Annotated in this window: 48 protein-coding genes and 2 pseudogenes; 32 read left to right on the top strand and 18 right to left on the bottom strand. The window is 49.6% G+C overall.

Going from position 1 to position 49,971, the window contains the following annotated elements:
• The first annotated feature begins 216 nt into the window (after positions 1-216).
• The 17 genes from KME12_22115 (at position 217) to KME12_22035 (ending at position 15,281) form a co-directional block, all read left to right on the top strand.
• Positions 217-627: a DUF4359 domain-containing protein gene (locus KME12_22115; GenBank protein MBW4490483.1), complete on the top strand. Its 411-nt coding sequence runs from the start codon at positions 217-219 to the stop codon at positions 625-627.
• A 130-nt stretch (positions 628-757) separates the two neighbouring features.
• The gene (locus KME12_22110) at positions 758-2,296 is read left to right on the top strand and encodes a GUN4 domain-containing protein (GenBank protein ID MBW4490482.1); all 1,539 of its coding nucleotides are present in this window, start codon (positions 758-760) and stop codon (positions 2,294-2,296) included.
• Positions 2,297-2,548: 252 nt separating this feature from the next.
• Positions 2,549-3,109, top strand: a complete 561-nt coding sequence (locus tag KME12_22105; protein ID MBW4490481.1) for a DNA starvation/stationary phase protection protein — start codon at positions 2,549-2,551, stop codon at positions 3,107-3,109.
• A 251-nt stretch (positions 3,110-3,360) separates the two neighbouring features.
• Positions 3,361-4,281, top strand: a complete 921-nt coding sequence (locus KME12_22100) for a sirohydrochlorin chelatase (GenBank protein MBW4490480.1) — start codon at positions 3,361-3,363, stop codon at positions 4,279-4,281.
• 164 nt (positions 4,282-4,445) lie between these two features.
• Positions 4,446-5,261 carry a uroporphyrinogen-III C-methyltransferase gene (gene cobA / locus KME12_22095; GenBank protein MBW4490479.1) on the top strand — a complete coding sequence of 272 codons (816 nt, stop codon included), beginning with the start codon at positions 4,446-4,448 and terminating at the stop codon, positions 5,259-5,261.
• Positions 5,262-5,420: 159 nt separating this feature from the next.
• Entirely contained in the window at positions 5,421-6,386 is a 966-nt protein-coding gene (locus tag KME12_22090; GenBank protein ID MBW4490478.1) for an RluA family pseudouridine synthase, read from the top strand.
• 569 nt (positions 6,387-6,955) lie between these two features.
• Positions 6,956-7,474 (top strand): phycocyanin subunit beta, encoded by a 519-nt coding sequence (locus KME12_22085; protein MBW4490477.1) that lies wholly within the window; start codon positions 6,956-6,958, stop codon positions 7,472-7,474.
• Positions 7,475-7,557: 83 nt separating this feature from the next.
• On the top strand, positions 7,558-8,046 hold the full coding sequence (gene cpcA, locus KME12_22080) for a phycocyanin subunit alpha (GenBank protein ID MBW4490476.1): 489 nt from the start codon (positions 7,558-7,560) through the stop codon (positions 8,044-8,046).
• A 128-nt stretch (positions 8,047-8,174) separates the two neighbouring features.
• Positions 8,175-9,047, top strand: coding sequence for a phycobilisome linker polypeptide (locus KME12_22075; protein MBW4490475.1), 873 nt, complete (start codon positions 8,175-8,177; stop codon positions 9,045-9,047).
• A gap of 131 nt (positions 9,048-9,178) precedes the next feature.
• Positions 9,179-9,412 carry a phycobilisome linker polypeptide gene (locus tag KME12_22070; protein MBW4490474.1) on the top strand — a complete coding sequence of 78 codons (234 nt, stop codon included), beginning with the start codon at positions 9,179-9,181 and terminating at the stop codon, positions 9,410-9,412.
• A gap of 108 nt (positions 9,413-9,520) precedes the next feature.
• Positions 9,521-9,880, top strand: a complete 360-nt coding sequence (locus KME12_22065; GenBank protein MBW4490473.1) for a phycobilisome linker polypeptide — start codon at positions 9,521-9,523, stop codon at positions 9,878-9,880.
• 50 nt (positions 9,881-9,930) lie between these two features.
• A complete protein-coding gene (locus KME12_22060; protein ID MBW4490472.1) occupies positions 9,931-10,785 on the top strand; it encodes a HEAT repeat domain-containing protein in 855 nt (284 codons plus the stop codon).
• Positions 10,786-10,872: 87 nt separating this feature from the next.
• Positions 10,873-11,544, top strand: coding sequence for a HEAT repeat domain-containing protein (locus tag KME12_22055; GenBank protein MBW4490471.1), 672 nt, complete (start codon positions 10,873-10,875; stop codon positions 11,542-11,544).
• A 49-nt stretch (positions 11,545-11,593) separates the two neighbouring features.
• A complete protein-coding gene (locus tag KME12_22050; protein MBW4490470.1) occupies positions 11,594-12,439 on the top strand; it encodes a phycobilisome rod-core linker polypeptide in 846 nt (281 codons plus the stop codon).
• A gap of 64 nt (positions 12,440-12,503) precedes the next feature.
• Positions 12,504-13,247 carry a phycobilisome rod-core linker polypeptide gene (locus KME12_22045; protein MBW4490469.1) on the top strand — a complete coding sequence of 248 codons (744 nt, stop codon included), beginning with the start codon at positions 12,504-12,506 and terminating at the stop codon, positions 13,245-13,247.
• A gap of 109 nt (positions 13,248-13,356) precedes the next feature.
• A complete protein-coding gene (locus KME12_22040; GenBank protein ID MBW4490468.1) occupies positions 13,357-14,115 on the top strand; it encodes a phycobilisome rod-core linker polypeptide in 759 nt (252 codons plus the stop codon).
• Between the two features lie 161 nt (positions 14,116-14,276).
• A complete protein-coding gene (locus KME12_22035; GenBank protein MBW4490467.1) occupies positions 14,277-15,281 on the top strand; it encodes a patatin-like phospholipase family protein in 1,005 nt (334 codons plus the stop codon).
• Positions 15,282-15,342: 61 nt separating this feature from the next.
• Here KME12_22035 and KME12_22030 read toward each other — a convergent pair whose 3' ends face one another.
• From KME12_22030 to hemF, 3 genes are all read right to left on the bottom strand, one after another.
• Positions 15,343-16,068, bottom strand: coding sequence for a photosystem II biogenesis protein Psp29 (locus KME12_22030; protein ID MBW4490466.1), 726 nt, complete (start codon positions 16,066-16,068; stop codon positions 15,343-15,345).
• Between the two features lie 342 nt (positions 16,069-16,410).
• Positions 16,411-16,770 (bottom strand): STAS domain-containing protein, encoded by a 360-nt coding sequence (locus tag KME12_22025; GenBank protein ID MBW4490465.1) that lies wholly within the window; start codon positions 16,768-16,770, stop codon positions 16,411-16,413.
• Positions 16,771-17,043: 273 nt separating this feature from the next.
• Positions 17,044-18,090, bottom strand: coding sequence for an oxygen-dependent coproporphyrinogen oxidase (gene hemF, locus KME12_22020; GenBank protein ID MBW4490464.1), 1,047 nt, complete (start codon positions 18,088-18,090; stop codon positions 17,044-17,046).
• A 478-nt stretch (positions 18,091-18,568) separates the two neighbouring features.
• Here hemF and KME12_22015 point away from each other — a divergent pair, with 478 nt between their 5' ends.
• The 6 genes from KME12_22015 (at position 18,569) to KME12_21990 (ending at position 24,828) form a co-directional block, all read left to right on the top strand.
• Positions 18,569-19,102 carry an SRPBCC family protein gene (locus KME12_22015; GenBank protein ID MBW4490463.1) on the top strand — a complete coding sequence of 178 codons (534 nt, stop codon included), beginning with the start codon at positions 18,569-18,571 and terminating at the stop codon, positions 19,100-19,102.
• Between the two features lie 156 nt (positions 19,103-19,258).
• The gene (locus tag KME12_22010; protein ID MBW4490462.1) at positions 19,259-20,326 is read left to right on the top strand and encodes an Mrp/NBP35 family ATP-binding protein; all 1,068 of its coding nucleotides are present in this window, start codon (positions 19,259-19,261) and stop codon (positions 20,324-20,326) included.
• A gap of 77 nt (positions 20,327-20,403) precedes the next feature.
• Entirely contained in the window at positions 20,404-21,672 is a 1,269-nt protein-coding gene (gene rodA, locus KME12_22005; protein MBW4490461.1) for a rod shape-determining protein RodA, read from the top strand.
• 55 nt (positions 21,673-21,727) lie between these two features.
• Complete coding sequence (locus KME12_22000; protein ID MBW4490460.1) at positions 21,728-21,925, top strand: DUF3252 domain-containing protein; 198 nt, start codon at positions 21,728-21,730, stop codon at positions 21,923-21,925.
• Between the two features lie 5 nt (positions 21,926-21,930).
• Positions 21,931-22,599 (top strand): hypothetical protein, encoded by a 669-nt coding sequence (locus KME12_21995; GenBank protein MBW4490459.1) that lies wholly within the window; start codon positions 21,931-21,933, stop codon positions 22,597-22,599.
• Between the two features lie 126 nt (positions 22,600-22,725).
• Positions 22,726-24,828: a cation:proton antiporter gene (locus tag KME12_21990; GenBank protein MBW4490458.1), complete on the top strand. Its 2,103-nt coding sequence runs from the start codon at positions 22,726-22,728 to the stop codon at positions 24,826-24,828.
• Here the strand turns inward: KME12_21990 and KME12_21985 are convergent.
• Positions 24,825-25,211 carry a hypothetical protein gene (locus KME12_21985; GenBank protein ID MBW4490457.1) on the bottom strand — a complete coding sequence of 129 codons (387 nt, stop codon included), beginning with the start codon at positions 25,209-25,211 and terminating at the stop codon, positions 24,825-24,827. The genes KME12_21990 and KME12_21985 overlap by 4 nt on opposite strands.
• Positions 25,212-25,431: 220 nt before the next feature.
• Positions 25,432-25,989: pseudogene (locus tag KME12_21980) on the bottom strand (NUDIX hydrolase).
• Positions 25,990-26,229: 240 nt separating this feature from the next.
• On the opposite strand from KME12_21980, the gene KME12_21975 reads away from it, so the two are divergent.
• The 3 genes from KME12_21975 (at position 26,230) to KME12_21965 (ending at position 29,080) form a co-directional block, all read left to right on the top strand.
• Positions 26,230-28,269, top strand: a complete 2,040-nt coding sequence (locus tag KME12_21975) for an FAD-dependent oxidoreductase (GenBank protein MBW4490456.1) — start codon at positions 26,230-26,232, stop codon at positions 28,267-28,269.
• Between the two features lie 93 nt (positions 28,270-28,362).
• Positions 28,363-28,689 (top strand): ATP-dependent Clp protease adapter ClpS, encoded by a 327-nt coding sequence (gene clpS / locus KME12_21970; GenBank protein ID MBW4490455.1) that lies wholly within the window; start codon positions 28,363-28,365, stop codon positions 28,687-28,689.
• Positions 28,690-28,786: 97 nt separating this feature from the next.
• The gene (locus KME12_21965; GenBank protein MBW4490454.1) at positions 28,787-29,080 is read left to right on the top strand and encodes a DUF2103 domain-containing protein; all 294 of its coding nucleotides are present in this window, start codon (positions 28,787-28,789) and stop codon (positions 29,078-29,080) included.
• A 64-nt stretch (positions 29,081-29,144) separates the two neighbouring features.
• Here KME12_21965 and KME12_21960 read toward each other — a convergent pair whose 3' ends face one another.
• Positions 29,145-29,465 (bottom strand): hypothetical protein, encoded by a 321-nt coding sequence (locus KME12_21960; protein MBW4490453.1) that lies wholly within the window; start codon positions 29,463-29,465, stop codon positions 29,145-29,147.
• A 221-nt stretch (positions 29,466-29,686) separates the two neighbouring features.
• Between KME12_21960 and KME12_21955 the strand changes: the two genes are divergently transcribed.
• The gene (locus KME12_21955) at positions 29,687-30,832 is read left to right on the top strand and encodes a tRNA (guanine-N1)-methyltransferase (protein ID MBW4490452.1); all 1,146 of its coding nucleotides are present in this window, start codon (positions 29,687-29,689) and stop codon (positions 30,830-30,832) included.
• Positions 30,833-30,846: 14 nt separating this feature from the next.
• Here the strand turns inward: KME12_21955 and KME12_21950 are convergent, their stop codons facing one another.
• The 5 genes from KME12_21950 to KME12_21930 are packed head-to-tail and all read right to left on the bottom strand — an operon-like array spanning position 30,847 to position 34,581.
• A complete protein-coding gene (locus KME12_21950) occupies positions 30,847-31,656 on the bottom strand; it encodes a phosphate ABC transporter ATP-binding protein (GenBank protein MBW4490451.1) in 810 nt (269 codons plus the stop codon).
• A 2-nt stretch (positions 31,657-31,658) separates the two neighbouring features.
• Entirely contained in the window at positions 31,659-32,549 is an 891-nt protein-coding gene (gene pstA / locus KME12_21945) for a phosphate ABC transporter permease PstA (protein MBW4490450.1), read from the bottom strand.
• Positions 32,542-33,411 carry a phosphate ABC transporter permease subunit PstC gene (gene pstC / locus KME12_21940; GenBank protein MBW4490449.1) on the bottom strand — a complete coding sequence of 290 codons (870 nt, stop codon included), beginning with the start codon at positions 33,409-33,411 and terminating at the stop codon, positions 32,542-32,544. Before pstC ends, pstA begins: the two co-directional genes overlap by 8 nt.
• A complete protein-coding gene (locus KME12_21935; protein ID MBW4490448.1) occupies positions 33,374-34,228 on the bottom strand; it encodes a phosphate ABC transporter substrate-binding protein in 855 nt (284 codons plus the stop codon). The genes pstC and KME12_21935 overlap by 38 nt, the downstream gene beginning before the upstream one ends.
• Positions 34,229-34,275: 47 nt before the next feature.
• Entirely contained in the window at positions 34,276-34,581 is a 306-nt protein-coding gene (locus KME12_21930) for a metalloregulator ArsR/SmtB family transcription factor (GenBank protein ID MBW4490447.1), read from the bottom strand.
• Between the two features lie 250 nt (positions 34,582-34,831).
• On the opposite strand from KME12_21930, the gene KME12_21925 reads away from it, so the two are divergent.
• Complete coding sequence (locus KME12_21925) at positions 34,832-35,416, top strand: Uma2 family endonuclease (GenBank protein ID MBW4490446.1); 585 nt, start codon at positions 34,832-34,834, stop codon at positions 35,414-35,416.
• A 287-nt stretch (positions 35,417-35,703) separates the two neighbouring features.
• Here the strand turns inward: KME12_21925 and KME12_21920 are convergent, their stop codons facing one another.
• The 3 genes from KME12_21920 to KME12_21910 all read right to left on the bottom strand — a co-directional run bounded on the left by KME12_21920 (position 35,704) and on the right by KME12_21910 (position 37,913).
• Positions 35,704-36,270 (bottom strand): Uma2 family endonuclease, encoded by a 567-nt coding sequence (locus KME12_21920; GenBank protein ID MBW4490445.1) that lies wholly within the window; start codon positions 36,268-36,270, stop codon positions 35,704-35,706.
• Positions 36,271-36,300: 30 nt separating this feature from the next.
• Complete coding sequence (locus KME12_21915) at positions 36,301-36,798, bottom strand: molybdenum cofactor biosynthesis protein MoaE (protein MBW4490444.1); 498 nt, start codon at positions 36,796-36,798, stop codon at positions 36,301-36,303.
• Between the two features lie 125 nt (positions 36,799-36,923).
• Positions 36,924-37,913, bottom strand: coding sequence for an aspartate carbamoyltransferase catalytic subunit (locus KME12_21910; protein ID MBW4490443.1), 990 nt, complete (start codon positions 37,911-37,913; stop codon positions 36,924-36,926).
• Between the two features lie 364 nt (positions 37,914-38,277).
• On the opposite strand from KME12_21910, the pseudogene KME12_21905 reads away from it, so the two are divergent.
• Together KME12_21905 and KME12_21900 are read left to right on the top strand one after the other, a co-directional pair.
• Positions 38,278-38,760: pseudogene (locus KME12_21905) on the top strand (GAF domain-containing protein).
• A gap of 906 nt (positions 38,761-39,666) precedes the next feature.
• Complete coding sequence (locus KME12_21900; protein ID MBW4490442.1) at positions 39,667-41,427, top strand: PAS domain S-box protein; 1,761 nt, start codon at positions 39,667-39,669, stop codon at positions 41,425-41,427.
• Between the two features lie 20 nt (positions 41,428-41,447).
• Here KME12_21900 and mgtE read toward each other — a convergent pair whose 3' ends face one another.
• The gene (gene mgtE / locus KME12_21895; GenBank protein ID MBW4490441.1) at positions 41,448-42,806 is read right to left on the bottom strand and encodes a magnesium transporter; all 1,359 of its coding nucleotides are present in this window, start codon (positions 42,804-42,806) and stop codon (positions 41,448-41,450) included.
• A 188-nt stretch (positions 42,807-42,994) separates the two neighbouring features.
• Here mgtE and KME12_21890 point away from each other — a divergent pair, with 188 nt between their 5' ends.
• Complete coding sequence (locus KME12_21890; protein ID MBW4490440.1) at positions 42,995-43,678, top strand: hypothetical protein; 684 nt, start codon at positions 42,995-42,997, stop codon at positions 43,676-43,678.
• Between the two features lie 12 nt (positions 43,679-43,690).
• Here the strand turns inward: KME12_21890 and KME12_21885 are convergent, their stop codons facing one another.
• Positions 43,691-44,281 carry a DNA-3-methyladenine glycosylase gene (locus KME12_21885; GenBank protein MBW4490439.1) on the bottom strand — a complete coding sequence of 197 codons (591 nt, stop codon included), beginning with the start codon at positions 44,279-44,281 and terminating at the stop codon, positions 43,691-43,693.
• Positions 44,282-44,594: 313 nt separating this feature from the next.
• On the opposite strand from KME12_21885, the gene KME12_21880 reads away from it, so the two are divergent.
• Positions 44,595-46,367, top strand: coding sequence for an MBL fold metallo-hydrolase (locus KME12_21880; protein ID MBW4490438.1), 1,773 nt, complete (start codon positions 44,595-44,597; stop codon positions 46,365-46,367).
• Positions 46,368-46,397: 30 nt separating this feature from the next.
• Here KME12_21880 and KME12_21875 read toward each other — a convergent pair whose 3' ends face one another.
• Positions 46,398-46,835 carry a response regulator gene (locus KME12_21875; protein ID MBW4490437.1) on the bottom strand — a complete coding sequence of 146 codons (438 nt, stop codon included), beginning with the start codon at positions 46,833-46,835 and terminating at the stop codon, positions 46,398-46,400.
• Between the two features lie 189 nt (positions 46,836-47,024).
• Positions 47,025-49,715 (bottom strand): response regulator, encoded by a 2,691-nt coding sequence (locus KME12_21870; GenBank protein MBW4490436.1) that lies wholly within the window; start codon positions 49,713-49,715, stop codon positions 47,025-47,027.
• Positions 49,716-49,971: the final 256 nt, after the last annotated feature.

Raw genomic sequence — 49,971 nt, 5'->3', positions numbered from 1 at the left:
ATAGAAGCCCGTGGTCTATCGGGTGTTGAAATTGCGAGTGGAGCCGAGGTGTCGGGGGTATTGGAAACAATATCTAGACAACTGGCTATGAAGCTCGAAAGTCTCAAGAGCGATCCTGAGAAGCCCGCCCTGTACTCGTAGAGTCAGCGTCGGGAGAAGTCACTTCAGCGATTAACTCAGCACAGATCACGGCAGAGCAACTCGCAACAGGTTTATATGAAAGGTGTCAAGACAGCCGCATTATTAACAGGGTTAACGGCTCTGCTAGGCATGGGAATTGCTTCGGCACTCACCAATCCCAACGAAACGGCCTACAACAAATACGCGGCTGAGCAGCTAGGGACATACTTAAAAGACAGTATCTGTTCCCAAGCCCCTACCGCCTTTGGCTTGCAGAAACGCTGTCTCTCCCTCGCAGAAAACAATCGCGGCGAGATGGAGCAACTGGTAGCCGAAAACACTCAAAGCCAAAACTACATCTTCTTCAGTACTTATCAAACTGACTTGTCTGTGAATGCGCTTTTGCCGCCCTATCTCTCTCTGGGTGGCTCTTTGTTGCCCGCTTACCACTTTGAAACCGTGGCAGCTTTCAACACTTTCTATATCTATAAGGCTCAAAGACGATAGCGCGATCGCATTGAACAACAGGCGAAATTTACTGCATGTCAGAACTCTAATATTCAAGAATTGTAAGAAATCGTTCGGGTAGCTCAAAAATCCTTTAGGTATAGAACATCACCTAAATCCGCGATCGCGCATGAGCTACTGTCTGAATCCGGATTGCCAACGCCCCAGCAACCCCACCGTTGCTCAGTTTTGCCAACATTGTGGTAGTCGTCTGTTACTCAGAGAGCGCTATCGGCCCCTGCAACCACTCGGACGCGGCGGTTTCGGCAGAACTTTCTTGGCAGTAGACGAAGATTTACCTTTCCAACCTTTCTGTGTGGTTAAGCAACTGCATGTGCCCATACACACGGGTAGCCTCACCAAAGCCGTCGAGCTGTTTCACCAAGAAGCCGTCCGTCTGCAAGAGTTGGGAACCTATCCACAAATTCCTAGACTCCTAGCTCACTTCGAGCAAGAGCAGCGGCTGTACTTAGTTCAAGCTTGGATTAGGGGCCAAACCCTAGCGCAAGAGTTGCAAGAACAGGGTAGGTTTAGCGAGAGCAAGATTTGGGAGTTACTGCAAGATTTGCTGCCTGTGTTGAAGTTCATTCACCAGCACCAGGTCATTCATCGCGACATTAAACCCGCCAATATCATGCGCTACCGCCCTAACCTACCGCTGACAATGGGATTGCAGCCACCAGAAGCGGAAACAGAGCCAGTAGCGCGATCGCTAGTGGAGTCCTTAAGCGATCGCAAGTTAGTGTTGATTGACTTCGGCGTGGCGAAATCTTTAGCTGGGAACAACCTCACCTGTGCTGGCACCATCATTGGCAGTCCAGAGTACATGCCCCCAGAGCAGACCAAAGGCAAGGTTGTGCCTGCCAGCGATCTCTACAGCTTAGGTGTGACCTGCATTCATCTGCTGACCCAAGTGCCTGCCTTAGACATGTTTGATATTGCAGAAAATAGTTGGGCTTGGCGGGATTTTTTGCCCAAGGGGAGAAGAGTCAGCGATCGCTTGGGGCAAATTCTCGACAAACTGCTCCAAGAAGCGATCAACCAAAGGTATCAGTCGGCTGATGAAGTCTTGCAAGCAATCAATACCAATCAACTCATTGCCACTTCTGCTCGTTCTCCCATCCAACAGGCCCAACTGATTTCCTCTCAGGTGCGATCGCCCGCTGTGGCTCCCGTTCATGTACTCCGTCAAGGTTTGTCTGCTACTGGGGTGGACTACACCAAATTGCGAGATTTGCTAGCAGCGGCTCACTGGCAGGCAGCCGATCAAGAAACTTGGGCAGTACTCTGCCAAGCGCTGGGTAAACCGCTAGGGCGGTATTTGCTACCGGGTGACATTAGCAAATTGCCCTGCGAAGATATACAAATTATTGATGGCCTGTGGACAAAACACAGCCAAAAGCGCTTTGGTTGGACGGTGCAAACCCAAATTTATCAAAGCGTTGAGTCAGATTACGGCAGCTTCTGCCAACGCATCGGTTGGCCTCTACACAACTCTGCTCCTATCTATAGCAACCTGAAATTCAATCGTTCTGCGCCAGTGGGCCATTTGCCATCGCGGGTTTGGGTAGGAGGCTCTTATTGGTGGCGGCATGCCGAAGCGATCGCAACCAAATTAGCTGAATGCAGCATCCACTCTGTTAAGAAAAGTGGAATAAATCAATTCTAATCTCTACCCCTGAAGAGATAGAAATCGAGAAATCAAAAAAATTATTTCTGTGAATTAATCTCACTCGATCTTAGCTCAAACCCTTTAGGAATCAGGGCGATCGCAGTACGAACTAAATTTTTGCAAGCCAAATTCTCAAATATATTGACAATCATTCCTAATAGGAATTAAGCCCCTGGTTGACTCTAAAAATCAGCGTGGTAGATTGAGTTTATTCACAGTCTTGAAGACAGTGACACGGGAGGGGAAACGATGTCTGAAACTCAAAACTTATTACGTTCTGTTGACCAAGTTTACGATAATCCAATTTTGTTGGAACGCAGTGTAACCGTTCCTGTGTGTGAAGGGCTAAACATTGCACTCGCAAGTTTCCAAGCGCTCTATTTGCAGTATCAAAAGCACCATTTTGTGGTTGAAGGTGCAGAATTCTATTCTCTACACGAATTCTTCGCGGAAGGCTACGCAGCTGTGCAAGGCCATGCTCACGACGTGGGCGAACGCTTAGATGGTTTAGGTGGCGTGCCAGTAGCCAGCTTTACGAAGCTCGCAGAACTCTGCTGCTTTACTCCAGAATCTGATGGTGTTTTCTCTTGCCGCCAAATGGTAGAAAACGACCTCCAAGCTGAGCAAGCTCTGATTAAGTTGCTACGCCGCCAAGCAGGACAAGCTGAAAGCCTGGGCGATCGCGCCACTCGCTATCTTTATGAGCAAATTCTACTGAAGACGGAAGATCGAGCGTTTCACTTAGCTCACTTCTTGACTCACGACAGTTTGACGCTGGCTTTTGTTCAAGCAGCCAATTCTAGCAATTAACCTTCTAGCAATTAGCCAGGTTTACGTACTTAAGAGTTGTGCTGAAAGAACGCAGACCCAAGTGAACTTTTCATAAACTCTTCTGAGGTGCCACTAGGCACCTTTCTTTTTGGGCACGACACCTAGATTGACCATGAGTTAATCGGGAGTTACAAGTAAAAATTTGCTGTCAAATAGCGCCTATTTATACTAATTCTCTGGGATTGTAAAAATACAATTTACAATGAAGATCTGAATTTTTTGGCGCACTCTTGAACTTACCCTCTGCCTACTTGTTAGTGTTTCATGGTAGCCGTGATCCTCGACCCGCGATCGCGGTGGAACAATTGGCCCAGTTGGTGAGCCAAGAAATCCAGCAGCGCTATCGCTTGGGAGACAAAGGCGGGGAGAAAGGCCAAGATGTGGCACCTCACTTAAGTTATGTGGATAGTCCTCAGCCACCAAGGCCTTTGCTGAAACCCACTGCCGCACCCGCACCAGCCACGATTTGCCACCCGTACTTGCCATTAGTCGGAACTGCTTGCCTAGAACTAGGGCCGCAACCCCTACACCAGCAAATTCAACAATTTGGCGATCGCCTTTTAGCCCTAAAAACCCATCTCAAAACCCAGCCAATGCTGCCAGGTGAATCGCCAGTGATGCAGCTAGTGCCCCTCTTTTTGTTACCAGGGGTGCATGTGATGGAAGACATTCCGGCTGAAGTGGAGCTAGCCCAAACTGCTTTAGGGACAAATCTCAACTTGCAAGTCTCTCCCTACTTAGGCACTCACCCCAACTTAAATCAGCTTCTGGCAGCTCCAATGGCAAGTACTGCCGTAGATGCCTGGGTTCTGCTGTCGCATGGCAGCCGACGACCTGAGGCGAATGCCCCCATTGAGGCGATCGCGGCTGAACTTAATGCGGTGCCTGCTTACTGGTCGGTGCCCCCCAGCTTAGAGTCAACGGTGGCTGACTTGGTGCAAGTGGGTCATCACCGAGTGGGTATCCTGCCTTATTTCTTGTTCGCGGGGGGCATTACAGATGCGATCGCCCAGTTAGTCCAGCGACTGTCTTGGCAATTTCCAGACGTAGAACTTATCTTGGCCGAACCCCTTGGAACTAGCCCCGCCCTGGCTTCTCTGGTTTTAGATCTCCCCCTCAATTCTGCTCCAAGTTACTCGACCCCAAGGTAGCGATCGCCTGTCCGCTCACGGGTAAGTAGTAAGAGACAGCTAGGTAATTTTTGTATCAGATCTTTCAGTTTTGTTAAGCCAACTCTTTTAGGCTGAGGCATTGCCTAATTTTGTTGGTACTGGTTTTCGGTTCCTGCTCCCTCTCCTTGCATCTAAAAACTTCTATGACTGCTGACGCTAACCTCACAACCATTGGTGCTCCAACTTACCTCGGTAAGGTGTATTTAGTTGGCGCAGGACCGGGAGACCCAGGTTTGCTGACAGTGAAAGGCAAAACCCTACTGGAGTGCGCTGATATCGTCATTTACGATGCGCTGGTCAGCCCCCAAATTTTGGCCTTGATTAATCCTCGTGCTGAAAAAATCGATGCAGGTAAGCGCCGGGGCCGTCACTCTTTGGTGCAAGAAGAAACTACTCAACTCCTGATCGAAAAAGCTCAAACTCAAGCAGTGATCGTGCGTCTCAAAGGCGGCGACCCGTTTGTATTTGGTCGCGGCGGCGAAGAAATGGAAGATTTGATGCGAGCAGGGGTGTCTGTGGAGGTTGTGCCGGGAGTGACTTCTGGAATTGCTGCTCCCGCCTATGCCGGAATTCCCCTCACCCATCGCTTGCATAGTTCTTCTGTCACCTTTGTCACAGGTCACGAGACCGCAGGCAAATACCGTCCAGAAGTCAATTGGTCAGCGATCGCTCACGGCTCGGAGACGATTGTGGTCTATATGGGGATTCACAACTTGCCCTACATCTTAAGCGAGCTACAGGCAGCTGGGCTGGGAGCAGAAACCCCCATTGCCTTAATTCGTTGGGGTACTCGTCCAGACCAAGAAGAACTCATTGGCACCTTCAGCACTATCGTGGCCCAGATGGAAGCCGCTGAATTTAGCGCCCCAGCGATCGCGGTGATTGGCTCAGTGGTTAATTTACATGCCCTGCTTTCTAGTTCTCGGCCTTCGGAATTGGGCGTGAGGGATGAGGGATGAGGGATGAAGGGGGCATTGGTTCTGCTGTTTGTGGTTCTGAGGAGTTTAGATATCCCTTAGAACTGCTTGCTGTAGCAGTTTCAATTCGCTCTTAGAGCAGCTTCAGGACCGACAATGGAAGAGGCGCATGCCATAGTTCGGTTTTGAGGGCTAGTTACTTTGGCTTCAGAAGTTAATTTACAGGTTGAACAGGCTGGGGAACGGCTCGATCGCTGGCTATCAGAACAATTACCTGACTTATCTCGCTCTCGGTTGCAAAAACTGATTGAGCAAGGCCAAGTGCAGGTGAATGGTCAAGTTTGCACCTCCAAGAAAGTCACAGTGCAAACAGGCGATCGCATACAGGTCGAAATTCCTGATGCCCAGCCGCTAGAGTTACAACCGGAGAAAATTCCCCTCGATATCCTCTACGAAGACGAGCATTTGCTGATTGTGAATAAACCTGCTGGGTTGGTTGTGCATCCCGCCCCAGGGCACGAATCAGGCACCCTGGTTCACGCGCTGTTAGCTCACTGCCAAACCTTATCGGGGCTAAATGCTCTCCCTGGCATTGGGGGGGTGCAGCGACCGGGAATTGTCCATCGTCTGGATAAAGACACCAGCGGGGCGATCGCGATCGCCAAAACTGACCAGGCCCACCACCACTTGCAAGCCCAACTGAAGGCAAAAACCGCCCGTCGAGAATACCTAGCTGTGGTGTACGGTTCTCCCAAGGCGGAGAGCGGCACCATTGACCTACCCATTGGTCGTCATCCTGTCGATCGCAAAAAGATGGCGATCGTCCTAGAAGAAAGGGGGGGCCGTCGATCTGTAACCCATTGGCGAGTGCTGGAGCGATTGGGCAACTACACGCTGATGCATTTTCAGCTAGAAACTGGCCGGACTCATCAGATTCGGGTTCACAGCAGCCACATGGGTCATCCGGTTGTGGGAGATCCGGTTTATAGTTCCCATCGTTCCCTGGGTGTGAACTTACCGGGTCAAGCGTTACATGCCTGGAAATTGCGACTCCAGCATCCCATCTCAAACGAGCAGATCGAAGTCATAGCAACACCTCCGGCTGTTTTTAAGACCCTCTTAGAGGTGTTGAAGAGACGGATTGCTTTACCAAACTTAAACATTTAGTCGAAATTTTAAGTTACACATATCTACACAAGCGCTAAATTCGCAGGGAAAAAACTTAAAATCCGAAGTCTTTACTAGGTCTTATTTTGAGCTTTTATTAAAAAATTATAAAATCAATTCTTGATAGATAAAGAAGCATAAATACTTAGTGTTAATGTAACAAAATATTATGATACTTTCGATTTTGGGTTACCTGAAGCCTTTGATTGATAAGGTTTTGAATTAATCGTTCGCATAGGTTTGTTCGTCTTAATAACTTGTAATAAACAAAGCCTCTGTCGCGGTGTATAAAAATAACCTGAAGGGTATAAACGACAGGCAAAAGTTAACCAAAGCGCCGATTTTTTGAGTTTTGAGTTCTCTCATACAAATATGAAATTTTCTCAGATTTCTTAAACTACCTTTACTGTTTGCCCTCGGCAAGCCAGTTGGGGGATGAGAGACCTTAAAAGTTTTGGTTTATGTCCGTCGCACCTTTCCAAGTTGCCTAAGCAGCTTGAAATGGCTGAACTAACATCCCAGCTCTGAAATCAGATTCAAACTCAAGTCAAAATTAGGAGAAAAAGTCCATGTTAGATGCATTCGCCAAGGTTGTTTCTCAGGCTGATGCTAAGGGCGAATTCCTGAGCGGTTCTCAGCTCGATGCCCTAAGCAACATGGTTAAAGAAGGCAACAAGCGCCTTGATGTTGTTAACCGCATCACTGGCAACGCTTCCACCATCGTTGCTAATGCAGCTCGTGCTTTGTTCGAAGAGCAGCCTCAACTGATCCAACCCGGCGGTAACGCATACACCAACCGTCGGATGGCTGCTTGCCTCCGCGACATGGAAATCATCTTGCGTTATGTAACCTACGCAACCATCGCTGGTGATTCCAGTGTTCTCGACGATCGCTGCTTGAACGGCCTTCGCGAGACCTACCAAGCTCTAGGTGTACCCGGTGGTTCTGTTGCTGCTGGCGTTCAAAAAATGAAGGATGCTGCGATCGCAGTTGCTAACGACCCCAACGGTATCACCAAGGGTGATTGCAATGCGTTGATGTCTGAACTCGCTAGCTACTTCGACCGTGCTGCTGCTGCAGTTGGCTAATTTAGCCCCCGTTTTAACTCAGTAACGGATCACGTTTCTACAAAAACTTTGCAGAACAGGATATTTAGGGAGATACCACAACTATGAAGACCCCCATTACCGAAGCGATCGCAGCAGCAGATACTCAAGGCCGTTTCCTCAGCAACGCTGAAATGCACCAAGTTTATGGTCGCTATGAGCGTGCCGCTGCTGCTATGGAAGCTGCTCGTACTTTGACCAGCAATGCTCAAAGACTGGTTGATGGTGCAGCTAACGCTGTTTACCAAAAGTTCCCATACACCACCCAGCAAGCAGGCAACAACATGGCCTCTGATGCTCGTGGTAAGTCCAAGTGTGCTCGTGACATCGGCTACTACGTGCGCATCATCACCTACAGTTTGGTTGCTGGTGGCACAGGTCCTTTGGATGAGTACCTCCTCGCTGGTCTAGATGAAATGCACCGGACCTTCGACCTCTCCAACAGCTGGTACGTTGAAGCTCTGAAGCACATCAAAGCTAACCACGGTATCACCGGACAAGCTGCTGTAGAAGCTAACGCTTACATCGACTACGCAATCAACGCTCTAAGCTAGTTGAACGCATGGCCCGGAAAGATATGCAAGTGCTGGCGAGTGTTAGCAGTTGTTTATCTTCCCGGGCATTGTTTTTCTCAATTTGAATATAAAAATCTTCGAAAATCTTTTGTGTTGGGAGGGCATGCATGAGCGGTTTAGCAGCGTCTAATTTGGCGAAAGCAGGGAAGCTCGGCGTTTCTGCGTTTGATGCAACTAGAGTAGAATTGCGTCCGGACTGGTCAGAAGATGATCTTCGAGCCGTAATTCGGGTGGCTTATCGCCAAGTTTTAGGCAATGACTACGTGATGAAGTCTGAGCGCCTCACTAATAGCGAATCTCAACTCCGCCAAGGCAACATCACGGTGCGGGAGTTTGTCCGGGCGATCGCGAAGTCCGATCTTTATAAAAACAAATTTCTTTTTCCTAATTCCAATACTCGCTTTATTGAACTGAATTACAAGCACTTGCTCGGTCGTGCTCCCTATTCAGAAGACGAAATTAATTTCCACCTCAACCTTTACAACGAAAAAGGTTACGACGCTGAAATCGACTCTTACATCGACAGCGCTGAATACGAAGATAACTTTGGCAACAACGTGGTGCCTTACTACCGGGGTTTCTCAGTCGATCCAGGGGTAAGAACCACAGGCTTTACTCGCATGTTCCAGCTCTATCGTGGTTATGCCAACAGCGATCGCGCTCAAGTTGCAGGTAAAACTCCTCACCTATTCCGCGAATTGGCTCAGAACCGCGCTTCTACCATCGTTAGACCAACGGGTGAAGGTAGCCGTGGCTTCCATAGCAGCGTTGGCGATGACACTCCTAACAAGGCCTTGGGTGGCTCTTGGGGTGAAAGCGGACGGATTTATCGTCTAGAAGTTACAGGAATTCGCAATCCTGGCTATCCCAAAGTCCGTCGCAGCAATGTTGCGTATCTCATTCCCTACGAGCAGATGCTACCCAAGATGCAACAGATTCATCGCATGGGCGGCACTATCGTTAGCGTTAGCCCTGCTTAGGACTGGCTGATTGCTAGCGTCTTACTGAATTGAGTCTTCAAGAAAAGACTGTAATGGCAGGCATCAATCAAATGAGCTTGCCATTACTGCCTGAAATCATCTAGTTCAACTTCATGGGAGCTATTGTAACGATGTTTGGTCAAACTGCTCTAGGAAAATCTTCATTGAGCGATTCGGCTAGCCGGATGTTCCGCTTCGAAGTTCAAGGTCTCCGCCAAAACGAAGAAGCTGACAAACTAAACTATTCCATTCGTCGCAGCGGCAGCACCTTTGTGACTGTGCCCTACAACCGCATGAGCGAAGAAATGCAGCGGATTAGCCGTTTGGGCGGCAAAATTGTCAACATTACCTCTATCGCCGCTTAGCCAACTTTTAGCCTCAAGGGAGTAAAACTCTTTATATTCCCGGTTATTCATCCTGAGATGAAACCAGCACCGAGTTAAATGTCTAAATTTTGATGAGGTTGTTGCAATATGTTTGGTCAAGCGTCCTTAGGAAGCAATACAACGTTGGATGACTCAGCGAGTCGGATGTTCCGCGTTGAGGTGAGAGGTCTACGTCAGACGTACCGCTCCAACAAGCTGAGTTATCCCATTCGCCTTAGCGGTAGCACTTTTGTGACTGTGCCCTACAACCGCATGAGCGAAGAAATGCAGCGAATTAATCGTTTGGGCGGCAAAATCGTTAGCATTCAGCCCTTGACTTCTGATCAGCCCCAAGCAAAATCAGAAGCGACGGCAGCTCACAAAAACATTGAGACGACCGCAGAAGCCAATGTGGAAGCCAATGTAAAAGCTGACAAGGCATCTGCTGGGCCAGCTCCGAAAAGTTAATTCTGGCGTGATTGTCTCTGCCAACTTCCTGTGTTAGACCTGTTAGATTCATGTCGGAAACCAGTCTGCAGCAGTCATCTGAATCTGAGTCACCTTCAACTGAGCCGTCTGGTGGCGAGGCTTTAACCGTTGAGCAAGCGATCGCCAACTTAACTCATGAGGACTTAAGCCTCCGTTATTATGCGGCTTGGTGGCTAGGAAAGTTTGCTAAGGGTGAACCTGAAGTGGTGAATGCCCTGATTGCAGCCCTAGATGATGAAGCCGATCGCACTGAGCTAGGGGGCTATCCGCTGCGGCGAAATGCTGTCCGAGCATTAGGAAAATTGGCAGATGGTCGGGCTGTGCCAGGGTTGCTGCGTTGTCTGGATTGCTCTGACTACTATGTGCGCGAAGCTGCCGCTCAGTCCTTGGGCATGTTGGGCGATCGCACCTGCGTTCCAGTACTCATGTCTTGGCTCGAAGGCGGGGTGGCAGCGGTGCAGCTATTTCCAGGGCGACCTCACTTGACGCAACCTGCTGAGGCAGCAATGGAAACCTTAGAAGCCTTAAAGGTGACAGAGGCGGTTCCCCTGATCGAACCTTTCCTAGCACATTCGTTGGATCGGGTACGGCATGGGGCGGCACGGGCGCTATATGTGCTAACGCAAGATCCAGTTTATGGAGAACGTTTGGTTCAAGAGTTAGCCAACAGCGACCTAAAAATGCGGCGCATGATTTTGCTAGACATCGGTGCTAGCGGTTATTTGTCAGGAGCCGAGGCGATCGCCCAAGCCTCTGTGGAAAATAGCTTTAAAGTAATGGCCCTCAAAAGCTTGCTAGAAAACCACCTTAAGCAGCAACCACAGGCTGTCTTGGTTTCACCGTCTACCGAGCGAGTCATGAATCTGATGGACTCATTGCTGTAGACGGTCACGGATTCCGGGGTCATCAAACACTTAATTTATTGATCTCCCTCAAAATCCATTGCCCATGTTCTTGAACCTAATACAGCCATGACCCATTCTGCTTGTGCTTCTGATCTGATTCGTGCTGTCGAACAAGCGGCTGCTCCCGCTAGTTTAGTGGCTGCAGTTCAAGCCTTAGCAGAAGCACGATTAGCGGCAGGTATTCCGACACTAATTTCAGCCTTAGGCTACAACAACCCAGAAGCGGCAGTGATCGCGGTGCAGGGATTAGTTGAGTTAGGCGAGGCAGCGGTTCAACCTCTGATTGATCAGCTAGATGATTATAACTACGGTGCTAGGGCTTGCTCATTTCGAGCCTTAGCTGCGATCGCTGATCCGCGAGCTTTAGACGTTCTGATCAATGCCGCAGAGACCGATTTTGCTCCAAGTGTACGGCGCGCTGCCACTAAAGGAATTGGCCAGTTGCATTGGTCACAACTTCCAACCGAGCAACGCCAAGCAGCTCAGCAACGGGCGCTACAGACATTGCTGGGGCTAGTCCAGCATCCAGATTGGGATATTCGTTATGCAGCGGTAGTGGGCCTCCAAGCTTTAGCTTCCTCCGGAGAGGCTACTGAAGGAGAGGTGGCTGCACGAATCTTAGCCCAGTTCAATCACATTGCTCAAACCGATGCTGACTTAGCTGTGCGGGCCAGAGCTGAAATGGCTCAACAGCAGCTAAACGCATTGAGCAATCAGTTGACAGCGATCGGCAATTAAAGCGATCGGCTGTCATTTTTGTTACTCGATAAAGTGGTAAACGTTACCTATGTCTATTCCACTCCTTGAAATTACACCCAAAACCCAGAATCAACGGGTTCCAGGTTTCGAGGTGCCCAATGAAGATGCTCCTCAGCTCTATCGCTTTACAGAAACCGCTTCTGACTCGGATGTCCAGGGGTTGATTTGGGCGGCTTATCGCCAAATCTTCAGTGAGCACCTAATTCTAGAAGAGTACCGTCAACTTCCCTTAGAGTCGCAACTCCGCAACCGCCAGCTTTCTGTGCGGGAGTTTGTGCGAGCTTTGGGTAAATCTGATGTCTATCGTCGCGAAGTTGCAGATACCAACTCTAACTATCGCCTGGTTGATATCACCTTCAAGCGCTTCCTAGGGCGGGCAAGTTACGGCAAAGATGAGCAAATCGCTTGGTCAATTGTCATTGCCACACGAGGCTTGCACGGCTTCATTGATGCTGTCGTAGATAGCGACGAGTACCGCCAAAACTTTGGTGACTCCATCGTGCCCTACCAACGGCGACGGATGGAGGGTAGACCCTTCAACTTAGTGACTCCTCGCTATAGCGACTATTGGCGGGTTCAGCTGGCTACCGCAGGGAGTGGCAGTGCGTTTGCTCAGGGTCGGCAGTACCAAGCGGGCGATCGCGATCTGCAAGTGATTCGCAAAGGAATTCCAGCAAACTTCCTGAATATGGTTCAAGGCATGTTGGTGCCTCAAGTGAGCTACCAACGCACCACAGACCAAGCACGGGCTGTCGCAGCCAGCTATAAAGCAGGTCAGACTGATTCGACTCATGGCGCACCAACGCCCCCAAGCGTGAAGCGGACTAACGTAGCATTGCCCTATCGTTACATTCCGACTCAACCCAAGGTCTAATCAGCCCACTTTCAGGCTGACGAATCGGGGCGATTCGATTGCAGGACTATTTAGGAGTTTACCGATGTCAATTCCTCTACTAGAGTACAAACCCTCTTCACAAAATCAGCGAGTGGCTGGTTATGAAGTGCCAAATGAAGATAATTCCGATATCTACAAGTTAGAAAGCGGTAGTTCTACGGGTGATATCCAAGAAATTATCTGGGCTGCTTACCGACAGGTGTTCAGCGAGCACGAAAGCTTACGTAGCCACCGCCAAACGGCTTTAGAGTCTCAACTCAAAAATCGGGCCATTACAGTTCGGGATTTTATCCGGGGCTTGGCAAAGTCTGATGTTTATTGGCGGTTGGTCGTAGAAACCAATTCCAACTATCGCGTGGTGGAGTTAACCCTAAAGCGCTTATTGGGCCGTGCTCCTTATAACAAAGACGAAGAAATCGCTTGGTCGATTAAGATCGCGACCCAAGGTTTGAGCGGCTTTGTCGATGCTTTGCTAGATAGCGAAGAGTACAGCCAAAATTTTGGCGACAACACGGTGCCCTATCAACGTCGTCGCTATAAAGACCGCCCGTTCAATTTGGTCACACCCCGTTACAGCAGCTATTGGCGCGATAAGGAAGAAGGCGATCGCTACAAGTGGGGCGATGTCAACAACTTCTTGGCGATGGCGCGATCGCTCAAGTTGCCTCAAGCCAAGTTTGTGACGGTCAAAACCGATAACATTCAGATTCCGGATACCACTCGCGACGCGCAGCCCGCAGGCACCCTGGCTTCGATCAATACATCCGCTGGTTTTCCGATCCGCTAAAAGCGTACAATCCAAGAGAGGCGTGGAATTGAGAAGTTCCTTCGGTGATATCGTTTACCCGCTCTAGGCATTGTAAGTTTTTAACTATTTTTATAAGGGAGATTCTGGCATGGCATTGCCGTTACTTGAATACAAACCGACTGCTCCAAATCACCGGGTTCGTAGCTTTGGCATTTCCGACCAAAACGAAGACACCCCTTACATCTATCGGACGGAGAACGTAAGCTCTCCTGAAGAATTGCGTCAACTGGTTTGGGCGGCTTATCGCCAAGTGTTTAACGAACAGTTGGTTCTGAAGTTTAACCGTCAAGTGACTCTAGAAACTCGCTTGGCTAACGGCTCCATTACGGTGCGTGACTTCATCCGCGAATTGGCAAAATCAGAGCGCTTTTACACCTTAGTCGTAGGCGTGAACGATAACTACCGTTTGGTAGAAGTCTGCTTAAAGCGTTTGTTGGGTCGTGAACCCTACAACCAAGATGAAAAAATCGCTTGGTCGATTAAGATTGGCACTCTAGGCTTCCACGGTTTTGTGGATGCGCTGGTGGACAGTGAAGAGTACACCCAAAACTTTGGGGATAACACTGTCCCTTACCAACGTAAGCGGATGCAGAATCGGCCCTTTACCTTCCTGCCTCGCTACGGCGAAGATTATCAGGAAGTGGCTGGTACCGCTACCACTGACTGGCGCATCACCTTGGAGAAATTCTACAGTCGCAAGTTCCAAGATCGGCAGTTGCCTGAAGGCGATCCTCGTCGCTTCCGGGAAGTAGCGGCTTCGATCGCACCCAAAGTGAACTATGCACAGCGCCTCTCTGCTTTTGACATCGACTACCTGAACAAGGTGCCTGTGCGCGGCAGACGCTAAACTTTACAGCCACCCTAATTGGTTGGCTAACGGGTAATTTTTAACTGGGTCTAGTTACTGTTGACTAAAAACTTGGCGAATCGCGATCGCGGTTCCATGAGTTCTTGGATACAACAGTGGGTAGACCCAGTAGTTTTAAAGGAGCAATATGGGAGAAGCCTATGTCTCGCCTGATTAAGGTTTTAGCAATTGACGGTGGTGGCATCCGAGGAGTCATTCCAGCGATGCTATTGGCTGAAATTGAAAAACGCACAGGCCGAGCGATCGCCGAGTTATTTGATGTGATCGCCGGAACCTCAACAGGCGGAATTTTAGCCTTGGGTTTAACCAAGCCCAACCCTAACGGCAAACCTGCCTATTCAGCAGTTGATCTCGTGCATTTATACGAAGCCGAAGGACAACGAATTTTCCCTAAATCTTCGCTGAGTAAACTACGCAGCTTAGTTAACCAAAAGTATCCAGCGATCGGCATCGAAACCGTTCTCAGGCAATACTTTGGCGACACCCTATTGAGCCAATCAATAAAAACGGTTTTAATTCCTAGCTACGATACCGAGTTACGGTGTCCTTACTTCTTCAAAAGCCGGAAAGCCAAGGCAGATCGCGATCGCGACTTTCCAATGGCGACTGTCGCTCGTGCCACATCTGCTGCTCCAACCTACTTTGAGCCGTTACAAGCCAGATCGAAGCAAGGTTTAGTACCCTCTACCTTTATTGATGGTGGCGTGTTTGCCAACAATCCCGCCATGTGTGCTTACGTAGAAGCCAGAAGAAATCATCCCGAAACTCACGATTTTCTGGTCGTTTCTCTCGGTACAGGCGAACTAAGCGCTAGCCTCAATTATGCTCAGATCAAGAATTGGGGCTTATTGGAGTGGGCTCGCCCTATTTTCAATATTGTGTCCGATGGTGTCAGCGACACCGTGGACTATCAATTGCAAGAGTTGCTATCTACCGAGGATACCGAAGTTAACTCAAAGCGCTACTACCGTTTCCAAGCTTCGCTCCATGCTCTTGGTAGGCTCGATCGCGGCAACCACATTGATGATGCCAGCTTAGAAAATATTACTTTCCTCAAGCGAATCGCCCAAAACACCATTAACAGCAACGAGGGAGAGCTAAAATCGCTTTGTCAGCAACTCGTGGCTGAAGTAATTGCTAGTTAGCCTGTGTAGTTAATCAGGCCAACTCAGCTTTAGTACTATCTCTCTCTCAGCTTGCCTCTATCTAAGCGGAGGGGGCTTCGTCTTTAGGAGCGTCGGAAGGGATCGCCGTTTCGCTCTTTGCCTGCGCCCGTTGCTCCCGCTGCTTGCGATCAGCGTTGAGGATGTCTTCCATCGCGGCTTGAGCTTGAGCCATTTTTTCTAGATTGCTGCGATAGAGTTCCAAATCTTTTTGGACTTTATCTTCTGGCAGGTGTAACTGGGTGCCCGCTTGCTTTAAGAACTCAGTTCGCTGTTTTTCATCTTTAACCAGTTCTGGATCAGCGGCTTCCAAGAAGGTAAATAAACCGATCGCAAATAAGCGGCTGTATTTGAAGTTAGGCTGGGTTGCGATCGCTTGTAGGGTTTCCTGAAGCATCTGGCCACCCGGTAGACTAGAGAGTTCTCCAGTGGGCGAAATTAGTTGTTGCGGAGACACTTGAGTCGCCAATGCTTGTAACTGCTCAGCATCTTGACGATACTTTTGAGGATCAGCTCCTAAAGCCTGACAAAGGGCATTAAAAATTGAGGCTTTATCTTGCTCTGGGCGATAGCCTTGCATAAAACGGTCAAAAGAGGACACAACTCCTAGCGCGTAGATAGGGTCGTAATGAAAGTCAACATTGACCGAAAGCAAGTGCATTTCTACCATCAGCTCTTCCACGACCCGTCGGTAAATGGAGTTGATGGGACGGGTGTGAACCGTATAGAAGCTGCGCTTAGTATCTGAAACAGTGCGAACGTTATTCACAGGAAGCATTGAGGGGATCAGTAACTTCATTCTCTCGCTTGACGGGAAGTTTGCCAAGGCAACAGCGCGCCAATCAAGGATGACTGTCTCTGTATTCTACAATTTTAGATTACGGAGTCTCAGCCACCATGCAATTTTCGCCTGAATTAGTTGCTCTAGCCCACTGCCTTTGTGGTGAATTTGACAATCAGAAACAAGTTATGACAAAGGAATAGACCCAACCACAGGTCAAGTACTGTGGGGGCCATTTGGGGACCTTATGAATTTACTAAGCGCCAAAACTTTGCCAGCGAACTGGCGCTTTAAGTAAATAGCGATGTGGGCCGACCAAATACAAGATATTTAGCTAGCAATCCCTCTAGGTACACCTTCTAAAGCCTCATCCTCAGTTTCGAAGATTTCAAATACTGAGTCCATCATGGTGACTTCGAAGACAAGCTTGGCTTCTGGATGCACGTTACAAATGCGGAAGCTGCCTTTGACCTTTTCGGCGTCACGCATCCCTGCCACTAGAGAGGTGAGACCAGAACTGTCAATAAAGTTGACCTGGCCCAAGTTCACCACCACATGGCGGCTCAACTTAGAAATACATTCCTGTAACTTGAGACGAAATTGCCAAGCGGTTGTAATGTCTAAGCGTCCGGTAGGGGTTAAGACAATGACGGTTGTACCGTCTTGGGTTGTATAAGTTCTCTGCTCCATTGGGATCGCCGATCCTCCCCTAGCAATAATGGGTCGTTGGGTTAATGGGCTGATGTCTACAACCAACCGTTAGAGAATCAGTAGCAGCGGCAACTCAAAAAGCTTGAGCTACTGATGGGTCAGTTAATTGGCAACCAGCCATCGTTAAGTCTGTAGGCTCCCCGAATAAGACACGAGTTGCGCCTTATCTATAGTTGGCAGGTGGCAGAAGTTTATAACATATCGGACAGAAAAGTTTCTGGCGATCGCGGCACCTACCTCCCGTAGTTTACCTTAGCTCTGAGGGGCGGAAGAAAACCAGTTAACCCAGTCTTGCGGCTTGAGGAAGGTTTGGTACAGTTCAGCTTCAGGAGTATTGGGCTCTGGCTCGTAGCCGTACTCCCAACGCACCAGAGGCGGCAAAGACATCAAAATCGATTCGGTGCGACCATTGGTTTGCAGACCGAAAATTGTGCCTCGGTCATAAACCAGGTTGAATTCGACGTAACGACCGCGACGATAGAGTTGGAAATTACGTTCGCGATCGCCATACTCTGTATTCTGTCTGCGTTCGGCAATGGGTACGTAAGCAGGTAAGAAGGCTTGACCACAGGACTGAATGAAACTAAAGATCTCTTCCCAGCTACGGCTACCGATCTGGCCTACTTGATTGCTGTGGAGTGCAGCTGGGCCTTCTGCCTCCAGACCGCGATACAAGTGATTAATGAGTCCATCTTGGTAGTCAAAGAAGATACCGCCTACCCCTCGCGTTTCTTGACGATGCTTCAAGTAGAAGTATTCGTCGCACCACAGCTTAAAGGTGGGGTAGTACTCAGGATGGTGAGCATCGCAAGCTTGCTTCAGGGTTTGGTGAAAATGCACCACATCTTCCGCAAAAGGATAGTAAGGGGTGAGGTCAATTCCACCGCCAAACCACCAAACGGGGCCAGCCTCAAAATAGCGGTAGTTGAGATGCACCGTCGGGATGTAGGGGTTCCGGGGATGTAGCACCATCGAAGTGCCCGTAGCATAAAACTTATGACCTGCGGCTTCTGGACGTTGAACTAAAACGGAGGGGGGTAGATGAGAACCCCAGACTTCAGAGAAGTTCACCCCTCCCTGCTCAAACACTCTGCCTTCTCGCATTACCCGCGATCGCCCGCCGCCCCCTTCAGGCCGATCCCAAGCGTCTTCTTGAAATGTTGCTTGCCCGTCTAGCTGTTCCAAACCCTGGCAAATTTGATCTTGCAGGTCTTTCAAGAACTGACTGACTCGTTGGCGTGAGTCAGTAGGAAGGGTCGGTTTAGATGCAGTTGCCTCAGGAGTGGAAGAAGTAGTCATAGCCTTCAGTGCAATACCGTTAAAAAGTTTGGCTGGCGTGCTGAAATCTCAACAGAAGTTAACAGTTTTTACAAGCCCAAAGCTTAGCTAGGGATAGTTCAGGCAGGCTGAGTGAAATGACTCAAGACCAAATCTCAGGGTCTTGCGGTGCGTAAACTTCTATAGAGTTTTATCGAGAGAATCGCAAAAAGCTTAACAGATAGCAGAACAAAATTGGCAGAGTTGATACGTTTTGACAACATTCCTTGAGAAGCAGCACTTGAGAAACAGCATCTGAAACTTGAAGATCCCCTTCCGCTGGGAACCTAGAGAAGGTTGGAGTCAGCAAATCCTTGATCTATCTTTAGCTTGATCGCACTCCCCCAGTCCAGTAGTTATGATGTCTAATCCTAGGTAAGCGATCGAGATTGTTAGGATTGAGCGAAGCAGTGATCGGCGCTATCCCAACCTATTGAAGTAACTCGATGCGGGGATAAAAATGGCAAAATTCTGGACGAAACGGCGGCTTCAGCGTCATCGGATCAAGTTTCAGTATTCTCTGGTGAGAACTTACCAAGCACTCAGTACAGCCTCTGTGGAAGATTTATGGTGCAAGATTGGTGACCTCACCGACGTGTCTTGGCACCCTCTACTGGCTAGCACTGATGTTCCTCACGGCTTGGTAGTAAAACCAGGATTAATTTATCGGGCTATGACACGCTTGGGTCCGATTCCAATTCGAATTTTTGTGGAGCGCGTCAATCCGGGCGAATTACTCAGCGTCCGAATTTTGGCCATTCCTGGGGTAGAAGAAAGAGTAACGTACCAAGTCGAATCCACTGTTTGTGGCACTCGTGTTTCTTACTCAGTCACTTTGCGAGGCTGGCTCTCTCCTTTAGTCTGGTCCCTAACTAAACCCTACGCTGCCAGAGTGGCAACCAAGTTAGCACAAGCGGCAGAGCAGGGGGCGATGACAACTGTACCAATGGATGCAAGAACTCGATCGCCAGGGAATAGTTGTTTTGATTTTTAATCTTAATTTGATGCAGCTTTGATGCAGTATTAACGACTTGGAGCGATCGCATCCCACACGCATCCACCCGAGGTAACGGTAAGATTGCACTAGAGGAAAAGCTAAGTGAGCTTGTATCCTCCCGTCGCAGTTAGGGTGGAGAATTGATCATCCCGTATGCTTAATGCTGATTCAGTTTTAGAAGTTCTACGCCCCGTTCAAGACCCTGAGCTTCGCAAGAGTTTGGTGGAATTGAATATGATCCGTAACGTCGCGATCGCAGATGGAACCGTTAGTTTTACGTTGGTGCTAACCACTCCTGCCTGCCCACTGCGCGAATTTATTGTGGAAGATTGTCAGAGAGCAGTCAAAACTCTGCCTGGAGTCCAAGAAGTCAAGGTAGAGGTCACTGCCGAAACCCCACACCAAAAGTCGCTACCCGATCGCACTGGCATTGAGGGTGTGAAAAATATTGTTGCCATCTCTAGTGGAAAGGGTGGCGTTGGCAAAAGCACAGTCGCTGTGAACGTGGCAGTAGCCTTGGCCCAAGCGGGAGCCAAAGTGGGCTTGATCGATGCAGATATTTATGGCCCCAACGCTCCAACGATGCTGGGTCTGACAGATGCCCAAGTGATGGTGTCCAAAGGTCCACAAGGAGACATTTTAGAGCCTGCCTTTAACCACGGGGTCAAGCTAGTTTCAATGGGCTTCCTGATTGACCCTGACCAACCCGTAATCTGGCGCGGCCCCATGCTGAATGGAATTATTCGGCAGTTCCTCTATCAGACCCAGTGGGGCGACCTAGACTACCTGATTGTGGATATGCCCCCTGGGACTGGAGATGCTCAGTTGACTTTGGCTCAAGCGGTACCAATGGCTGGAGCTGTCATTGTCACCACCCCCCAAACGGTTGCCCTGTTAGACTCGCGCCGAGGATTGAAAATGTTCCAGCAAATGGGTGTACCTGTGTTGGGCATTGTCGAGAACATGAGCTACTTTATTCCCCCTGACATGCCCGATCGCCAATACGATATTTTTGGTTCAGAGGGAGGAGCAAAGGCGGCTCAAGAATTAGGTGTACCTTTGCTAGGCTGTGTACCTTTAGAGATTCCGTTACGTCAAGGTGGCGATCGCGGTGTACCCATTACGGTTGCTGATCCAGATTCAGCCTCGGCCAAAGCTTTAAAGGCAATTGCGCAACAAATTGCGGCAAAAGTTTCTGTCGCCGCGCTGACATCGGCGTAATAGATGTTTATGGTGACTGGGCAAGCCCCAACGCCGCACTAACAGCCTTCGACTTAAACTTGACCTTTTGCTAGAACATGTTGCAGAAATCGCTAGCCCGAATTCGCTGGAAATCTTTAATTCAACCGTGGCAAGAAACCGATGGCTGGTTATTTTTCCTCCCCATTGGTCTGACCTTCATGGGCGGGGTGATGATTTACAGTACCGAGTTAAATCAAGGATGGACAGACTGGTGGCAACACTGGCTAATTGGCAGCATTGGGCTAGTGCTGGCCTTAGCAATCTCAAGGTGCCGCTATGAAAACCTATTGCAGTGGCGTTGGGTGATCTACGGCATCACCAATGCCTCTTTGCTGGCGGTTATGTTTATCGGCACCACTGCGCTCGGAGCCCAACGGTGGATTACGATTGGAGGCTTTAATATTCAGCCTTCTGAGTTCGCCAAGCTCGGCATGATTATTACTCTGGCAGCCATGTTGCAAGGACGCACGGCCTCAACCCTAAGCGCTGCGGTTCAAACTTTAGCCGTGACAGCAGTGCCTTGGGCTTTGGTGTTTTTGCAGCCAGACCTGGGAACGTCGTTGGTGTTTGGGGCAATTACGATTGGTATGCTCTATTGGGGTAACGCGAACCCCGGTTGGCTCGTGCTGCTGATTTCCCCAATTGTTTCAGCCATTCTGTTTAATGTCTTTTTCTCCAGTTGGTTGATTGGCCTGGAAGTGATTTGGGTCTTGCTGGTGGGCGCGATCGCCTGGATGACCTTGCCTTGGCCTAGGCTCGGAGCGCTAGGGGCAGTAGCGGTTAACTTGATCTCCGGAGCCCTAGGGCACGTCCTCTGGGGATTGCTCAAGGATTACCAAAAAGATCGACTGATCTTGTTCTTAGATCCAGACAAAGACCCCTTGGGAGGTGGCTATCACTTGATTCAATCTCGAATTGCGATCGGCGCGGGCGAGATGTGGGGTCGAGGATTCATGAAAGGCACTCAAACCCAACTCAACTTTATTCCAGAGCAACATACTGACTTTATTTTTTCTGCCATTGGTGAAGAACTAGGCTTTATTGGTTGCTTTCTCGTCTTGATGGCTTTTTGGTTGATCTGTCTTCGGCTGGTAATTATCGCCCAGAACGCTAAAGATAACTTCGGCTCGTTATTGGCCGCTGGTGTCTTTGCCATGCTGGTATTTCAAGTTGTGGTGAATGTAGGGATGACCATTGGTTTGGCTCCTGTAACAGGAATTCCGCTGCCTTGGATGAGTTACGGGCGATCGGCACTACTAACCAATTTCATTGCGATCGGCTTAGTGCAATCGGTGGCAAATTACCGCCAACGGTTAAAATTTTAGGGCTAAGCTAGTTAGAAAAGCAGCAAACTTCACTCCATCCTACTTACTGAATACTATGATTTTTCCTGGTTCAGCAGTTCGGGTGATCAGCCCCAATGATATCTATTACGGCTTCCAAGGTCTGGTGCAGCGCGTAACCGATGGCAAGGTAGCTGTGTTGTTTGAAGGAGGTAACTGGGACAAGTTAGTCACGTTCCGCTTATCGCAGTTAGAGCTAGTAGATGCCACTGCAGGTCGTAAGAAAGCGAAGTAGCATCCATGCGGTTGCCCCTCCCTCAATTCGCCCATCAAAATCGTCCGCCTAATCACATCGCGGAAGTGATTGAAACGGCAACGACTGAGTTTTTGGCGCAGTGCTTAGAACCGGAAGACTTAAGTTTTCCGGTTATGCCAGCTTTTGGCAGTTGGGTGCGCTCTGTTGATGAGGAATCGGGAAATCAAGTTTATGCAGTGGTGTATCACGCCACGACTAGCCCAATTGATTCAGTGCATCGAGCGCGAGCTTTAGGGCTATCGTTGCAAGACTTGCGCGAACAGCAACCCCAGATTTTTGCCATGCTCAAGACAGAATTTCGGGCCGCGATCGTTGGGTTTCGACCTTGTCAACCTGGAGTGAGTGGCACGCAACAGCTGAGTGAAACTATTTATCAGCACCTACCCCCTCGCCCACCACAGATCCACCAAGCAGTTTACACCTGCGAACCCCAAGAAGTACTGCACTTTAGCGAAAAGCTAGATTTTTTAAGGGTTTTGCTGCAAGTGAATGGAGCTCCCGTGGATGCTTTAACCGCAGCGGCGATTCGAGAGATTTATCAACTGCGTCAAGCCGATCGCACCTGGCTAGTGAATGCAGGACGCACTTTGAGCGTGTTACTCAAAGATGATTACGATCGCCTACGAGTAATTTTGAGTCAGATCCATCTATAGGTATTTTCTTCTTCTTCCCTTAGAGCCTTAAGGTTTTGAATGATGCGGACAAGTCAGTATGTGAGCAGAGTTTTCTGCCACCCTGCCTGAGAGTTGCTGACACTCATTCACTTTAATGGACGCTCTATGGAATCGATTTTGAAATTTTTTGAGGAACCCATCGTTTCGTTTGCGGTTCTCTTAACAGTAATTTTGACTGTACCCATCCTCGTAGAGCGGTTCCGCATACCAGGATTGGTAGGGCTACTGGCAGCAGGGGTAATTTTAGGGCCAAATGGCTTGCACTTGCTGCAAAAAGGCTCAGAAACTATAAGCCTGCTAGCCGAAATTGGGCTGTTGTATCTGATGTTTGTGTCAGGTCTGGAAGTCGATATTGAGGAGTTCCGGCGCAAAAAATACCGCTCCATTGGCTTCGGTAGCCTGACCTTTGCGATACCCCTGATCTTTGGCACCGCTGTGGGTCGTCTATTTGGCTTTGACTGGAACGCTTCGGTCTTAATCGGTTCGCTGTTTGCTTCCCACACTTTGCTAGCCTACCCAATGGTCAGCCGCTTAGGTGTGGTGTCCAATGAGGCGGTCACGGTTACAATTGGAGCAACTATTTTTACCGATGTTGGCTCACTATTAGTTCTGGCAATTTGTATTGGCATCAATCAGGGTGACTTTAATGCTACCAAGCTAGCCATCTTGCTCGGTTCCCTAGCAATTTACTCAGTTGTAGTGCTATTTGGGTTTGATTGGGCAGGTCGGCAATTCTTCAAGCGTACTGGAGATGACGAAGGCAATCAGTTTTTATTCGTCTTATTAGCCATTTTCCTGGCTTCTCTAGGGGCACAACTGATCGGGGTTGAGAAGATTGTGGGTGCGTTCTTGGCAGGTTTGGCAGTGAATGATGCCGTCGGTCAAGGCCCAGTTAAAGAGAAAGTAGTATTTGTCGGTAGTGTCTTATTTATTCCAATTTTCTTTGTTAACTTGGGTCTGCTCATTGATATTCCTGCTTTCATCAAAAGTATCTCCTCGATTTGGTTAACTCTAGCGATCGTCACTGGCTTAATCATCAGTAAGTTCCTAGCAGCGTACGGGGCTAAACTGATGTACCGCTACAGCAAGGACGAATTGCTAACGATGTGGTCGATGTCAATGCCTCAAGTGGGAGCAACATTGGCGGCTGCACTGGTAGGATATCGGGCTGGGATGTTGACTGAAGGCGTGCTCAACAGTGTCATTGTGTTGATGCTGGTGACCGCTACCTTGGGTCCATTAATTACGAGTCGCGTTGCTCCTAAGCTGATTACATCAGACCCTGCCTTGGAGTCTGATGCCACACCCGTCAATTGGGGGACTGGCACAACAGATCATCCTTTTACTGTAGTAGTACCCGTTTATAACCCTAAAACAGAGCAGTATTTGATTGAGATGGCGGCATTGCTAGCTCGGCATGAGTCGGGGCGGGTTGTGCCCTTAGCGATCGCTACAGCTCATGCCCATATGGATGCCCCAACTCTCGGTTCGGCAATGGAGCGTAGCGATAGTTTGCTCGCTAATGCTACAGGCATCAGTCAAGAACTGGGGGTAGAGGCAGAACCATTGCTCCGAATTGACGATGGCATTGCTCAAGGGATTAGTCGGGCCAGCCGAGAGCAAGATGCCAGCTTAATTGTCATGGGTTGGGGTCGGCGGACTGGATTCCGGGCCCGTCTATTTGGGAATGTGCTTGACAGCGTGCTTTGGTCGTCCCACTGCCCCGTAGCTATCACCCGGTTGTTAAACTCTCCCACCAGCATGCAGCGCATTTTGGTGCCTATCGATAACCTGGGAGCCGCATCAGCCAGAACGGTACAGTTTGCTCAAATGTTAGCTTCTGCCAATCAAGCCACTGTAACTTTGCTCCACGTGAGCAATCGCTACACATCCGCTGGCAAAAGGGCTTGGACTGAATCACAATTAGCGATGTCGGTAGCTAAATGGGCACCGCAGCTCAAACCTGAAATCCAGCTAGTAGCCAGTGATAATGTCGTGGCGGCCATTGTGCAAGCTTCTAGAACCTGCGATTTGGTAGTGCTGCGATCGCTCCGTCGTCGAACTACAGCTGGACTGGCTATTAGTGATGTCACCACCCAGATTGTCCAACAACTCACTTGTTCAATCGTGATGTTGGGCGAACCGCAGCGATTGCAACCTGGTGTAGTAGTGAATCAAACTCAGAACCAGTTGGTTACCAAGGCTTAGATCAATACCAGACAACAAGGGCTTAATACAGTCTTGGCTCGCTCGTTCAGGAGTAATTGACCGTTCTCTGTCACACTGATATCTCTACCGGGCAAGAACCCCTTGCCGATTAGCCGTTGGTAGATCGCAGGAGAGGTAATTCTGCGAATTTCTGCCATCACGTCAGCGGGGACTAAATGTTCGACAGCCCAAAAAAAGGCATCAGTGTCAAAACCAATTAAACGCTCAAAACTAACGAGCAATACTCCTGCTACCTCGATAAGAGTCAGTTGGCTTTTTAAATTGGCTATGAGATCGCGGCCTACTTGAGTGTTGCGGATCATCATAGCCAAAGCCATTCTTTCGATTTCTTGCTCTAACTTTAAGTCGCTCATGTTTGGCACTAAGTCAATTCTTAAGGAATTGTGATTTTGCCAAGTATACCTGAAGACAGAGGCAAAATAGCCCCTGCGGTAGAGGCGAGTTCTAAGATTTTTCAACTTATCTTCTTATTTTATAAAAGAAGAATTTTCGAGAGCGCGTAGCAGCATCTTCGACACAATTGCTGAGACTGCTTTCTAGGAAAAACAACCCAGTATGTAAAGAAATAAAAACTAAAAAATTTTATTGGGAGAAGTTGAGAAATTGCAGCCCCAGACACAGAGCTGCGATCGTTCCAGACACACAAATTTCTCCTTTCAAGATTTTTTCTGATACCTTTTCTATCGGAATTAAAACAACTTCAATGGCTTCAGTCACATCAAGTTTTTGCTCACCAGAAATAAAAGCATTCTGAGCCACAAATAAATGAATCCGATTCGTATCTTTTACAGGGTTGTCATATAGGGTTGCCAGTTTCAGCAAGTGAGGGGCACTGTAGCCTGTTTCCTCTTGTAGTTCTCTCTGGGCAGCAACCTCTGGGCTTTCAGTATTGGGGTCAAAAGTACCCGCTGAGAGTTCTAGTAAGATTTCCCCTATACCGTGACGATATTGCCGCACAAACACAATTTCTTGGTTAGCGGTAAGGGCAAGGACTAGCGCCACATCAGGCCGAACCACGACGAAATAGTCATCAATCACTTCCTGGCTAGGCAACAGCACCGTGTCTTGCCGCACTCGGCATCATTGGTGATCCAAAACCATGCGAGAACGCAAGGTTTGCCATTTACGAGGCGATCGCATCATTTCAAAAACTCCTAAGCCTTTTACTCAGACTCCGAAACTTAAGGCATTACCCTGTAGTCAAGGTTAAGCAGTTGGTTAAAGCATTTATTTGAGTGCTATTTGCCAAGCTGCTCAGGATGGCTTGATACCTGTTAGGCACTACTGAAATCACTCGCTCGAATTATTAACCCCCTCATGCCCCCTTACAGTTTTCTCATGATGCAACGTCGCCACCTTTCTGCTATAGGCAAAGTTTTGATGGGTGCCACCCTCGCCGTAGAATTTTTGGCTCCTGCTGCGATCGCGGCACCACCCCGAACGCCAGACCAGACAGTTTCCTGTGAAGTGTTAGTAGCAGGCGGTGGTTTAGCAGGTGTAGGTACGGCTTACGAAGCCTTATTGGCAGGGCGCACTGTCTGCATGACTGAGATTACCGACTGGGTCGGAGGACAAATTTCGGCTCAAGGCACCTCGGCACTGGATGAGCGGCAGACCCAGCGATCGCTGCTGTTTTACTCCCGTGGCTACCTAGAACTACGACAACGAATTCAGCGTCATTACAAGGGAGATCTCAACCCTGGTGATTGCTGGGTGAGTGAGTCTTGCTTCTTGCCACAGGATGGGCACCGAATCTTATTTGACATGCTGCAACAGGCAGCGAAGCGCGGGAAAGGGACTTTGAAGTGGTTCCCTGCCACTGTCATTAAAGAGTTAGACACAAGTACTGTAGGGTCTGGTGTGGGGTCTGGACAACAGATTCAAGGGGCGATCGCGATCCAGCACCGTCCTACCTCTAAAGCTACCCCGCTCAACTCGCTGCCACTTTCCCAAACAATTGAGGATGCCTACCGCTACGAAAACTCAGCCCAATTTCAAAAAGCGATCGTGCGGTTTGTGCCAGCTCAGCCGAAACCATCTAAATCTCGAACCAATCAGGCTCAAACTAACACGCCTCAATGGTATGTAGTTGATGCCACTGAAACCGGAGAACTGGTGGGGCTGGCTGATGTGCCTTATCGCCTCGGCATCGATCCTCGTTCTTACCTAGAGCCGTCTTCCTCTAGCGCCACAGGTGACCCTTATTGCACCCAAGGCTTTACCTATACTTTTGCCATGCAGGCAACCGAGCAACCCCAACAGCATACTCAGCCTCCGTTCTACCCCAACTACGCCGGGTACTACAGTTATGAATTGACTCGGCTCGCCAGTTTCCCGCTTGTCTTTACCTATCGGCGGATTTGGAATCAGAATCCAGCCTCCCAAGAAGCGAAGACCCAATTAAACACCGGAGTCATTACCCCTGGCGATATTTCCATGCAGAACTGGACTTGGGGAAATGATTATCGCCCTGGCACTGCCACGGATAACTTTATTTACACCCGCGAGCAACTAGCTAGCAGTGGGCAACTCCAGCCAGGAGAGTGGATGGGGGGTCTTCGGGCGCAAAGCCTCCAAAGGGCTGAGGAACTGTCCCAGGGTTACTTCCACTGGCTAGTCGCAGGTACAACTGATTCCCAACTCGGAGCAGGAGTTAAACAGCCACAGCCCAATCACCGTTACCTAGCAGGATTTGATTCCCCGATGGGGACGGCTCATGGCTTGTCTAAATATCCTTACATCCGCGAAGGTCGCCGCATCATTGGTCGTCCGTCTTGGGGGCAGCCACAAGGCTTTACAGTTTGGGAGGTAGATATTTCTCGCCTGGATTACTTCAAAGATGAGTACTACCGCCAAACGCTACCCTCTCAGATGTATCGTGGTTTGCAAGCAACCTTAGCAGGCCTAGAGGCCACGTCATTTGTAGGGGGCAAATTGCCTGCGGACAAAATTACTCGCCGCACGCGATCGACTATTTATCCAGATGCGGTTGGGATTGGGCACTATGCGATCGACTTTCACCCCTGTATGACTCAGAATCCTCCTGAGCGCCCCGGTAATACCGAACGAGAAGGAGAGCGACGCGGGGCGGGTAGTGCCTATCCCTTCCAAGTCCCCCTGCGAGCCATGATTCCCCAGAAAATTGACAACATGCTAGTGGCGGGTAAGAGTATTGCTACCAGTCACATTGCTGCTGCTGCTTATCGGGTGCATTCGTTTGAGTGGTCTTCTGGAGCGGCTGCGGGCACCACGGCGGCTTTTGCTTTAGAGCAAGGCATTGCGCCTTACCAGTTGGTTGATCAGCTACCAAGCCCAGAGCCGCAGCTAGAACGCCTGCAACAACGCCTAATCCAGAACAACAACCCGATCGCCTTCCCCGATACTTCGATCTTCAATGAAAAGTGGGAGGAGTGGAAATAGAAGGGTGCTCAGAGGCCGAAGCGATTTCAAGTCGTTAGAATTGCACTAGGATTAAATACGTAGTTTTGTTAAAAGTGTTTTCGGTAACGGCCTATGAATCTGGTACTTGCGGCAGCTTCCCATTTTGCAGCCGCCGCGCCTACGGTAGCGCCTGAAAAGGCTGGTCAAGTTACCCGTCAAACTTACCCAAATTACAAGATCATTGTGCTAAACGACGACTTCAACACGTTTCAGCACGTGACCGAGTGTTTGCTAAAGTACATTCCGTTTATGACTAGCGATCGCGCTTGGGAATTGACCAATCAAATTCACTTTGAAGGTCAAGCAATCGTTTGGGTAGGGCCACAAGAGCAGGCGGAACTTTACCATACACAACTAAGCCGCGCTGGTTTAACGATGGCTCCTCTAGAAGCAGGTTAACCTAAACGGCTTGAGCAGAACTTTTGGGATGCTGCGATTTCCTCTATGCTGAGGGATGCTTCTCAGCGATCGCAGCCCACTTCAAACTGGCAAAACAATGGCTAACCCCTCTCGCGGCAGGCTTGTTCTCAACCACTCCACCCATATTCCGGGCTTAATTCGATTGTTGGAACGACTGCTTCAGCAAGAGGGGATTCAAACGATTACCCCTGGTGTAATTGGAGCTGTACGAGCGCACTCCCCAAAACTTAAGCTCAAGATCTCTGTCCCCATTCGCGGCGGTTTTAAGGTAATTGCCCGACAAGGCAAGACAGTACAGGAAGTGTTTATTTTAACGAGCTTGACTCAAGAAGTCTTGGAAAGCGCGATCGCTACAGTCTTAGCAAAGTAGCAGCCCTAGCAAAGTAGTAGTCTTAGCAAAGTAATTGATTAGGACTTATTTTGCGGGGCTAGCACTACTCAACCTGACGCAGCACAACCGCCAAACGATTGAGCGGCAAACTGATCGTGCAAGCAAAAGTGAGTAGGTAAGAAAGAATGGCTGTGAACTTCAGGCTTAGAAGCAACACGTCCCAGTCAGGCAAGGCAAACTTCTGCACGCCCAAAGCGACGCAGTGCACAGTCCAATAGGTAAAGATCATCAGCATCAACATGCTTTCAGCCTGTTCAAAATCTTCGTCTTGATCTTGAGGCATGCCAACTAGTAGGCCGAGACCAGCCAGACAAGCAAAAAATGACAGCAAAATCAACCAGTCATGCCAGAGAAGCGTTGGCATCATTGTGTCCTTGATTACGCATTGAATCGAAAATTAGTCTAAAAGATTTGGGCTTTCAACTCACAAAAATATTACAAACTGCAATGAATTCATGAAAGAAAAAGCCTACTTCGCATTTTTAGAATTCCCGCCAAATGGCAAAAACTAAAGTGGATTAAAGGTTTAACCACTACTTTCTAATTTGGGATCAATTTTTAGTTAATTAAAGTTAATCAAGAAAAATGAATCGCGATTCCCATTGGCAACAGGAGGGTAAAGTCCATTTTCAAATCGGCAATACTTTTTATCGGCCTCAAAGCCAAATTGGCAGAGATCTAGGACTATTGGCCGCAGCAATTTATAAAGCTGATACGGGCAGACTGCGAGTTCTCGATGCCATGACTGCCTGTGGAGTCCGACCTCTCCGCTATGTATTGGAAAGCCAAGCAGACTGGGTGTGGGCAAATGACGCTAACCCGGATGTGAGCCCTACTTTAAGCCAAAATTTATCTAGTTATTTAGAGCCAAATTCTTATAAAATCACTTATCAAGACGCCAATCGCGTCTTTTTTGATTGCTATCAACGGCAAGATTATTACGACTTAGTTGATGTAGATAGTTTTGGCAGTCCTGCCCCTTATCTCAGCACCAGTCTTTGGGCAACAAAAATTGGTGGGTTGCTCTATTTAACGAGCACAGATGGGCGCACGAGTTCAGGCCATGAACCCGAAAAAAGTTTGCAAGTATATGGCGCGTATGCCCGCTGGCATCCGGCGTTGCACGAACAAGGATTGCGGATGTTAATTGGTAGCACCTTGCAACAAGCAAATAATAAAGGATTGAGTATTCAACCCGTTTTTTCGCTATTTAATGGCCAGGTGTATCGGGTGATGGTACGAGTTTTAGCCAATCCGGGTTCTGAGCTAAAACACTATGGATTTTTGGGGTACTGCCATCACTGCGGTCACTATGAAACGGTATCTTGGCGTCAACTCAGCCGTGCCGTTTGCCACCACCACTCTCCACCAGAGCCTCTAACCCTTAGCGGCCCAATGTGGTTGGGGTCATTGCACGATCGCTTGATGTTGCAACGAATGGAAAAGTTAGCTCAAGAGTGGCATTGGCCCGAACGAGTGCAACTGCTACAAACCATGCAAGCTGAGGCAGACTTACCTCCCTACTTTTTTGGTTTAGGCGAAATTGGCCGACGCGGCAAAATAGACCCGCCTGCCCGCGATCGCCTGATCCAACTCCTGCAAGCCGAGGGGTACCAAGCTAGCCCTACTCACATCAATGCTCAGGCGATTAAAACCAATGCTGCGATCGCCACTTGCCTAGAGTTAGCTCGCCGCTGTCACCCAAACCCTGCCATTCCGCCAGCGGGATAGCTTAGTCCAACAAATCAGCCTCTAACTCCAGTGACATAAGCCGACGTGAGCGCCTGTTGGGGAGCCTCAAAGATTTGGGTTGTGGGACCGACTTCGATCAATCGTCCTGCTCCTTCTTGCACCCAAAACAGAGCCACTTGATCGGCGATGCGTTTGGCTTGAGCCAAGTTATGAGTGACAACCACTAAGGTATATTTGCCCCGCAGCGTAGCGATCAACTGCTCCACCACTTCGCTGGATAGTGGATCGAGAGCGCTACAGGGTTCATCCATCAGCAGCACTTCTGGTTGGAGAGCTAAGGCTCTAGCGAGACAGAGCCGCTGTTGTTGCCCACCAGAGAGCGACAGGGCAGGCGTTTGCAGCCGATCTTTCACCTCATCCCACAGGCCCACACCTTGCAAGCTGGTTTCAACAATGTGATCAATTTCATCACGTTGCTTGATGCCATGCTCTCGCAACGGAAACTCGATGTTCCGCAGGATGGAGAGCGGAAAGGGATTGGGCTTTTGAAACAACATGCCAACTCGACGACGCAAAGAGATGACCTCGATCGCCTGAATGTCTTGGTCTGCCAGGAGCACCCGTCCCGATCGCCGCACTTTAGGCGTTAGTTCTACCAGACGATTTAAGCAGCTCAGAAAGCTGGTTTTGCCACAACCAGAAGGCCCAATTAGCGCCGTAATTTTCCCCGGTGGAATGGTGAGCAAAACACTCTGAAATGCAGGTTTGCTGCCATAGAAAAGGCTCAACTGCTCGGTTTGCAGAGAGGGTGGATGCAGTACTGGGGTGGAAGCTGGGCAACTGTGGGTGAGGGAATCGATCATGGTTAAACCACTAAAATGCGAGACTTGCGAAACCGTTCTGCCAGCCAAGAAACAGTGCCATTAATCAGCACTAAAACCGTGACCAACACTAAAGCCGAAGCATAGGCGTGAGACTCACCACCAGAGACATTCATGGCTAAGTCAAAAATGTGAACGGAGAGGGCGCGGCCAGAATCCAATACTGACTCTGGCATCCGATCGACGTAGCCACTGGTAAAGATCAAAGCGGCGGTTTCCGCGATCGCTCGTCCCAAGCCCAACAGTAATCCCACGACCAGCCCAGGCATTGCCGCCGGGAGCAGTAGTTGCCAGAGCGTGGCCGTGCGGGAAAGTCCTAAGGCAGCAGCGGAGCGTCTGTAGTCATCAGGGACAGCTCGGAACCCTTCTTGAGTGGAGCGAATTAAGATCGGCAGCACCATACAAGCTAGGGTTAATCCGCCGGACAAGATGGAGAAGCCTAAACCCAAGGTTTTGCAGAAGAAGGCGTTGCCAAACAAGCCAAAGACAATCGAAGGCACCCCTGCCAAGGCATCTAAGCTTAAGCGGACCAAGCGTCCTAGCCAGCTTTCGGTTGAGGTAAATTCTGCCAGCAGCACAGCGGTGCCCACTCCTAGGGGAATAGAGACTGCCATGCAAACGCCAATAATCAATCCAGTGGAAACCAGAATTGGAGCAATGCCACCTTCTCGTCCCGCATTCAACGGCTCAGTCGTGAGAAACTCCCAAGAAACCTGACCGATTCCATGCCAGAAAATATCGCTCAACAACCAGAGCAAAGCTCCTGTTACTAGCAGCACGACCGACCACACTAAAGCGATCGCCCACCATTCAGAAGATGGAGAATCAGCTTTCGACGTTGATCGCCTTACGGATGACGTAGTGAAGTCAGTCATATTGACCTCGATTCAGCACTTCCGCGATCGCCACCAGTAAGGCAATCAACCCCATCAATACCAAGCCACTGACGAAGAGAGCAGCGCGGTGATTGTCTACGGCATAGGCCATTTCTAAGGCAATATTGGCAGTTAAGGTTCGCACTGGGTCAAACAAGCTGTGAGGCACCTGCACCACATTGCCGCACACCATCAACACCGCCATTGTTTCCCCGATCGCGCGGCCTGTTTCTAAAATCGCACCTGTAATCAAACCGGAACGAGCGGCGGGCAACACCACACCCCGAATCATCGCCCACCGTCCCAAGCCTAACGCTGCGGCTCCTTTGACATACTCCGGCGGCACACTGGCAAGGCTAGCATCAGCAACTAAGGCGATCGTCGGCAAAATTATTAAGGTCAAAATCAGCGTTCCGGCGAGTAAGCTCGGCCCCGGCGGATGAATCCGGTTAATCAAGGGCACCAGCACCACCAAACCCCAAAACCCATAGACCACCGAGGGAATGCCTGCCAACAGCTCAATTAGGCGACGGTAGGGTTGCGCGATCGCAGGAGGTGCATAGTAATGGCAAAACACCGCCGAAAGGATGCCCAATGGCGTAGCGATCAGCACGGATGCCACTGTCAGCAGGAGTGTGCCCGCCAACATTGGCGCTAAGTTGAACTCATTACTAGCTGGGTGCCAGGACGCATCGGTGAAGAACCGGGATAGACCTACCTGTTGCAGCAGGGGAATCGCTTCCCAAATTAAAAAGAACAAAATCAGGAGCAGAATCGCCCCCGAAATTAACGCCAGTCCCCGCAACAGCCAGAGGAGCAGCGTCTCACTGTGTCGCTGGGACGAAGTATTGCTGTTTAACAATGTTCTGGACTCCCGGAGAGCGAGCGAATTCAATAAAATCTTTTTGCAGACCCGTGGGTGCGGTTTTAGTCACTAAATTCAGGGGGCGAGAGATGGGAAACTTTTCACTCGCTACATTGGCGATCGAAGCGGCAACGCCCTCAACAGGCAAGAGCTTAATTGGGGTGCCATGGGTAGCACCATATTCCGCTGAGCCAATCGAGACATAGCCGATCGCATGGGGATTTCCTGCCACTGTCTTAATGCCCTGCTCGTTATCTCCAATCACCACATCAGATTTGATGTCCTTGGTTTCCAGCTTGAAGTAGTGAGCAAAGAGTTCTAAGGTCGATCGCCCTTCTGCCTTATTCACGACTGTAATCGGCGCATCTTTGCCACCAACCGCTTGCCAGTTGGTAATTTTCTTGGTGTAGATCTCGACAATCTGCTGATCGCTCAACTGCTGCACCGGATTGGCTTGGTTGAGAATCACCGAAACTCCATCCTTGGCGATCGCAAACGCCTGCAAGTCTTTCTCGTTCTCCTTGAGTGCCCTAGACACCATGCCAATGTCGGCCACGCCTTGACGAGCATCGGCTATGCCGCGCGAAGACCCCCCCGATTGCACATCAATCCTGACACCGGGATGTTCCGATTCATAGCGCTTGGCCATCTCAGTTGCCAGCGGTGCCACCGTACTTGACCCAGTCAAGACCAATTTGCTTTGAGCAGAGGTAGCAGTTTGATTAGCAGCCTTTGGGGACGAGTTACAAGACTGCAACCAGAAACAAGTGGCTAAGCCAATCGACAAAGGTAATAAAGTTCGCAGTTTTTTCATCAACTGTTCCCAGCGTAAGAGTGAGTCCAAAAATCAAGAACTACAGCTTAGTCAAACGAGAGCAAACAGCAGCCCAAGTCGATCGCTCTGCGGGTGTCTGCTGGTTGGGCTGGGCTGGCCAGGTGATAAAGCACGGCTTTGCCATCACGGGTAGCTGTCACCAAGCCTTCTTGTCGTAAAACTTTCAAATGATGGGACAGTAAGCTCTGCTCTAGGCCCAATACCGCATTCATCTCTCCCACATGCATCGATCGCTGCATCAGCATTTGCAACACCGCTAAGCGAGTTGAGTCGGCCAAAATCTTCAGCTTATGGGCGCAATCAGCTTGAGGAGCTACCGGGGGAGAACTCATAGCTATCCTGCCTTGAATTACGAATAAATGGAAAATGACATGAATAGAAGTTGATACAAACGTATATTCATATCAATCTGCATTCATTAATCTATCATTAATCATTTCTTAGCAAAATTCTGAAAAGTACCTGAAGCGGTTCAAGCGATCGCCCTCACTTGCTGCTCGTCTAGCTGCCCCAGATATCAAACTAGAGAGAAGCATAGAATGAAAGCAACCAAGCCGCGATCGCCCACCCTCGCTCAACCCCATGATCTCAACCAAACCCAGATTTGAGAGCTTTGAAGAGTACCTAGCCTATGACGATGGCACAGAGAAGCTGTATGAGCTGTTTAATGGAGAGTTAATTGAGGTGCCACCAGAGTCAGGGTTTAATGTCGAAATTGCCAACTTTCTATTTGCCATCCTATTGCCCATAGTTGGACATCGCCGCCTCAGAGGGCATGGACTAGAACTTGAAGTCAGAGGCGAGCCGCGAAACCGCTATCCCGATTTGACGGTGATTCGAGCAGAGCATGTTGAGCAGTTGAGGCGGCGCAATACTCTGCGGTTTGAGATGGCTCCTCCCTTGTTGGTGGTTGAAATCGTCAGTCCTGGGGAATTACAACGCGATCGCGACTATATTGCCAAACGGATGCAATACCAAGATCGTGGCATTCCCGGATACTGGATTGTAGACCCTCAGTTGGAAACGTTGCTGGTATTGGAACTTAGCGATGATGCCTATACAGAGGTTGCAACTTTTAAGGGTGACGACAAAATCCAATCATCCCAGTTTGGTGAGCTGAATCTAACGGTTGCTCAACTCTTTGCAGCAAGTAAACCGACCGAATAAAGACACCGTAAGGGCAATGTAAGGGCGAGGCAAGGGCGATCGCTACAATTGATGGCAAAGAGATTTAAGTCTTTCTCAAACTAGTGGTCTAGATTCAGGAGGCTACTTGTGGTCACTGCCACACCAGAACCTAATACTGAACTTCAGCAACCCCTGGTTGGAGAACAGCGAGTCGTAATTCGTGGATGAAATTGCAGCGGTTCAGTCATTACGAACTTGGTTTCAGTGATCGCGCTAGCTCCCCAGTGCTTGGACTGGCGCGGTTCAGGTGCTCTTACTTGTATGTTTTATGGCGATCGCAACATCTCTCTAATTGCGATTTGACAATCGGAAAATGACAGCGGTGAGATCACATCAGCTTCAGACAAGACAATCTCGCTGGCATAACCTGTTGCAGTTGGCGAACGAAACACATGAAGCTGACGCTGGTTGACATCCAAAATCCAGTAGTCTTGGATGCCAGATTGAGCATAGGCTGGGGCTTTTAACTCGCGATCGCGCCTCAGCGTACTATCTGCCACTTCAATCAGGAGATAAACTTCATTGGGAGTGGGATGGTGGTCTTCATAATCCTGAGGGTCAACTTTGACCACAGCGACATCGGGTTCTGGCTCTGAGTAGTCATTGAGTTGAATTGGATCTTGGAAACGGAGGAGAACGCGATTTCCCAAACGAGCCTTAAGTACCCGCTCAATTCGAGTGACTGCGGCGCTGTGTGCCGTTCCCTTCGCTGCCATTGTGTAAAGCTGTCCTGAAATTAACTCGACTCGTTCATCAGGTGCCAAAACTCCCGCTTCTACCATGCGGTGATAGTCCTGAACGCTGAGTAAGCGAAGATCTGCAACAACCATGATCTTGTCCTGTTCAAGATTAAACCAGCCCGATCAGCAACTCTCTGAAGACTGTTCACAAGCACCAATGCTGACCCAACTAGTAGAACCATCCGCCCAATGTTCTTTTTTCCAGATGGGGGCGTTGTGTTTGAGAGTGTCGATCGCGTACTGACAAGCAGTAAAAGCTTCTGAGCGGTGAGGGCAGCCGACAGCCACTAACACGCTAATCTCCCCGATCGTTAAGCGTCCGGTGCGGTGATGGATCACGACTCGTTGTACTTCAGGCCATTGTTGGCGAATCTCTGCCGCAATTTGTTGAAAAACCCGCAGCGCCATTGGTTCATAGGCCTGGTATTCTAGAGCCACTACAGGCCTGCCATCGGTTTGGTTCCGCACCGTGCCGCTCATTACCACGATCGCTCCATTGGCGGCATCGTCCGCTAACCGATACACCTCATCCAGCGATAATGGTGCAAATGTCATGGCGAAACTATCCCGTGCGTCCACGGAAGTTGGGGTAGAGATAGCTAGGGTGGCAGCGGCATCCATGCGGTGATCTTAGGGGTGAGCTTTATAGAACGTCCTGCCTCTATTGTGCGGATCTTTGCGTTAAACAGAGACAATCTTGGATTGAAATGGCAGAATCTCTCCTCAAGCTCTCAAATTGAAACTCTTTAAGCTTTGCCACTGCCCATCAAGTACAGCAAAGCCATGCGGACAGCCACACCACTGGTGACTTGCTGCGAGATCAAGCTGAACTCTGGGTCGTCCATGAGGTCAGAACTAATTTCTACCCCCCGATTCACAGGGCCAGGATGGAGCACCTTGACATTTGGCTTGCAGAGTTTGAGGCGATCGCGGGTGATACCAAATTGTTGATGGTACTCGCGCAAGCTGGGCAACAAATGCTGGGTCATGCGTTCTTTTTGTAGCCGCAATGTCATCACAAAATCTGCATCTTGTAGGGCTGGCTCCAGATTCCAGTGCAAAAACAGTTTGCCCGCTCGGTCTTTACCACAGTCGGTAAACAGTTGGGGCAAAAGAGTAGGAGGCCCAGCCAAATGCACTTCCGCACCACTGGCCGTTAAGCTCCAAATGTTCGATCGCGCCACCCGTGAATGCAAAATATCTCCGACGATCGCGATTTTCTTGCCAACGAGTAAATCTAAGCGGGGTCGTTCTGGATCAAGCAGAGTACAAATTGTAAACAGATCGAGCAAGGCTTGGGAGGGATGTTCGTGTTGTCCATCTCCCGCATTCAGCACCCCGACTAGAGAAGCTAAACGATCCATCTCATCCGCGATCGCTTGGGGCACTCCTGCCTGCTGATGGCGAATCACCATCAAATCTGTACCCATTGCCAAGTAGGTTTTGGCCGTATCGAGAATCGTCTCTCCTTTTGTTAAAGAAGAATTTCCCGGAGTAAAATTAAGAGTATCAGCGGATAAACGTTTGGCAGCCAGCTCAAAACTGCTACGAGTGCGAGTAGATGGCTCAAAAAATAAGTTGGCAACCACCTGTCCCTGAAGCGTGGGGACTTTCTTAGTTCGCCGAGATAAAACCTCTCGAAAACTGGCAGCAGTTTGTAAGACTGTGTCGTACTCTGCGGGAACAAAATCAATTAAAGAAATGACGTGACGGCGAGTCCAAGCTGTAGTAGCCATGCTGGTAGTTAGCCCGATAGTCTCAGGTTCCAACTTTAAAACTTTTGTGGAACCAATGGACAAATAGGCCAGCAAATCTAGTTCGATCAGACCCTGATCTCAAATCAGTATCCCAAATCAGTGTCTATTGATTGTGAGCTGTAGATATGTAAGCCGTAGATATTGAAGTTCCTAACGTCCTCAGCCAAGCTTTAACACATTAGGTTCCGCCATCTAGCTAAGGTAACTCTGCCACCAAGTGGGCATTATAAGCATAGTTGACAGAAGCCAAGCCTACTAGTTAGAGGCATGCAATCAATTCAGCCCTGATTGGCCCTTTCGCCGCTTTAGCCAAGCACTACTTATTCAGGAACAACGAAAATCAATGAAAGCTGCCTGTCCTGAGCATGAGACAGCGAGACTTCAGTCTCTACAGCAATACCAGATTCTAGATACAGAATCTGAACCTGCTTTCGATGAGCTAACTCGTTTAGCAGCTCACGTTTGTAATACCCCGATCGCCCTCGTCAGTTTGATTGATCGTGATCGCCAGTGGTTCAAGTCCAAGGTAGGGCTAACGGTTGATCAAACCCCCCGTGATCTGGCCTTCTGTGCCTATGCAATTTTACAAAATGACATTTTAGTAGTGCCCAATGCTTTGGCAGATGAGCGATTTGCGCGCAATCCTCTTGTCATTACTGAGCCTTACATCCGCTTTTATGCAGGAGTGCCCCTCACCACGCCAGAAGGCTTTAACTTAGGCACGCTTTGCGTGATTGATCATGTTCCAAGAGAGATCAGTGCAGAGCAAGTTGAAGCATTGCGCGTTCTCGCCCACCAGGTTGTGGCTCAGTTGGAACTACGGCGTCAGCGCCTCAGCCTCATTTCTACAAGCACTCTTACAGTGCCAAACCCATCTAGCCAAAAGGCACTGCGGACGAGTGAGGAAATCCAAGCTCATATTCACTCGCAACTGGGGTTTGTGCCGCCTTTCTTCAGTCCAGCCGAGACCCACCCTCAAGTCATCGAAAACTTGTGGCATCAGACTCAGTTGGCTTATTTAAGTAATCCTTTATCAGCAATATTTAAAGAAAAACTATCTGCTTATCTTTCTCGCTATTGCGCCATTCCTTACTGCATGATCTGCCACAGTTGCTCTTTGCGTCCTTTAGGGGTGCAGGCGCAGGAGATCTTGGCATTGTTGGAAGCGCCACCCCCGACAGAGCTAGAAGTAGACAAGCACATCAGCCTGTTGTCTGCTCAACCAGATCTGCTTTCAGCTCTCTCTAGAAGGGATGCCGATGTAGAAACTGCTCTCCTGTACTGCTCCATCTTTATTTTTCTGAATTCCGAGGCAGCAGAGTTTTGTCGGCAAGAGCTGCGACGATTGTTAGGGCCAGAAACATATCAGCACTTAATTACTTTTATTGCCTATGTCAAAACTTGCCATTTTTGGATGGAAGCCCATCCAGAGGTAACTTACACCACAGACGAGCGAGTTTTAGGGCATTTTCAGGCACTCTTAGAAGAAGCGCCTAACTTAGCAGATTTCTTTGAGCACTACCGAGAGCGGGTGCAGAATGAACAGCAAAACTGGGTGGAACAGCAAGCAGCGATCGCCGCTCAAAAACAGCAAGAACGAGCCTTAAAACAGGCGGCAATAGAGAACCTACGGCTGGCACGGGCGATCGCGGCTGTGTCGGATGGTGTTCTGATCACCGACCCGCACCAACTCGACAATCCGATCACGTATGTCAATTCGGCCTTCTGTCGGATGACTGGGTACGAACCAGAGGAAGTGATGGGGCGCAACTGTCGGTTCTTACAAGGGCCAGATACAGACCCCAAAGCAGTTGCAGAAATGCGTCGGGCGATCGCTGAACAACGCGAAGTACAAACAACACTACTTAACTACCGCAAAGACGGGCAACCCTTCTGGAACGAACTCCGAATTTCGCCCATTTTTTCGGAAGCAGGCGAGCTACTTTACTTTGTAGGCGTGCAAACTGATATCACTCAGCGCCAACAAGCTGAACAGAAATTTCGAGAACAGGCGGCACTGCTAGAAGTCGCAACAGATGCCATTTGGGTACAAGACCTAAACAGCCAAATTCTGGTTTGGAATCGTGGCGCAGAAACTTTATATGGCTGGACCGTTGCAGAAGCGATCGGTCAAACCGCAAATCAACTCTTGACCAAAGAGTCAACTTCGCAGCTAAAAGTCGCATGGCAACAGACGATTGCCCAGGGTGAGTGGTATGGCGAGTTGCGCCAAGTCAAGCGCAACGACGAAGAAGTGATAGTTGCCAGTCGCTGGACCTTGCTACGAGATGAGCAAAATCAGCCAAAATCAGTCTTAGTCGTCAATACAGACATCACTGAGAAAAAACAGATTGAGGCTCAGTTCCTGCGAGCGCAACGGATGGAGAGTATTGGTACTTTAGCGGGCGGCATCGCTCACGACTTAAACAATGTCTTGGCTCCCATTCTCATGTCCACTCAACTGTTAGAACGCAAAATTCAAGATGAGCAGAGTCAGCGCCTTCTCAATACGGTTGAGCTGAACGCTAAACGAGGGGCAGATTTGGTCAGGCAAGTTCTATCCTTTGCCAGGGGTTTAGAAGGAGAGCGGACTTTACTCCAAACCAGGCACCTAATTCTAGAAATCGCCAAAATTGCCAAAGAAACATTTCCAAAATCAATTGAGATTTACACAGATATTCCTCAAGAGTTGTGGACAGTTTCTGGAGATGCGACCCAGTTACATCAAGTACTGATGAATCTCTGCGTGAATGCGAGAGATGCCATGATTGACGGCGGGACGCTTAGCATCACCGCCGAGAATTTGGTGATTGATGACAACTATGCCCGGATGCACCTGGATGCCCAAGTTGGCCCCCACATTGCTATAACCGTATCCGATACAGGCAAGGGCATTCCGCCCGAAATTCTCGATCGCATCTTTGAACCTTTTTTCACCACCAAAGAACTAGGTAAAGGCACTGGCCTAGGGCTTTCGACGGTGATGGGAATTGTCAAGAGCCACGGTGGGTTTATGCATGTCACGAGCAAGCTCAAGCAAGGCACTCGCTTTCAGGTGTTCTTGCCAGCCACAGAAGCAACGTTACCCCAAACTACCGTCGAAAACACTGAACTACCTTGGGGCCACAATGAGCAGATTTTAGTGGTCGATGATGAAGCCGCAATTCGAGACATTACTAAGACCTCGCTGGAAGCCTTTGGCTATCGGGTGATCACGGCCCACGACGGCATTGACGCGATCGCCCTCTATGCTCAACACAAGCAAGAAATTAGCGCTGTCTTAGTGGACATGATGATGCCCGCAATGGATGGCTCTACCACGATTCGAACGCTGCAAAAGATTAACCCCCAGCTCAAAACTGTTGCCATGAGCGGTTTAGTCACCAGCGATAAGTTAACTGCCGCTGCCAATGCGGGGGTCAAAACTTTTCTCACCAAGCCGTTTACCGCCAAGGAACTGTTGCAAACCTTACAGCAACTGCTACGTAGCTAAACCAGGCCACTCGCTACTTTTCAGCTTCCTGATAGATGAAGAACCTTCAGGCTGAATGTAATCAGGGATAAAAAGAGAATAAAGCCGATCGTGTCGAGCATGGTGGTGACTAGAGGCCCACTAACCAAGGCAGGGTCTAGCTTCAGGCGCTTTAGTCCCATCGGTAGTAAGGCTCCTAAGGTAACAGCCACGATGGTATTGGTTGCCATAACTAAGCCCGCAACCAGTGACACCCAGCGCTCCTGAGGGGGAGTCCAAATTAGGGACAGAATCACCATTGTCGTGCCCAGTGCCAAAGCGGTTCCCAACCCCGCCAAAAGCTCTTTGCGGAGAATCTGCCAGGTATCTGCGGGTGTCACTTCCCCTACACCCAGCGATCGGATGGTCACTGTCAGGGCTTGAATGCCAACGGTGCCACCTGTGTTGGAGAACAGCGGCATAATTACCGCCAGTACGGGGACGAGGGCAATGGTTTCCTGGAAAGGGGCGATCGCACTAGAAGCTCCAATATAGAGCGCCATGATACCTATGAGCCAGGGCAGACGGTTCCGCAACTTATCGAGGGGAGCTGACAGAGATGACTCCTCGCCACCACTCCCTCCAGCAATCCGCTGAATGTCCTCAGTGGCTTCTTCTTCTAAAATATCCACCACGTCGTCGATTGTAATGATGCCTACTAGACGCTCTTCTCGATCCACCACGGGTAAAGCCAAGAGATCGTAGCGCTTCATCAGTTGCGCCACTTCTTCTTGGGGCATTTCGGTGCGAGCTTTGAGGACGCGATCGCTAGCAATATCCTGAATCAGGGCACTAGGGATTGAAAAGAGAAGTTGGCGCAGAGATACGACCTGTACTAGTTTACGGTTGTTGTCTGTGACATAGGCGTAATAAATGGTTTCCTTGTCTTGGTCAGTTAGGCGGATCTTGCGAATCGCTTCCTCGACCGTTAAGCCTTGGCGTAGGCGTACATACTCAGTGGTCATCACCCGTCCGGCGGTGCCTTCGGGGTAGCCTAGAATAGTCGCTGTGGCTTGTCGTTCGACAGGACTGAGCTGTTGCAACAGTCGCTTTACCACCCCAGCGGGCAACTCATCAAACAACTCCGCCCGATCATCCGGTCGCATCGATTCGACAATTTGGCAAACCTGGGTACCATGCATTGAATTAATCAATTCCTCCTGCACTTCGGAGGGGAGATATTCAAACACATCGGTAGCTTGGCCTTTGTTGAGTAAGCGAAAGGCGATCGCCCGCCGCTCTGGAGGGAGTTCCACAATGTAGTCCCCCACATCTACAGCAGGCAATTGATTCAGCTCAGACTTGAGCTGGTTTAAGTCAGCAATATCGGACAGCAGGGCACGGCCTTCCTGAGTAAGCATAAAACCTCCTACGTCTCCCCCGCGCTGGAAGACTGGCCGCCAGGCTAGAGGAGATATCTACTACCAGGGACTGGACTAGAGTCCATGAAACCAACAAAACTCAACATCGATACCGATTAGAGGCATCGCTACGTTCTATGCTAACCCTCTCCTGCTTTCGGTGGTAGAGTCCGCTCGAAGTTTGTTTAATGACACTCAGAAAAATGATCAACTTTTATAAAATATCTTTAGCGGTTTTAGCGACTGGTAGCGTGCTACTAGGATTGAGCAGTTGCAGCCCTTCTGCGGATCAAGCGAGCGATCGCGCTGACTCCTCTACATCAAATTCGCAGACTACCAGATCCGCTATTCAAGCACCCGCTGCGGTGCCTAGTATCACGCCTACTCCTCAGGCAAAAGCGAGCCCTGCTCCCACTGCCGCTACCCGCAGCCAGCCACTCAAGACACCCAGTAGAAATGTAGCTGCAACGACGACAGCTAATACTCAAAATACTAATGCTCAAAATACTGATGCTCAAAATACAGTGGCTGTCAAAATTTACAAGGTGGACAGCAATTGCGAAACTTTGGTGCCGCAGCCAGCAACCGTATCGGCGCAACAGCCCATAGAAGCAGCCATCGGTCAAACTTTGGCGCAATGGGATACCGCCGATTTTAGCTTGACAGGCTATCGCGTCAGCATCAATCCAGATAGCCGAGTTGCCACCGTAGATCTCCGTGTCAACCCAAATTCCAAGCGGCAACTGGAATCTCTTTCTAGTTGTGAGCAACTAGCGCTGCTGGGAGCTGTAAACAAAACTTTAACCGCCAATCCCCAATGGAAAATTGAGTCGGTTCGCTTTACAGAAAAAGGCGAGGAAGTCGTGCTTTAGAATTTCTGGATTCTAGAGCTTGGACACCGCAGGACATTGTTTGATGTACCAGCGCCAAGGTAGATCGGCACCTTGGGTTAAACCGATACGAGTGGTTTGGACAAAGGCGATCGCCCCTTGATCGAAATCTTCTTGCCAGTTGGGATGACGATGCTCCAACCATAAGGGCTGTCCTGGCGCGAAGGGCAGAGCTGTCAAGCTCAGATCAATTTGCAGGGCGCGACAAAGTTTTCCGGGTCCCGCTGCCACGCGGTCGAGTTTGCGTTCTTTAAGGGGGTCGATCCAAGCAGGGATTGTATTCAATTGCAAGGCTCGAATTAGGACAGCACTGGGCACCTGATCGGCATCAGTGACTACATTTAGGCAGTGGTACATGCCGTAGATCAGATAAACATAGCTGAGTCCGGCGGGGCCAAACATGACCGAATTACGAGTCGTGCGGCGGCGATAGGCATGGCAAGCAGGATCACCGGGTGCATAAGCCTCAGTTTCTACAATTAAACCGCGTAGAATTGTGCCATCTAGGGTTTGCCTGACTAAAGTGCAGCCCAACAAGTCTGGGGCTACCTCTGTAGAAGGACGAGCTAACCAAGAGGGCTGAATAAACTGAGCGGTGGAAATCAAACTCACGGTAATTGTGTCAAAAATGTTGCGATCGCTAAGATTTTAATCAGTTTGTTCTACAATGCCGTCAAGTTTGCTCTGCTTTGGCCTGCAAAGGTCTTCGCACATCCCATAGTTAATCCCCTTTACTGCTACTGCTGTTTACCCGGTTTATAAATATGGACGTTAAGTTAATTTTGGCTGTTCTAACCGTTGTATTTACAATTTCGTGCTTGTTTTTTGGCACTCGAAACGGTTTCTACGATTCTGACAACTATCACGGCAATGGCTCTGCACACTAATAACTACGGACGTGGTTGAGCTGGAATGTTTGCCCTACGGTGCTGGTCACGCAGACGAAGGAGTTTGCTTGCTGGTGCGGATGGGACCTCATCGGATTTTGTTAGATTGCGGTCTGCAAGATATTTCACCTCTAGTTGTAGATGGCGATCGCGCTCTACCTGCCGATTTGGTCTTGTGTACTCATGCCCATCCAGACCATGCTCAAGGGCTGCTAGCCCTACACGAGGCATTTCCTCAACTGCCCATCTATGCTAGCGAAGTTACCACCGAGTTATTACCGTTTAACTGGCCAGGGCTAGAGCCAGCCAAGATTCCTCCGTTTTGCCAAGCTTTGCCTTGGCGATCGCCGATTGAGTTTCAAGAAGGTTTGACGGCTGAGTTGTGGCCTGCGGGTCATTTACCAGGAGCTGCGGCCTTCTTACTCACTTACACCACGCCGCAGCGCAGCTACACCGTTTTTTATACAGGAGACTGCTTTCTTTCCAACTCTCGGTTGGTAGAAGGGTTTCCGCTAGAAGAACTGCGCGGATTACGCCCCGATGTCCTGATCTTGGAGGGAAGTTATGGCACCTCACGGCACCCTCGGCGGCGACAACAAGAAAACCAAGTAGCCGAGCGAGTTAGCCAAGCGATCGCCGAAGGTTATTCAGTCTTGCTCCCCACACCTACTTTGGGTTTAGGACAAGAGCTATTAATGTTGTTGCGGAGTCATCACCACTTTACCGGACGCGACATCAACATCTGGGTGAGTGGCATGGTGGCAGCCGCTTGTGATGCCTATATCCAGTTGCTGCCTCATTTACCCACAACCGTGCAGAATTTTGCTCAGCATCAGCCTCTGTTTTGGGATGAGCGAGTCCGCCCACGGGTGCGACGGTTACAAGATGCGGTTGCTCTCAACCCTAGTGAACTGTTGAGTGCGGCTCATTTGCAGCCTCCCTGTATTATTCTCACGGATGCTACGGCAGATTTAAGTGAGTATTGCCGTCCAGACAATGGGCCTTGGCTCCTATTGCTTCCTCAAAAATTAACCACCGTTAACGCAACGGAATCTGAGCGATCGCCCCGTCGTCAACTGGTTATATCCCCATCAAAGGCAGTAGAACGGAGATTGCAAGCTGAAATTCGCGCAGGCCGCTTGGCAGTAGAAACCTACTTGCTGGCCGATCACTGCGATGGCCCTGGAACCACGCAATTGATCCACAATTTGCGGCCTCAGCATGTGGTGTTTGTGCACAGTTCTCCCACCTATTTGTCTGATTTGACCAGTCTGGATGAGTTGCACAACCGCTATCACTTACATTCCCCTGCCGCAGGGACGGTGGTTGAGCTGCCTGTGGGTGAAACCTTTTTGCAACCCGCAGCCCCTGAAACCAGCTATGAAGGAGAACTGACAGAACTTGGCACTGTAGTCACGATTACGCTGCCCGATGCGATTACCGTCGATACCCGTTGGCACAATTTCGCAGATACAGGCTTAATCGAAGCACGTTGGCAAGGGGAAGAGTTGGTGCTGCGAGGCTTGCCGCAATGGGAGCTACTGACTCCAACCAGCGATCGCCCGCCGTTGGCTCTAGACTGTTGCGGCAACTGTCAGCATTACCGAGGACAACGCTGCTGGAATCAAATATCGCCTCTGTTTGGTTTCAAAGTAGCCCCAGAAGGGTATTGTCCTGTGTTTGAACCCATTCAATCCGAGGCTTCTAGTTCTTCGCCCTTCAGCAATATTTCGCCGCCAGACTCGGAGCAGCCTAAAGATGATGACGCTCCAGACCTTAATTGAGGATTTGGGAGGGCGATCGCGCTAACGGGGCTAACGATGAGCTAACTCAGCCACCGCCATCACAAACTCGTCAAACTCTAAAGGCTTAGAGAAGTACTTCTGAAACCCAGCGGCTAACGCCTTCGCGTTCACCTGTTGGTCTAGCAATTTCGTGCTGTAGTTGGTAATCGCGATCGCCGGAACGACCTGCAACCCTTTTTGGTTTTCTAACGCTCTCACCTCAGCGAGAAGGGACCAACCATCCGTATCAGGCAACCGAATATCACTAATGAATACATCGGGAACAAAACATTCCACTGTTTTGAGGGCTTCGTGACCTGAACCAGCAGTGATCACGCGGGCTCCAGACTGCTCTAATAAAAAAGTTAGCAGCTCAGCAATATCTGGCTCATCTTCTACCAGTAGCAACCATAGATCTGCTAAAGGTAAAGGCTGCGCAATTAAGTTTTGGTCTTGCAAGATTGTCATAGCAGAAATGAAAAGCCGCTTGTAGTAGTCAGTCCACAAGGGCGATGAAGGGAACTTTTGCTAAGTTACCCATTCTGGGAGCAGCAATAAAGCTTCCAAGGAGTGGAATTTTCATGAAGCCGAAAAGTATTTTTTATCACTTTCGAGGTACGCAAATCTGGCTGCACTACGCAAAGACAGCGGATCGCTCTAGAGGGGTCGTTTTACGAGGGTGGCGATCGCCTGAATTAACTCGTCCGGTTCTACGGGTTTAGCCAGATGTTTTTGGAAACCTGCGGAGAGGACTTGCTTTTGGTCAGACTCAGCCGCGTAAGCCGTCAGCGCGATCGCAGGCAGGGGAGCTTCTAGGGATGGTGCAATCATTCTCACTTGATGAATCAGCCGATAGCCATCCATCTCGGACATGCCAATGTCACTCACTAACACATCTACATCTGAGCGCCGCAACACCGCCAATGCCTCTGCCGCAGAAGCTGCCACCTCGACCTTCGCGCCTACTTGGGCCAAAACCGTACTGGCTAACGTCCGCATATCCGCTTCGTCATCTACAACTAAAACTCTAATGCCAACCAGACTCATTTCTGGCTCGGTTGGAGATTCAACAGACTCTACGACTGGAGCCCCTTGGATCATTGGCAACTGCACGGTAAAAGTTGAGCCCAAACCTTCCCCAGGACTGTCTACTCGCACTGTACCGCCATGCAACTCCACCACTTGATGCACAATTGACAGCCCCAGCCCCAAGCCTCCAAATTGTCGGGTGATGCTACTGTCTGCCTGACGAAAATGATCGAACACGTGAGGTAAGAATTCTGGACGAATGCCTTTCCCTGTATCAACCACTTGAATGTGAGCATAAGGGGACATTGCCTTTAACTGCACTTCTACACGGCCTCCAGCAGGCGTAAATTTGACTGCATTAGACACCAAATTCCACATCACCTGTTGGAGACGGTTCGCATCTCCTGCCACCAAACCTACGCGTTGATCTAGCTTGGTGTGGATCTCAATTGATGTGGCTGTTGCCGCTAAACGCACCGTTTCGATCGCTGATTCGATCGTCGTCACTAGATTCACTGGGGCAATATTCAGGCCCAACTTGCCCTGCAAAATCCGAGAAACATCTAGCAGATCTTCTACCAGTTGAGCTTGAAGCTTCGCATTGCGTTCAATGGTTTCCAAAGCTTGATCGGTGGTTTCGGCGTCAAACTGGCGAGTTCGCAACAGCTTAGCCCAGCCCAAAATCGGGTTCAAGGGCGATCGCAATTCGTGGGACAACACCGCGAGAAATTCGTCTTTGAGCTGGTTAGCTGTTTCTGCTTGTTGGCGAGCCGTTTGTTCTCGATGAAGGAGTTCTATCCGTTCGGTTTCGGCCCGCTTACGAGATTCGATATCAACTGCCGTTCCTACCCATTTAATAATCTGCCCTTCTTGATTACGTGCAGGCCCAAGGGAGCCTAAGTACCAGCGGTATTCCCCAGTAGCAGAGCGAATCCGGTACTCAATCTCGAATTGGTTGTCTGTCTTAGCAGCTTGTCGCCACTTTCGTTTCAGGCGAGCTTGGTCATCTGGGTGTAACGCTGCATCCCAGACATAGCCTAGGGTTTGGGCCTCGCTCAAGCCTGTGTAGTCATACCAGTAGTGATTGCAGTATTCGGCTTGTCCGGCGGTGTCCAGCAGCCAAACAAATTGCGGTAGCGCTTCTGCTAGTAATCGGTAGCGTTCTTCACTTTGGTATGACGCTTCTTGCTGCTCACTCAGCGCAGAGACCAAATAACGTAAGGATTGGGAGAGCTTGGACAGTTCGTCTCGCCCCTGCATAAGCGGAATCACAACTTTCTGATCGCCTTGCCGCATCCGATTGGCGATCGCCGCAATTTCTAGCATCGGATTGACAATCAGGCTAGCACTGAGCCAACTGAGGATAGCAAACCCAATGCCACAAATTAGCCCTAGCCCTAAGATCTGATTTTGCAGCCGCCGCGCCGGAGCTAAGGCCACATCTGCATCTTGCCGCACTAGCACCAGCCAGTCTAAGCCAGGATAATCACGATATCCTTGGGTGCGGGCAAATCCAGTTAAAAATTTTTCCTCACTCGGCCAAGATTCCAATACATAGTGATTTTGGTTAGCCTGAACTGCTTGGACGCTAGGTAGAGCCAAAGTTTTTCCGACCAAAGCATCAGGGCCGAGCAAGACTTGACCTGCCGTATCCAACACAAAAATTTCAACCTGGCTGTGCTGGGCCATCGGTTCCAGCAACGACTTCTTGACCTCCTCTGCCCAATCCCAACTGAGATGCGCAGCAATCACACCTTGCAACTGCCCCTGCTCACTGAGCACCGGAGCGGATAGATCCAGAAATCGTAAAGGTTCACCCTTGGTCTGTGGCAGCAGCTTAGCCAGCATGACGGCATCGTGAACATCGCCGACAAAAGGTTTATTCCGTCCTTGCTGAAACACATCCCTCGAAGCAACACTGACCCCTTCGAGAATTCCGCCAGTGCCTGTAAGTACGGTGCCCTGAGGATCGATTAGCGCTATCCAGGCGTAGTCAGGGAAAGTGTCTTGCAACTTTTCTAACAGCGATCGCTGAGCCGCAGATGAGTAAGTTAGGTTGCGAATGGGCGGTAGAGCCGCCAGAATTTGCATCTCGCGGTAGCGCTCAAACATGCCGCGATCGAGTTTGTCGGCCATTTGATAAGCCAACTCAGCCAGAGATTGCCCCTGAGTATTCTGCAACTGAACGCTCGTGGTATACCCCACCAGCCAACTCAGCAAGATTGATAGCAGCAGCACAATGCCACCCGTTGCCAATCCTAATCGCGCTTGGAGGCTACGAGAGGGATTCAGTTGAGCCAATCGGCTAGGGAAAGTCATCTAAAACCACAGCTATCGACAGCAATGCACCTACTAGGCTAGTAAAGATTAGCTGAGTTGTCAGATATCGCTCTAGATCTCTTCGTTTAGATTGTCTGACAACCGCAGCTCGGCCCGAAATGAAAAATCACACATGATTAGCATGGGAGGCTTGGTAGCCTCGTCTCTTTAGAGCGAGGTGGAAAAGCGACTCAAGCGGCTTTAGCCGCCTACTGGCTAGTGATGATGAGGATCTTCAATGTACCGCTGGATCGTA

The organism is Trichocoleus desertorum ATA4-8-CV12, assembly GCA_019358975.1.
Taxonomy (GTDB): Bacteria; Cyanobacteriota; Cyanobacteriia; order FACHB-46; family FACHB-46; genus Trichocoleus; species Trichocoleus desertorum_A.
Note: the sequence above shows the minus strand (reverse complement) of the source record. Positions and strands in the feature narration are given on the sequence as shown.

Excerpts from the sequence above, each read along its gene's own strand:
- KME12_22105 (MBW4490481.1), top strand. The coding sequence starts at position 2,549 with ATGTCTGAAACTCAAAACTTATTACGTTCTGTTGACCAAGTTTACGAT.
- KME12_22040 (MBW4490468.1), top strand. The coding sequence starts at position 13,357 with ATGGCATTGCCGTTACTTGAATACAAACCGACTGCTCCAAATCACCGG.
- KME12_21995 (MBW4490459.1), top strand. The coding sequence starts at position 21,931 with ATGCGGTTGCCCCTCCCTCAATTCGCCCATCAAAATCGTCCGCCTAAT.
- KME12_22070 (MBW4490474.1), top strand. The coding sequence starts at position 9,179 with ATGTTTGGTCAAACTGCTCTAGGAAAATCTTCATTGAGCGATTCGGCT.
- KME12_21950 (MBW4490451.1), bottom strand. The coding sequence starts at position 31,656 with ATGATCGATTCCCTCACCCACAGTTGCCCAGCTTCCACCCCAGTACTG.
- KME12_22000 (MBW4490460.1), top strand. The coding sequence starts at position 21,728 with ATGATTTTTCCTGGTTCAGCAGTTCGGGTGATCAGCCCCAATGATATC.
- KME12_21965 (MBW4490454.1), top strand. The coding sequence starts at position 28,787 with ATGGCTAACCCCTCTCGCGGCAGGCTTGTTCTCAACCACTCCACCCAT.
- KME12_21870 (MBW4490436.1), bottom strand. The coding sequence starts at position 49,715 with ATGACTTTCCCTAGCCGATTGGCTCAACTGAATCCCTCTCGTAGCCTC.
- cpcA (MBW4490476.1), top strand. The coding sequence starts at position 7,558 with ATGAAGACCCCCATTACCGAAGCGATCGCAGCAGCAGATACTCAAGGC.
- KME12_22050 (MBW4490470.1), top strand. The coding sequence starts at position 11,594 with ATGTCTATTCCACTCCTTGAAATTACACCCAAAACCCAGAATCAACGG.
- KME12_22035 (MBW4490467.1), top strand. The coding sequence starts at position 14,277 with ATGTCTCGCCTGATTAAGGTTTTAGCAATTGACGGTGGTGGCATCCGA.
- KME12_21915 (MBW4490444.1), bottom strand. The coding sequence starts at position 36,798 with ATGGATGCCGCTGCCACCCTAGCTATCTCTACCCCAACTTCCGTGGAC.
- KME12_21935 (MBW4490448.1), bottom strand. The coding sequence starts at position 34,228 with ATGAAAAAACTGCGAACTTTATTACCTTTGTCGATTGGCTTAGCCACT.
- KME12_21925 (MBW4490446.1), top strand. The coding sequence starts at position 34,832 with ATGATCTCAACCAAACCCAGATTTGAGAGCTTTGAAGAGTACCTAGCC.
- KME12_21990 (MBW4490458.1), top strand. The coding sequence starts at position 22,726 with ATGGAATCGATTTTGAAATTTTTTGAGGAACCCATCGTTTCGTTTGCG.
- KME12_22075 (MBW4490475.1), top strand. The coding sequence starts at position 8,175 with ATGAGCGGTTTAGCAGCGTCTAATTTGGCGAAAGCAGGGAAGCTCGGC.
- KME12_21930 (MBW4490447.1), bottom strand. The coding sequence starts at position 34,581 with ATGAGTTCTCCCCCGGTAGCTCCTCAAGCTGATTGCGCCCATAAGCTG.
- KME12_22055 (MBW4490471.1), top strand. The coding sequence starts at position 10,873 with ATGACCCATTCTGCTTGTGCTTCTGATCTGATTCGTGCTGTCGAACAA.
- KME12_21890 (MBW4490440.1), top strand. The coding sequence starts at position 42,995 with ATGACACTCAGAAAAATGATCAACTTTTATAAAATATCTTTAGCGGTT.
- mgtE (MBW4490441.1), bottom strand. The coding sequence starts at position 42,806 with ATGCTTACTCAGGAAGGCCGTGCCCTGCTGTCCGATATTGCTGACTTA.
- rodA (MBW4490461.1), top strand. The coding sequence starts at position 20,404 with ATGTTGCAGAAATCGCTAGCCCGAATTCGCTGGAAATCTTTAATTCAA.
- KME12_22115 (MBW4490483.1), top strand. The coding sequence starts at position 217 with ATGAAAGGTGTCAAGACAGCCGCATTATTAACAGGGTTAACGGCTCTG.
- KME12_21960 (MBW4490453.1), bottom strand. The coding sequence starts at position 29,465 with ATGCCAACGCTTCTCTGGCATGACTGGTTGATTTTGCTGTCATTTTTT.
- KME12_21910 (MBW4490443.1), bottom strand. The coding sequence starts at position 37,913 with ATGGCTACTACAGCTTGGACTCGCCGTCACGTCATTTCTTTAATTGAT.
- KME12_22015 (MBW4490463.1), top strand. The coding sequence starts at position 18,569 with ATGGCAAAATTCTGGACGAAACGGCGGCTTCAGCGTCATCGGATCAAG.
- KME12_22010 (MBW4490462.1), top strand. The coding sequence starts at position 19,259 with ATGCTTAATGCTGATTCAGTTTTAGAAGTTCTACGCCCCGTTCAAGAC.
- KME12_21900 (MBW4490442.1), top strand. The coding sequence starts at position 39,667 with ATGACTGGGTACGAACCAGAGGAAGTGATGGGGCGCAACTGTCGGTTC.
- KME12_21955 (MBW4490452.1), top strand. The coding sequence starts at position 29,687 with ATGAATCGCGATTCCCATTGGCAACAGGAGGGTAAAGTCCATTTTCAA.
- KME12_22085 (MBW4490477.1), top strand. The coding sequence starts at position 6,956 with ATGTTAGATGCATTCGCCAAGGTTGTTTCTCAGGCTGATGCTAAGGGC.
- KME12_22045 (MBW4490469.1), top strand. The coding sequence starts at position 12,504 with ATGTCAATTCCTCTACTAGAGTACAAACCCTCTTCACAAAATCAGCGA.
- KME12_21875 (MBW4490437.1), bottom strand. The coding sequence starts at position 46,835 with ATGACAATCTTGCAAGACCAAAACTTAATTGCGCAGCCTTTACCTTTA.
- cobA (MBW4490479.1), top strand. The coding sequence starts at position 4,446 with ATGACTGCTGACGCTAACCTCACAACCATTGGTGCTCCAACTTACCTC.
- KME12_21975 (MBW4490456.1), top strand. The coding sequence starts at position 26,230 with ATGGGTGCCACCCTCGCCGTAGAATTTTTGGCTCCTGCTGCGATCGCG.
- KME12_22060 (MBW4490472.1), top strand. The coding sequence starts at position 9,931 with ATGTCGGAAACCAGTCTGCAGCAGTCATCTGAATCTGAGTCACCTTCA.
- KME12_22025 (MBW4490465.1), bottom strand. The coding sequence starts at position 16,770 with ATGGAGCAGAGAACTTATACAACCCAAGACGGTACAACCGTCATTGTC.
- pstA (MBW4490450.1), bottom strand. The coding sequence starts at position 32,549 with ATGACTGACTTCACTACGTCATCCGTAAGGCGATCAACGTCGAAAGCT.
- clpS (MBW4490455.1), top strand. The coding sequence starts at position 28,363 with ATGAATCTGGTACTTGCGGCAGCTTCCCATTTTGCAGCCGCCGCGCCT.
- KME12_22065 (MBW4490473.1), top strand. The coding sequence starts at position 9,521 with ATGTTTGGTCAAGCGTCCTTAGGAAGCAATACAACGTTGGATGACTCA.
- hemF (MBW4490464.1), bottom strand. The coding sequence starts at position 18,090 with ATGACTACTTCTTCCACTCCTGAGGCAACTGCATCTAAACCGACCCTT.
- KME12_22110 (MBW4490482.1), top strand. The coding sequence starts at position 758 with ATGAGCTACTGTCTGAATCCGGATTGCCAACGCCCCAGCAACCCCACC.